Annotated in this window: 57 protein-coding genes (2 of these 57 cut by a window edge); 42 read left to right on the top strand and 15 right to left on the bottom strand. The window is 66.3% G+C overall.

Features of this window, described 5'->3' with window-relative positions:
- The 8 genes from glmS to EB75_RS22925 form a co-directional block, all read left to right on the top strand.
- Window positions 1-491: the 3' end of a glutamine--fructose-6-phosphate transaminase (isomerizing) gene (glmS, locus tag EB75_RS22890; RefSeq protein ID WP_073697557.1), read on the top strand. It extends 1,378 nt beyond the left edge of the window; only the last 491 of its 1,869 coding nucleotides appear in the window; its start codon lies beyond the left edge, outside the window; its stop codon occupies window positions 489-491.
- A 181-nt stretch (window positions 492-672) separates the two neighbouring features.
- Window positions 673-1,812 (top strand): GGDEF domain-containing protein, encoded by a 1,140-nt coding sequence (locus EB75_RS22895; protein ID WP_168176104.1) that lies wholly within the window; start codon window positions 673-675, stop codon window positions 1,810-1,812.
- Window positions 1,813-1,930: 118 nt separating this feature from the next.
- Complete coding sequence (gene mdcA, locus EB75_RS22900; RefSeq protein WP_073697559.1) at window positions 1,931-3,574, top strand: malonate decarboxylase subunit alpha; 1,644 nt, start codon at window positions 1,931-1,933, stop codon at window positions 3,572-3,574.
- Window positions 3,575-3,579: 5 nt separating this feature from the next.
- Complete coding sequence (locus EB75_RS22905) at window positions 3,580-4,500, top strand: triphosphoribosyl-dephospho-CoA synthase (RefSeq protein WP_083612517.1); 921 nt, start codon at window positions 3,580-3,582, stop codon at window positions 4,498-4,500.
- Window positions 4,488-4,781 carry a malonate decarboxylase acyl carrier protein gene (gene mdcC / locus EB75_RS22910; protein WP_073697560.1) on the top strand — a complete coding sequence of 98 codons (294 nt, stop codon included), beginning with the start codon at window positions 4,488-4,490 and terminating at the stop codon, window positions 4,779-4,781. Before EB75_RS22905 ends, mdcC begins: the two co-directional genes overlap by 13 nt.
- Window positions 4,778-6,520, top strand: a complete 1,743-nt coding sequence (gene mdcD, locus EB75_RS22915) for a biotin-independent malonate decarboxylase subunit beta (RefSeq protein WP_073697561.1) — start codon at window positions 4,778-4,780, stop codon at window positions 6,518-6,520. Before mdcC ends, mdcD begins: the two co-directional genes overlap by 4 nt.
- Before the next feature lie 52 nt (window positions 6,521-6,572).
- Window positions 6,573-7,166, top strand: coding sequence for a malonate decarboxylase holo-ACP synthase (locus EB75_RS22920; RefSeq protein ID WP_073697562.1), 594 nt, complete (start codon window positions 6,573-6,575; stop codon window positions 7,164-7,166).
- A 31-nt stretch (window positions 7,167-7,197) separates the two neighbouring features.
- Entirely contained in the window at window positions 7,198-8,145 is a 948-nt protein-coding gene (locus tag EB75_RS22925; protein ID WP_073697563.1) for an ACP S-malonyltransferase, read from the top strand.
- A gap of 127 nt (window positions 8,146-8,272) precedes the next feature.
- Here EB75_RS22925 and EB75_RS22930 read toward each other — a convergent pair whose 3' ends face one another.
- From EB75_RS22930 to EB75_RS22940, 3 genes are all read right to left on the bottom strand, one after another.
- Window positions 8,273-9,511 (bottom strand): HNH endonuclease, encoded by a 1,239-nt coding sequence (locus EB75_RS22930; protein WP_073697564.1) that lies wholly within the window; start codon window positions 9,509-9,511, stop codon window positions 8,273-8,275.
- 293 nt (window positions 9,512-9,804) lie between these two features.
- Window positions 9,805-10,563, bottom strand: coding sequence for a DeoR/GlpR family DNA-binding transcription regulator (locus EB75_RS22935; protein ID WP_073697616.1), 759 nt, complete (start codon window positions 10,561-10,563; stop codon window positions 9,805-9,807).
- Between the two features lie 24 nt (window positions 10,564-10,587).
- Complete coding sequence (locus EB75_RS22940) at window positions 10,588-12,561, bottom strand: PTS mannitol transporter subunit IICBA (protein WP_073697565.1); 1,974 nt, start codon at window positions 12,559-12,561, stop codon at window positions 10,588-10,590.
- Between the two features lie 211 nt (window positions 12,562-12,772).
- On the opposite strand from EB75_RS22940, the gene EB75_RS22945 reads away from it, so the two are divergent.
- Window positions 12,773-13,846 (top strand): zinc-dependent dehydrogenase, encoded by a 1,074-nt coding sequence (locus tag EB75_RS22945; protein ID WP_073697566.1) that lies wholly within the window; start codon window positions 12,773-12,775, stop codon window positions 13,844-13,846.
- Window positions 13,847-13,849: 3 nt separating this feature from the next.
- Here EB75_RS22945 and EB75_RS22950 read toward each other — a convergent pair whose 3' ends face one another.
- Window positions 13,850-14,215 carry a hypothetical protein gene (locus EB75_RS22950; protein WP_083612519.1) on the bottom strand — a complete coding sequence of 122 codons (366 nt, stop codon included), beginning with the start codon at window positions 14,213-14,215 and terminating at the stop codon, window positions 13,850-13,852.
- Window positions 14,216-14,320: 105 nt separating this feature from the next.
- Here EB75_RS22950 and EB75_RS22955 point away from each other — a divergent pair, with 105 nt between their 5' ends.
- Genes EB75_RS22955 through EB75_RS23000 form a run of 10 tightly spaced genes read left to right on the top strand, consistent with a single transcriptional unit; the run spans window position 14,321 to window position 23,342 of the window.
- Window positions 14,321-15,733, top strand: a complete 1,413-nt coding sequence (locus EB75_RS22955; protein WP_073697567.1) for an NAD(P)H-hydrate dehydratase — start codon at window positions 14,321-14,323, stop codon at window positions 15,731-15,733.
- Between the two features lie 18 nt (window positions 15,734-15,751).
- Window positions 15,752-17,131, top strand: coding sequence for a glutamate decarboxylase (gad, locus tag EB75_RS22960; RefSeq protein ID WP_073697568.1), 1,380 nt, complete (start codon window positions 15,752-15,754; stop codon window positions 17,129-17,131).
- A gap of 45 nt (window positions 17,132-17,176) precedes the next feature.
- Complete coding sequence (alr, locus tag EB75_RS22965; RefSeq protein WP_073697569.1) at window positions 17,177-18,322, top strand: alanine racemase; 1,146 nt, start codon at window positions 17,177-17,179, stop codon at window positions 18,320-18,322.
- 5 nt (window positions 18,323-18,327) lie between these two features.
- Window positions 18,328-19,419 (top strand): alpha/beta fold hydrolase, encoded by a 1,092-nt coding sequence (locus EB75_RS22970; RefSeq protein ID WP_073697570.1) that lies wholly within the window; start codon window positions 18,328-18,330, stop codon window positions 19,417-19,419.
- Entirely contained in the window at window positions 19,412-19,873 is a 462-nt protein-coding gene (gene tsaE, locus EB75_RS22975; protein WP_073697571.1) for a tRNA (adenosine(37)-N6)-threonylcarbamoyltransferase complex ATPase subunit type 1 TsaE, read from the top strand. The genes EB75_RS22970 and tsaE overlap by 8 nt, the downstream gene beginning before the upstream one ends.
- Window positions 19,870-20,493 carry a tRNA (adenosine(37)-N6)-threonylcarbamoyltransferase complex dimerization subunit type 1 TsaB gene (gene tsaB / locus EB75_RS22980; protein ID WP_073697572.1) on the top strand — a complete coding sequence of 208 codons (624 nt, stop codon included), beginning with the start codon at window positions 19,870-19,872 and terminating at the stop codon, window positions 20,491-20,493. Before tsaE ends, tsaB begins: the two co-directional genes overlap by 4 nt.
- A complete protein-coding gene (gene rimI / locus EB75_RS22985) occupies window positions 20,490-20,942 on the top strand; it encodes a ribosomal protein S18-alanine N-acetyltransferase (RefSeq protein ID WP_073697573.1) in 453 nt (150 codons plus the stop codon). Before tsaB ends, rimI begins: the two co-directional genes overlap by 4 nt.
- Window positions 20,939-21,964 (top strand): tRNA (adenosine(37)-N6)-threonylcarbamoyltransferase complex transferase subunit TsaD, encoded by a 1,026-nt coding sequence (gene tsaD, locus EB75_RS22990; RefSeq protein ID WP_073697574.1) that lies wholly within the window; start codon window positions 20,939-20,941, stop codon window positions 21,962-21,964. The genes rimI and tsaD overlap by 4 nt, the downstream gene beginning before the upstream one ends.
- Window positions 21,961-22,398 (top strand): nuclear transport factor 2 family protein, encoded by a 438-nt coding sequence (locus EB75_RS22995; protein ID WP_073697575.1) that lies wholly within the window; start codon window positions 21,961-21,963, stop codon window positions 22,396-22,398. The genes tsaD and EB75_RS22995 overlap by 4 nt, the downstream gene beginning before the upstream one ends.
- Window positions 22,395-23,342, top strand: coding sequence for a DMT family transporter (locus EB75_RS23000; protein WP_073697576.1), 948 nt, complete (start codon window positions 22,395-22,397; stop codon window positions 23,340-23,342). The genes EB75_RS22995 and EB75_RS23000 overlap by 4 nt, the downstream gene beginning before the upstream one ends.
- A 7-nt stretch (window positions 23,343-23,349) precedes the next feature.
- Here EB75_RS23000 and EB75_RS23005 read toward each other — a convergent pair whose 3' ends face one another.
- From EB75_RS23005 to EB75_RS23020, 4 genes are read right to left on the bottom strand one after another with little or no spacing between them, the layout of a single operon-like run.
- Entirely contained in the window at window positions 23,350-25,065 is a 1,716-nt protein-coding gene (locus tag EB75_RS23005; protein ID WP_073697618.1) for a GMC oxidoreductase, read from the bottom strand.
- 12 nt (window positions 25,066-25,077) lie between these two features.
- A complete protein-coding gene (locus EB75_RS23010; protein WP_073697577.1) occupies window positions 25,078-26,109 on the bottom strand; it encodes a Rieske 2Fe-2S domain-containing protein in 1,032 nt (343 codons plus the stop codon).
- Window positions 26,106-27,080 (bottom strand): PDR/VanB family oxidoreductase, encoded by a 975-nt coding sequence (locus EB75_RS23015; RefSeq protein WP_073697578.1) that lies wholly within the window; start codon window positions 27,078-27,080, stop codon window positions 26,106-26,108. Before EB75_RS23015 ends, EB75_RS23010 begins: the two co-directional genes overlap by 4 nt.
- Window positions 27,077-28,354: a cytochrome P450 gene (locus EB75_RS23020; RefSeq protein ID WP_073697619.1), complete on the bottom strand. Its 1,278-nt coding sequence runs from the start codon at window positions 28,352-28,354 to the stop codon at window positions 27,077-27,079. The genes EB75_RS23015 and EB75_RS23020 overlap by 4 nt, the downstream gene beginning before the upstream one ends.
- Window positions 28,355-28,520: 166 nt before the next feature.
- Between EB75_RS23020 and EB75_RS23025 the strand changes: the two genes are divergently transcribed.
- The 10 genes from EB75_RS23025 (at window position 28,521) to groL (ending at window position 39,187) form a co-directional block, all read left to right on the top strand.
- Window positions 28,521-29,789 (top strand): PucR family transcriptional regulator, encoded by a 1,269-nt coding sequence (locus tag EB75_RS23025; protein WP_073697620.1) that lies wholly within the window; start codon window positions 28,521-28,523, stop codon window positions 29,787-29,789.
- 203 nt (window positions 29,790-29,992) lie between these two features.
- Window positions 29,993-31,012 carry an Abi-alpha family protein gene (locus tag EB75_RS23030; protein WP_073697579.1) on the top strand — a complete coding sequence of 340 codons (1,020 nt, stop codon included), beginning with the start codon at window positions 29,993-29,995 and terminating at the stop codon, window positions 31,010-31,012.
- 24 nt (window positions 31,013-31,036) lie between these two features.
- Window positions 31,037-32,458, top strand: coding sequence for a DUF445 domain-containing protein (locus EB75_RS23035; RefSeq protein ID WP_073697580.1), 1,422 nt, complete (start codon window positions 31,037-31,039; stop codon window positions 32,456-32,458).
- A gap of 21 nt (window positions 32,459-32,479) precedes the next feature.
- Window positions 32,480-33,262, top strand: coding sequence for a universal stress protein (locus EB75_RS23040; protein WP_073697581.1), 783 nt, complete (start codon window positions 32,480-32,482; stop codon window positions 33,260-33,262).
- Between the two features lie 515 nt (window positions 33,263-33,777).
- Window positions 33,778-34,710, top strand: a complete 933-nt coding sequence (locus tag EB75_RS23045; RefSeq protein WP_083612522.1) for a LuxR C-terminal-related transcriptional regulator — start codon at window positions 33,778-33,780, stop codon at window positions 34,708-34,710.
- 176 nt (window positions 34,711-34,886) lie between these two features.
- On the top strand, window positions 34,887-35,330 hold the full coding sequence (locus EB75_RS23050; RefSeq protein WP_142239771.1) for a hypothetical protein: 444 nt from the start codon (window positions 34,887-34,889) through the stop codon (window positions 35,328-35,330).
- Entirely contained in the window at window positions 35,327-35,578 is a 252-nt protein-coding gene (locus tag EB75_RS23055) for an acyl carrier protein (protein WP_286150297.1), read from the top strand. Before EB75_RS23050 ends, EB75_RS23055 begins: the two co-directional genes overlap by 4 nt.
- Before the next feature lie 11 nt (window positions 35,579-35,589).
- The gene (locus EB75_RS23060) at window positions 35,590-36,948 is read left to right on the top strand and encodes a flavin monoamine oxidase family protein (protein WP_073697583.1); all 1,359 of its coding nucleotides are present in this window, start codon (window positions 35,590-35,592) and stop codon (window positions 36,946-36,948) included.
- A 234-nt stretch (window positions 36,949-37,182) separates the two neighbouring features.
- On the top strand, window positions 37,183-37,485 hold the full coding sequence (gene groES / locus EB75_RS23065) for a co-chaperone GroES (RefSeq protein ID WP_029367666.1): 303 nt from the start codon (window positions 37,183-37,185) through the stop codon (window positions 37,483-37,485).
- An 82-nt stretch (window positions 37,486-37,567) separates the two neighbouring features.
- Window positions 37,568-39,187, top strand: a complete 1,620-nt coding sequence (gene groL / locus EB75_RS23070; RefSeq protein ID WP_073697584.1) for a chaperonin GroEL — start codon at window positions 37,568-37,570, stop codon at window positions 39,185-39,187.
- A 57-nt stretch (window positions 39,188-39,244) separates the two neighbouring features.
- Here groL and EB75_RS29420 read toward each other — a convergent pair whose 3' ends face one another.
- Window positions 39,245-39,415, bottom strand: coding sequence for a hypothetical protein (locus EB75_RS29420; RefSeq protein WP_168176106.1), 171 nt, complete (start codon window positions 39,413-39,415; stop codon window positions 39,245-39,247).
- 159 nt (window positions 39,416-39,574) lie between these two features.
- On the opposite strand from EB75_RS29420, the gene EB75_RS23075 reads away from it, so the two are divergent.
- The 4 genes from EB75_RS23075 (at window position 39,575) to EB75_RS23090 (ending at window position 43,227) form a co-directional block, all read left to right on the top strand.
- On the top strand, window positions 39,575-39,949 hold the full coding sequence (locus tag EB75_RS23075; RefSeq protein WP_073697623.1) for a group I truncated hemoglobin: 375 nt from the start codon (window positions 39,575-39,577) through the stop codon (window positions 39,947-39,949).
- 38 nt (window positions 39,950-39,987) lie between these two features.
- A complete protein-coding gene (locus EB75_RS23080) occupies window positions 39,988-41,274 on the top strand; it encodes an adenylate/guanylate cyclase domain-containing protein (RefSeq protein ID WP_073697585.1) in 1,287 nt (428 codons plus the stop codon).
- Window positions 41,271-42,041, top strand: coding sequence for an enoyl-CoA hydratase (locus EB75_RS23085; RefSeq protein WP_073697586.1), 771 nt, complete (start codon window positions 41,271-41,273; stop codon window positions 42,039-42,041). The genes EB75_RS23080 and EB75_RS23085 overlap by 4 nt, the downstream gene beginning before the upstream one ends.
- Window positions 42,042-42,123: 82 nt before the next feature.
- Window positions 42,124-43,227 (top strand): ferritin-like domain-containing protein, encoded by a 1,104-nt coding sequence (locus EB75_RS23090; RefSeq protein ID WP_073697587.1) that lies wholly within the window; start codon window positions 42,124-42,126, stop codon window positions 43,225-43,227.
- On the opposite strand, the gene EB75_RS23095 is transcribed toward EB75_RS23090, so the two are convergent.
- Window positions 43,224-44,462 carry a cytochrome P450 gene (locus EB75_RS23095; RefSeq protein WP_286150298.1) on the bottom strand — a complete coding sequence of 413 codons (1,239 nt, stop codon included), beginning with the start codon at window positions 44,460-44,462 and terminating at the stop codon, window positions 43,224-43,226. The genes EB75_RS23090 and EB75_RS23095 overlap by 4 nt on opposite strands.
- Window positions 44,463-44,619: 157 nt before the next feature.
- Here EB75_RS23095 and EB75_RS23100 point away from each other — a divergent pair, with 157 nt between their 5' ends.
- On the top strand, window positions 44,620-47,850 hold the full coding sequence (locus EB75_RS23100; RefSeq protein ID WP_073697625.1) for a helix-turn-helix transcriptional regulator: 3,231 nt from the start codon (window positions 44,620-44,622) through the stop codon (window positions 47,848-47,850).
- Between the two features lie 6 nt (window positions 47,851-47,856).
- Here the strand turns inward: EB75_RS23100 and EB75_RS23105 are convergent, their stop codons facing one another.
- Window positions 47,857-48,321, bottom strand: a complete 465-nt coding sequence (locus tag EB75_RS23105) for an OsmC family protein (RefSeq protein ID WP_073697626.1) — start codon at window positions 48,319-48,321, stop codon at window positions 47,857-47,859.
- Between the two features lie 47 nt (window positions 48,322-48,368).
- Window positions 48,369-48,746, bottom strand: coding sequence for a nuclear transport factor 2 family protein (locus tag EB75_RS23110; protein ID WP_073697588.1), 378 nt, complete (start codon window positions 48,744-48,746; stop codon window positions 48,369-48,371).
- Window positions 48,747-48,867: 121 nt separating this feature from the next.
- On the opposite strand from EB75_RS23110, the gene EB75_RS23115 reads away from it, so the two are divergent.
- The 4 genes from EB75_RS23115 (at window position 48,868) to EB75_RS23130 (ending at window position 51,940) form a co-directional block, all read left to right on the top strand.
- Window positions 48,868-49,458: a TetR/AcrR family transcriptional regulator gene (locus EB75_RS23115; RefSeq protein WP_073697589.1), complete on the top strand. Its 591-nt coding sequence runs from the start codon at window positions 48,868-48,870 to the stop codon at window positions 49,456-49,458.
- 101 nt (window positions 49,459-49,559) lie between these two features.
- Window positions 49,560-50,282 carry a cysteine hydrolase family protein gene (locus EB75_RS23120; protein WP_073697590.1) on the top strand — a complete coding sequence of 241 codons (723 nt, stop codon included), beginning with the start codon at window positions 49,560-49,562 and terminating at the stop codon, window positions 50,280-50,282.
- 52 nt (window positions 50,283-50,334) lie between these two features.
- Window positions 50,335-51,294 (top strand): aldo/keto reductase, encoded by a 960-nt coding sequence (locus EB75_RS23125; RefSeq protein WP_217267725.1) that lies wholly within the window; start codon window positions 50,335-50,337, stop codon window positions 51,292-51,294.
- Window positions 51,295-51,343: 49 nt separating this feature from the next.
- Window positions 51,344-51,940, top strand: a complete 597-nt coding sequence (locus EB75_RS23130; protein WP_217267726.1) for a DNA-3-methyladenine glycosylase I — start codon at window positions 51,344-51,346, stop codon at window positions 51,938-51,940.
- Between the two features lie 7 nt (window positions 51,941-51,947).
- On the opposite strand, the gene EB75_RS23135 is transcribed toward EB75_RS23130, so the two are convergent.
- Window positions 51,948-52,562: a TetR/AcrR family transcriptional regulator gene (locus EB75_RS23135; RefSeq protein WP_286150300.1), complete on the bottom strand. Its 615-nt coding sequence runs from the start codon at window positions 52,560-52,562 to the stop codon at window positions 51,948-51,950.
- A gap of 91 nt (window positions 52,563-52,653) precedes the next feature.
- Between EB75_RS23135 and EB75_RS23140 the strand changes: the two genes are divergently transcribed.
- Both EB75_RS23140 and EB75_RS23145 read left to right on the top strand, forming a co-directional pair.
- The gene (locus EB75_RS23140) at window positions 52,654-53,127 is read left to right on the top strand and encodes a nuclear transport factor 2 family protein (protein WP_073697591.1); all 474 of its coding nucleotides are present in this window, start codon (window positions 52,654-52,656) and stop codon (window positions 53,125-53,127) included.
- Window positions 53,120-53,803, top strand: coding sequence for a hypothetical protein (locus EB75_RS23145; protein WP_073697592.1), 684 nt, complete (start codon window positions 53,120-53,122; stop codon window positions 53,801-53,803). The genes EB75_RS23140 and EB75_RS23145 overlap by 8 nt, the downstream gene beginning before the upstream one ends.
- On the opposite strand, the gene EB75_RS23150 is transcribed toward EB75_RS23145, so the two are convergent.
- Complete coding sequence (locus tag EB75_RS23150) at window positions 53,800-54,459, bottom strand: potassium channel family protein (protein WP_073697593.1); 660 nt, start codon at window positions 54,457-54,459, stop codon at window positions 53,800-53,802. The genes EB75_RS23145 and EB75_RS23150 overlap by 4 nt on opposite strands.
- 83 nt (window positions 54,460-54,542) lie before the next feature.
- On the opposite strand from EB75_RS23150, the gene EB75_RS23155 reads away from it, so the two are divergent.
- On the top strand, window positions 54,543-56,039 hold the full coding sequence (locus tag EB75_RS23155; RefSeq protein ID WP_073697594.1) for a potassium/proton antiporter: 1,497 nt from the start codon (window positions 54,543-54,545) through the stop codon (window positions 56,037-56,039).
- Window positions 56,040-56,042: 3 nt separating this feature from the next.
- Here EB75_RS23155 and EB75_RS23160 read toward each other — a convergent pair whose 3' ends face one another.
- A complete protein-coding gene (locus EB75_RS23160; protein WP_043396841.1) occupies window positions 56,043-56,333 on the bottom strand; it encodes a WhiB family transcriptional regulator in 291 nt (96 codons plus the stop codon).
- 422 nt (window positions 56,334-56,755) lie between these two features.
- Here EB75_RS23160 and EB75_RS23165 point away from each other — a divergent pair, with 422 nt between their 5' ends.
- Window positions 56,756-56,828, top strand: the beginning of a protein-coding gene (locus EB75_RS23165) for an HD domain-containing protein (RefSeq protein ID WP_073697595.1). The gene runs 752 nt beyond the window's last position; only the first 73 of its 825 coding nucleotides appear in the window; its start codon is at window positions 56,756-56,758; its stop codon lies beyond the right edge, outside the window.

Consider the following 56,828-nt stretch of genomic DNA (forward strand, 5'->3'; position numbering starts at 1 on the left):
GGCTGGACCCGATCGCCGATCTGGGCCGGCAGTTCGCGCAGTCGCCGACGGTGCTGTTCCTGGGTCGGCACGTCGGCTACCCGGTGGCGCTCGAGGGTGCGCTCAAGCTCAAGGAACTGGCGTACATGCACGCCGAGGGCTTCGCGGCCGGTGAGCTCAAGCACGGACCCATCGCGCTGATCGACGACGATCTGCCGGTGATCGTGGTGATGCCGTCGCCCAAGGGTTCGTCGATGCTGCACGCCAAGCTGCTGAGCAACATCCGCGAGATTCAGGCCCGCGGCGCGGTCACCATCGTCATCGCCGAGGAAGGCGACGAGACGGTGCGGCCGTACGCGGACTACATCTTCGAGTTGCCGTCGACCTCGACGCTGTACCAGCCGTTGCTGTCCACCATCCCGCTGCAGGTGTTCGCCGCGTCGGTCGCCCGCGAGCGCGGGTATGACGTGGACAAGCCCCGTAACCTGGCGAAATCGGTCACCGTCGAATAGGTGTTCAGGTCAGCGCGGCTGCCCTGGACAGCTCGATCCCGCCGGTTCGCTGGCGCGATCCACACCCGTGCTTTAGCATGGGAAATTGCTGGTCAACCGCATGTGTACACGTTGCTGGACATTTGCTGTAGGCAGTCGCTGGTGGTTCGGGGTCGACGCTATTCGCTGTGAGGGCCGTAGGTTGTTGCTGGATGCTGACGCGCGTCATGCGACCGCCCGGATGGTCCGCGAATGGTGGCGCACTCCGACCGACTACCAGGCGCAGGTCGAGTACTTCGCCAAGCGGTCACTGACCGGGCTGATCCAGCTACTCGTCGGGCTCGGCGCGGGCATGGTGGGTCTGATCATCTTGATCGGCCAGTTCTCCGCAGTCCAACCCGCTGGTGCCACGGTCCGAGTCGTGTCGACCGTTTTCCTCGTCACCATGTTCGCCTGGGCCTGGACGTGGTGGCTGCGACCGTGGCCGTCGTACCGCTTGTCGCTCGCGTTCATCATCAACGTCGACATCGGCGTCACCGTGGTTGCCCTGCTCAATCAGAGGGTGCTGTCCGGCATGTTCGGTCTGAGCGCCCTGATCCTGGTCTCGTTCTACATCATCTTTTTCGACGGACCGAAAATCCTTGCGGTGCACACCACCTGGGCGGTGGCATCAATCGCGGCGATGTCTCTCGAGATCGCCGTCGCCAGCGGCGGCGATCCCGTGCTCGCGTTGGCGAAGCTGTTGTCCGGTGGGGCGCTGGCGGTAGCGCCGATTGCCGCGCACTTTGGTATCTGGGCACTGCGCAACGAAGCCAACGAAGCGGCGAATGATCCCTTGACCGGGCTGCTCAACCGGCGCGGCCTCAATCTGCACATCGACGACCTGTTGCGCGGCCACCGCAGGCGGGACGCGGATGTCGTGGTCATCGTCATCGATCTGGACCGGTTCAAAGACGTCAACGATCGCTTCGGACATGCTGTCGGTGACGAGGTGCTGGTGCGATGCGCGCGGCGGTTGGAGTCCGTCGTACACGGCGGCGCCCTGGTGGCGCGGGTCGGCGGCGAGGAGTTCGTCGTTGTCGACATCGTCGGTCCGCAGGATTGGGTGGCCGTGGCTGACCGGATCAGGGTCACGTTGTCGGGGCAGGACGACCGGGTCCCGGTCACGGCGAGCATCGGCATCACAGGTGTTCCCGTGGAGATGTTCACCGATGCGCGCGGCGATCGTTGCGACCTGCTGGCGATGTTGGTCGGCCGCGCCGACGAGGCCATGTTCGTTGCGAAACGCGATGGCGGAGATGCGATCAGTTATCTGCCACCGGTCGCCGACGCTGTGCTTTGACCGGGTGAACTCTTCGCGATCTGGCCACGGCCCCGGCCTTTTGGCGGTATAACTGGACGCGCTCACCACCGAGAAAGCCGGGGGACTCGATGTTTCAGCAAACGCGGATGGTAGTCGGGTGAGCGCCGTGGGCTGGGCCCGGCGCCGCACGGCGAAGGAGGACCGGCTGGCGGCGGTGCGCGATCACGTCGACGGCAAGGTGATCGATCCGAGCCGGCTGCGCGACGTTTTCGAAGCCGCGCTGCGGCCCGGGGACAAGGTCGCATTGGAAGGCGACAACCAGAAGCAGGCCGACTTCCTGTCCCGCACCCTGGCTCAGTGCGACCCTGGCAAGCTCAATGGCCTGCACATGCTGATCTCGTCGGTGTCGCGGTCCGAGCACCTCGACCTGTTCGAGCAGGGCATCGCGACCAAGCTCGATCTGGCGTACGCCGGCCCGCAGAGTGTGCGCATCGCGCAGATGGTCGACGACGGGACGGTGCAGATCGGCGCCATCCACACCTACGTCGAGCTGTATGCGCGCATGGTGCTCGATCTGATTCCCAATGTCGCGCTGCTGTGCGCCAAAGCCGCCGACCGGGACGGCAACCTGTTCACCGGACCGAACACCGAGGACACCCCGACCATCGCCGAGGCGGCCGCGTTCAGCGACGGGCTGGTGATCGTCCAGGCCGACACGATCGTCGATGTCGGTGAGCTACCCCGCGTCGACATTCCGGGCGACTGGGTGGACCTGGTGGTGCAGGCAGACCGGCCGTTCGACATCAAGCCATTGTTCACCCGCGATCCGCGGCATCTCGGGCCGGTGGAAATCCTCAAGGCCATGAACGCCATCCGCGGGATCTACGAGCGCCACCAGGTCACCTCACTCAACCACGGCGTCGGATTCGACACGGCGGCAATCGAATTGATCCTGCCGACGTACGGTGAGCGGCTGGGGCTCAAGGGCAAGATCGCCAGGAACTGGATTCTGAATCCGCATCCCAAGCTCATCCCCGCGATCGAGTCCGGCTGGGTGGAGTCGATTCACAGTCCCGGCGGCGAGCTCGGCATGGAGCGGTACGTCACCGCGCGCTCCGACATCTACTTCACCGGCCGCGACGGGACGTTGCGGTCCAACCGCTTCCTGTCCCAGATCGGTGGCCTGTACGGCATCGACATGTTCATCGGGTCGACGCTGCAGATCGACGGCAACGGCAACTCGTCGACCGTGACGGAAGGACGGCTCGCCGGATTCGGTGGTGCCCCGAACTTCGGGCACGACCCGGGCGGCCGCCGGCACTGCTCGCCGCCGTGGCTGAGCCTGGCCCACGGGGAGGGCGACATCATGCGCGGTCGCAAGATCGTGGTGCAGATGGCGCAGACCTGGCAGCACGCGGGCACGCCGACATTCGTCGAATCGCTCGACGCGGTCGAGGTCGGCAAGCAGGCCGGGCTGCCGATCGCCCCGGTGATGATCTACGGCGACGACGTCTCCCACGTGGTCACCGAGGAAGGCGTGGCCTACCTCTACAAGGCGCATTCGCTGGCGGACCGGCGGGCCGCGCTGGCCGCCATCGCGGGCGTGACGCCCGTGGGGCTGAAAGCCGATGCGCGGCAGACCGAGCAACTGCGCGCCGACGGGCTGCTGGCCTTCCCGGAGGACCTGAAAGTCGATGTGCGACTGGCGGATCGGTCACTGCTTGCCGCCCGCAGCATCGAGGACCTGGTGGCCTGGTCGGGTGGTCTGTACGACCCGCCGGCGCAGTTCCGGGATTGGTAGTCGAGATGCCGACAGCCCTCCGGCAACAGTCGCTCGCGCAGCAGCCGCCCCGGGAGCAGCCGCTCCGGCTGCCGCCCCGGGAGCAGCCGCCCCGCCTCGATCAGATCGCCGATGCGGCGGTCGCTGCCTTGCTCGCCGAGGCGTATCTCACGCCTAAACCGGGCCTGGTGGACGGCCGGGGGAACGCCACCCACCCTGACATGAGTCTGCCGCTGCTCGCCGCATCCGCCGAGGCGTTACGGAAACCGTTGCGCGACTGTGCCGAAGCGGCCCGGTCTCTCGCGCTGGGGCCGGTGTTGCGCGCCGAGATCGGCATCATCGGGCGTGACGGCGAGCAGCGGATGCTGGCGGCGACGGGCCGGGTGAACACCCATCGGGGTGCGTTGTGGGCGCTAGGTTTGCTCGCTGCCGGTGTTGCCGTGGCCGAAAGTGTCGATGCCGCAGCCGGTTTCGCGGCGCAGTTGGCGGCGATCCCGGACCCGGCCGGGGTGACGGCGCCGCTGTCGCACGGGCAGCGGGCCCGCGTGCGATACGGCGCCGGGGGAGCGGTCGCCGAGGCATGCGGAGGTTTTCCCCATGTCGTGTACCACGGCCTACCCGCCTTGCGTGCGACCCGCGTGCGTGGCGGCAACGCCGACTCGGCGGCGCTGGACGCCCTGATGGCGATCATGGCGAGCCTCGATGACACCTGCGTGCTACACCGTGGTGGCCGCGACGGCCTTGCCTTCGTACAACGTTGCGCGGCACAGGTTCTGCGCAGCGGCGGGCACCTCACCGCGGCGGGCCGCGCCGGCCTTGACCGGTTCTGCGCCGAGGCCGAGCGCCGGCATCTGTCCATGGGTGGCAGCGCGGATCTGCTGGCGGCCGTGCTCTTTCTCGACGCGATGTTCCCCGACCCACCGGAAGGACTGCCATGCAGACCCTGACGTATCAGTTCCCGGCCTCGCGCACGCCGCGCAGGACACATGTCGGCGTCGTCGCGTCCGGGGACCTGGAAATCCTGCTCGATGAGTCGTCGGACGCCAATGTCGCCGACGTGCGGGTGCGCACCAGCGTCGATGGTTTCGACACCGTGTGGCAGGCCACCTTGGAGCGGTTCTTCTCGCACACCCCGCTCGGGGGTCGTTGGGAGCTAAACGATTTCGGCGCCACGCCCGCTGTGGTCACGCTGCGCCTGCGCCAGGCTGCCGAGGAGGCGGCCCAGTGACCGCCACTCAGACCGCCGAGCCGCAGGAGTCCTGGCAGCGAATCCTGCAGCGCCGCAGCTTCATCGAGGGCAGCGCACTGGTCCGCGCCGAGGCACTGCTCGATCCGGGCACGATTCGAGTGCTGTGCGGGCCGTTCGACCGGCTCGAATCGCCCTGGCTGGAACCGCAGGGCATCGTGCCGCAGGCCGACGACGGTGTCCTCATCGCGCGCGGGGCCATCGACGGACACGCCGTGGTGGTGGCGTCCGTCGAGCAGGGCTTCCAGGGCGGCGGGGCCGGTGAGGTGTCCGGCGCCAAGATCACCCAGGCGCTCCGGTTGGCGGCCGAGACCACCCGGGCAGGTACCCCGACGGCGGCCGTGCTGCTGCTCGAGACCGGCGGCGTGCGCCTGCAGGAAGCCAACCTCGGACTGAACGCCGTGGCCGAACTCGGTTCGGCGCTATTGGATTTGCGGCCGCTGGCCCCGGTGGTCGGGGTCGTTGCCGGTCAGGTCGGATGCTTCGGTGGCGTGAGCATCGCCGCCGCGCTGTGCACGCGACTGATCGTCACCAAGCAGGCGCGTCTCGGGCTCAACGGCCCCGCCGTGATCGAACAGGAAGGCGGCATCGCCGAATTCGACTCGTCCGACCGGGCCCTGATCTGGGGCATCGACGGCGGCGAGCAGCGCGCCGCGCTCGGCCTCGCCGACACCGTCGTGGCCGACGACTGCGACGACATCCGGGCCGCGGTGGCCGCCGCGATCGCGGCCGGCGTCCCCGAGCCCGGCACCCACCGCAGCGAACGCATCGACGTCCTCGGCGCGCGGCTGGCCATGCTCGATCCCCAGCACGCACCAACGCCTGCCGATCTGCGCCGCATCTGGGGCGACCGTTACGAGGTGGTCGGTGAAACCGTCACGCCGACAGGCACTCTCGGCACTGGCACTGGCACTGGCACCGGCTCCGGCGCCGGCCGCGGCCGCACCTGGCTCACCGCGCTCGCGGGCACCGAGCCGACGGCCGTCATCCCCTCGGTCGCCCGCGCTGACACCCCCGGCGCGACGTACCTGGCGGTGGTACCCGACCCGGACAACCGGTTCTACCGGGCGCGCAAGGGCGAGGTCGGGCTCACCGAAGCCTGGGCGCTGGCATACGCAGTCGACGGCATCATCACCGCGGACGCCGCCGCTGACACCAAGCGCGCCATCATCGCCGTCGTCGACCTACCCAGTCAGGCGTACGGCCGCAACGAGGAGATGGCCGGCCTGCACCAGGCCATCGCCACCGCCGTCACCGCCTATCACCGGGCTCGCAACGCCGGCCACCCCGTGGTGGCAATCATTGTCGGCCAGGCACTTTCGGGCGGTTTCATCACTCACGGCATGATGGCGCAGCAGATTCTCGCCCTGGACGATCCTGGCGTCGAAATCCACGCCATGCACAAGGACGCGGCGGCGCGGATCACGCTGCGCACCGTCGACGAATTGGACCGGCTCGGCAAGACCATCCTGCCCATGAGCTACGACGTCAGAGACTGGGCCAAGCTCGGCTACTGCGACGGGCTGCTGGCCGTGTCCGATGCCGACCACCCGAGCGACGCCGACGTCACGTCGGTGCGCGCTGCCGTGCTCGCCGCGGTCGAGGCCGCCCGCCGCGGTCCGCGGGACCTGTCGAACCGGTTGGAGTCGCCCGGAGCGCTGGAAAACCGCAAGGCGTCCAGGGCGGTTCGTGACGCGATGAGCGCGCAATGGCATGACTAGGGCGGCTCGCCGGCAGGTGCCCCGGTCCGGTTCCCAGGTGCCCCGCCCCCCGGTGCCTCGCCCGCACGACCTGATCCGGGTCGCGCCGACGCTGGAGGTGACCGGACCCGACTGGGTGCGCCCGGCGCTGGCGGCGGCACCGTGGGTCGTGGTGCGTCGCGCCACCTGCCCACCTGGTCTGGTACCGGTCGGCATCCGGGGTCACTGGCGGTCACAACGCCACCCGACGGTGATCGATGCCGCCGACATCCTCGAAATACTCTCGCCGCCAGAGCTTCTGCAGCGGTTGGACCAGCTGCCAGACCTGCCGGCCGCCGCGGCCCTGCGCGCGGCCGCGGCGATCATGGCGCCGACCGGGCTGCGGTGGGGCCCTTGCGGCAGCGTCGGGTTCACCCTCGCCAGCGGGGTCGTGATGATGACCGCCGAAAGCGATCTCGACCTCATCGTCACCGCGGAACGGCTGCCGCCGCGCGACGTGCTCGTTGCGCTTGCCGCCGCCCTGAGCGAGCTGCCTGCCCGGGTGGACTGCCAGCTCGATCTACCCGCAGGCGGGGTCGCGCTGGGCGAAATTGTCCGCGCCGAAAGGGTTTTGGTGCGCACCGACAACGGACCGGTGCTGACAACCGTTGCCGAGCTGGCGGGATGAACGCTCAGCGAGGAGCGCAGGCGGATCGCGCATGAGCACCGCCTTCCTGTATCCGGGGCAGGGCTCGCAGAGAGTGGGCATGTTGGGCGCACTGCCCGACTCCGCCGCCACTCGCCAGACCCTCAGCGAGGCCACTGATGTGCTGGGCGACATCAGCGCGCTCGACAGTGCTGAGGCGCTGGGGTCCACCACCAACGACCAACTCGCCCTGTTGATCTCCGCCGTGGCTGCCACCCGGATCCTCGGTGACGAGTACGGCATCACTCCGTCGATGGTGGCCGGACACTCCGCCGGGGCGTTCGGCGCAGCGGTGGCGGCCGGTGTCCTGACATTCGCCGAGGCCCTCGAAGCGGTCCGTCGGCGCGGTGACCTGATGGCTGCGGCGTGCGCGGGCGGACAGTGGGGGATGGCCGCCGTGACCGGACTACCGCTGCGGACCGTGCGGGCGCTGGTTCCGGGCACCGCCGAGTTGTGGATCGCCAACATCAACTCGGCTGACCAGATCGTCCTCGGCGGCACGACGGCTGCGCTGGCCCACGCCCGGGAGGCTGCCCAACAGGCAGGCGCACGGGATGTCGACATGTTGGACGTGCCGGTCGCGTCGCATGGTCCGATACAGTCGGGCACCGCCGCCGCCCTCGCCGAGTATCTCGCCGACGTGCCGCACCGAACCCAGACCGCGGCCTACATGACGAACATGGGTGCACGCCGCATCGTCAATGACGCGGCCGCGGTCGTCGCGGACCTCGCAGGCTCTGTCGCACATCCCGTGCGCTGGTACGACATTGCGCGGCTGCTGCCCGAATTCGACGTCACCGCGGCCGTCCAGGTGCCGCCCGGCCACGTGCTGTGCCGCCTGGTCGCGTCGGCCGCGCCGCAGCTGACGGTGTTCAACGCCGGTGACGGGTTCGACGTGGTGGGCGCGCGGCTCGGACGCGGTGCCCGGACGCGGATCGGCGACGGGCCCAACACCCCATAACGGACCATGCGCTGCGTCGGCCGGTGTGCGGGCCTGCTGCTTCCACCCCGCTGCCGAAGCAGCAGGCCCGCGATAGGGTTTATCTCTGTTGAGTTATCAAGGTGCACAGAAGGTTTCGGGCCGTGTCTTATGCGGCGTGGTTGAGGCGCATGGTGCGGCGGTTGTAGGCGGGGATGGGTCTGCGGTGTGGGTCGACGGCCGCGGGTGGGATGAGCCAGGGGTGTCGGTCGATGCCGATGACGACGTCCCAGCCGAAGTGGTGGATGTCGGCGTGGCAGGCCGGGCAGAGCAGGCAGCCGTTGTCCAGGCTGGTGTCGCCGCCGTGAGTCCAGTGCCGGATGTGGTGCGCGTGGGTGCGCCCCGCGGGGGCGCCGCATTTGATGCATCCCCCGTCGCGTAGGTAGAGCGCTTTGCGTAGATGGGGTGGGAACAGGCGTTTGTCCCGTCCCATGTCCAGCGGCACCCGTTCGTCGTCGACGATTACGGTGGTAACCGCGGTGTCGCAGGTCAGCCGGTCCAGGGTCATCGCGCTGATCGACCCGATGAACTCCAGTTGGGCCAGGTCCGGGGCATCGGCGGGCACCGTCACCAACAACTGCGTCCGGGGCGCCGAGGCCACCTCTGCGCCGCGGGCGGCGATGTCCAGCATCGCCTCCAGCGCATCCGCGCGCCGCCGCCCGGCCGAGCGAGTGTCGGGGGAGCCGTCGGGTTCGGGCCGCGGTGCGGACAGTTCTTCGACCATCGCGACGTATTTGGCGCCGACCTCGGCATCCAGATCCGCCCGAACCTGCACCCGACCGTCCGAGGTGACGCGGTGGTCGGCGGTGTTGATGGACCGGTCCTCGGCCGCCGGCAACCCACCGTCCGCCGCGGCGACCCGGTTGCCCAGGCGCCGGGCGCGGTTCCCAATCTCAGCGGGGGTGGCCCCGGAGAAGAACTGCCCCAACAGGTCGGTCACCTGCGTGAACCGGGCCTCCTCGTCGACCGGGCCGGGTGCGCGGGCTCGAATGTGGTTGATGCCTTTGACGATCGCATCGACATGCTCACCGGAGATCGCGCCGTCGGCGGCGTGCGCCGCCAACGTGGGCAGTGCCGGCAGCGCCCCACCGACACGGACCAGGCGTTCGGCCACCGACGGCGAGCATCCCAATGTCATCAACACTTCCCGTAGCGTCCGCCCCTGCGCGGCGGCCACCCCCAACCGATCCAGAACCCCGACCAACATCGCCGCCAGATGATCGGCCACATTGCGCAGCCTCAACACACATCCCAACGCCTCCAACGCGTGGTCGCCGGCCATGTCGTCCGACGGGTGCACACCTCGGATGGTGTCGATGCTGGTGGTGAGTTCTCCCGTGATCCCCATACCTGATTCTATCGAACAAATGTTCGAATCACAAGGGTTTTCTGGCGGGTTCAAGTGTTATGTCTCAGGACACCGGTGACAGTTCCGCATCAGGACATCGGTGACACTTTTGATGGTCTTGGTGGTGCCGCTTGGGCCCGCAGGCTCGGCGGGCGGCTGTCCATGCTTCGGCCTCGAAACCGGGCCAGAAGGTGTATCGACGCAGAGGTATCACCCTGGTAGGCAACGCATACGCCGGTGACCCGCGAAACTGAAGACTCCGTGAGGGCGCGGCTCAGCAGACCGCCGCGACCTCAGGTGCGGATGACCGACGGGCCCAGCGCCTCATAGCGGTGTGCGTCCGCGGCGGGCAACTCGGTGCCGGTCACGATGGTTTCGAAATCGCCTACGTCGGCGAACCGGCAGAAGCTGGTCTCGCCGAACTTGGAGTGGGCGGCCACCAGGATGCGGCGCATCGCGACCGACACCGCGGTCTGTTTGACCGCGGCCACAGCGGGGTCCGGTGTCGTCAGCCCGTGCTCGGGTGTGATGCCGTTGGTGCCGAGGTAGGCGACGTCGATGACCAGGCTGCGCAATCGCTCCACCGCCCAGCTGTCCACCGTCGCGAGGGTCCGGCCGCGCATCCGTCCGCCGAGCAGCAACACCGTCACAGTCTCGCTGTGGGCCAGCGCCTCGGCGGCCAGCAGTGACGACGTCACGACCGTCAGCTCCCGGTCCGCCAGTTGCTCGGCGATCAATCGCGGAGTGAAACCCTCGTCCAGATAAACGGTTTCAGCTCCGTGTAGCAGATCAGCGGCCCCGGCTGCGATCCGGTGTTTCTGAGCCAGGTCGACCTGGCTGCGGTATTCCACCGTCGATTCGAATGCTGCTGTCTCCAGCGGTATGGCTCCGCCGTGGACCCGTTTGAGCATCCGGCGGCCGGCCAGCGCCTTCAGGTCGCGGCGGATGGTCTCCGACGCCACATTCAGTTCTTCGGCCAGGGCCAGCACCTCGACCCGCCCGCGGGTACGGGCGAACTCGACGATCTGGCGCTGGCGGCTGTCTGAATCCACGGATGACATTCTTGCGGTCGTCGTCTACCGGGCTTCGCTCAGCACCGCCCGGACCTCCTCGGGCGTGTTGGCCCGGCGCAACCGCTCCACCTCGTCCTTGTTCAGGAATACATGCGCGATCCGGGTGAGCAGTGCCATGTGGTCCTTGCCCGCGCCGGCGATGCCCACCACGAACTCGGCGGGCTTGCCGTTCCAGTCAATGGGTTCGGGATAGCGGACGAACGAGATCCCGGAGTGCCGGATCGCGCCCTTGGCGTCATTGGTGCCGTGCGGGATCGCCAGACCGTTGCCCATATAGGTCGACACCGACTTCTCCCGCTCGTGCATGGCGTCGACGTAGGAGGCGTCGACGGCATGCGCCGCGACCAGGAGGCTGCCGGCTTCGGTGATGGCGTCCTCGGCGGTGGTGGCCGAGCCGGACAGCACGATCGAGTCGAGCGACAGCACATCGTCGGAATCGGCAGTGGGTTCGCCTGGCGCCGTGGCTGATTCGCCCGAGGCTGCAGAGGTGCCGTTGGTGCTTCCCAGCAGTTCGAGGATTTCGTCGTAGCGGGGGGAGTTCATGAAGTCGTCGACCGAGACGTGGATGGCCGATGGGGTCTTCTGCCGGGCCCGGTCGGTGAGGTCGCGGTGGGTGACGGCCAGCCCGTAGGTATCGGTGAGGTTGGAGATGGCCTGGTTGACGACCGTCACATCGGTGAAGCCGGCGTCGCGGATCTTCTTGCGCAGCACCGAGGCTCCCATCGCGGACGAACCCATGCCGGCGTCGCAGGCGAACACGATGGTGGAGATGGGACCGGTCGCAGAGCTGCCGACCAATGCCGAGGCCACGCTGGAGCGCTTGCCCTTCAGCGCCTCCATTTCGGCTGTGGCGGCGGCCAGATCCGGTTCATCGGTGGCGCGGTCGGTCTTGAGCAGCACAGCGGCCACCGCGAACGAGACGGCAGCCGCCCCGAGCACCGACAGCGTGACACCGAGGTAGCTGCCGGTCGCCGTCTGGGCATAGACGGCGATGATCGAACCAGGTGCGGCGGGAGCACGCAGGCCGGAGCCGAACAGCACGTTGATGAAGATGCCCGTCATTCCGCCCAGGATGGTGGCGGCGATGAGCTTCGGCTTCATCAGGACGTACGGGAAGTAGATCTCGTGGATGCCGCCGAGGAACTGGATGATCGCCGCGCCTGGTGCGGATGCCTTGGCGGCGCCGCGGCTGAACACCATGAACGCCAACAGGATTCCGAGGCCCGGGCCCGGGTTGGCCTCCAACAGGAACAGCACGGATTTGCCGGTGTCGAGCGCCTGGGTGGTGCCCAGCGGGGTCAGGACGCCGTGGTTGATGGCGTTGTTGAGGAAGAGCACCTTGGCGGGTTCGATGAAGATCGAGGTGAGCGGCAGCAGATCATGGCCGACGAGGTAGTCGACGACGTGGCCCGCGCCGCGGGTGAAGGCCGATACCACCGGGCCGACGCCGAAGAACCCGATGACGGCCATCAGCAGGCCGGTGATCCCGGCCGAGAAATTGTTGACCAGCATCTCGAAGCCGGGGCGAATCTTGCCGTCCCACAACGCATCCAGCTTCTTGATCACCCAGCCGCCCAAGGGCCCCATGATCATCGCGCCCATGAACATCGGAACATCCGAACCGGCGACCACGCCCATGGTGGTGATGGCACCGACCACGGCTCCGCGGGTGCCGTACACCATTCGGCCGCCGGTGGATCCGATGAGGATCGGCAGCAGGTAGGTGATCATCGGCCCGACGATGCCGCCCTTCTCGTAGGCTCCCCAGCCGCCGATGTGGGCCACCCAGCCGTCCGGGTTCTGCAGCGAGTGAAAGAGGCCGGGCAACCAGCCGGTCTTGATGAACAGTGCGGTGATCAGGCCCCATGCGATGAAGGCGCCGATATTCGGCATCACCATGTTCGACAGTGCGGTGCCGAGCTGCTGTACCCGCACGCGCAGACTGACGCGCCGCGGTGTTTCCGTCGTTGCCGTCATTGTGCTGGACCTCCGCCTGTCGCCCGTGAAGGTGATGCCGGTCACATCACCGTGTATTACGAGTAAAGCCCACAAGTGGGCATGATGGCAAGAAAATGGGCAAAAATGGGCAGCAAAAAGTTTGTAGTTATGCCCGAATTGGGGTTAGAGTGGGCACAACGTGAACCACGACACACCAACCGGCCAGGCCGGAGCACCCGGAAGGAACGCCATGAAAGCGCTGCGCTACTACGCACCCGAGGACGTCCGGCTCGAAGACGTGCCCGAGCCTGTGTGCGGTCCCGACGAGATCAAGATCCGGGTGCGCAACTGTTCGACCTGCGGCACGGATGTCAAAATCCTGCACAACGGGCACCAGAACCTGACGCCACCGCGGACCATCGGGCACGAGATCGCCGGCGACATCGTGGAAGTGGGCGCCAATGTGAATGCGACTTATGGGACGGACTGGGCGGACGGCGACCGGGTACAGGTGATCGCCGCCGTGCCGTGCGGTGAGTGCCACGAATGTCGCAAGGGCTGGATGGCGGTGTGCCAGAACCAGACATCCATGGGTTACCAGTACGACGGCGGCTTCGCCGAGTACATGATCGTGCCCCGCCAGGTGCTGAAAGTCGATGGGCTGAACCGGATTCCGGACAATGTCGGTTACGACGAGGCGTCGGCGGCGGAACCGTTCGCGTGCGCCATCAATGCCCAGGATCTGCTCGGTATTGAGCCGGGTGACACCGTCGTGGTGTTCGGCGCGGGCCCCATCGGGTGCATGCACATCCGGATCGCCCGCGGTGTACACAACTGCGGGCCGGTGTATCTCGTCGACGTCAACGACGCCCGGCTGAAGATGTCCGCCGATGCGGTGCACCCCGACGCGGTGATCAACGCGGCGGAGGTCGACGTCGTCGAGAAGGTGATGGAACTGACCGGCGGCCGCGGCGCCGATGTGGTGATCACCGCGACGGCCGCCAACGTCACGCAGGAGCAGGCCATTTCGATGGCCGCGCGCAACGGTCGTATCTCGTTCTTCGGGGGTCTGCCCAAGACCAACCCGACGATCACCTGCGATTCCAACGTGGTGCACTACCGCCAGCTGCATATCCACGGTGCCAACGGATCTGCCCCTGAACACAACAAGCGTGCGCTGCAGTACATCTCGACCGGTCAGGTGCCTGTGAAGGACCTCATCACGCGCCACATCCCCTTGGGCGACGTGCTCGATGCGTTCTCGATCGTGCAGAACGGCGAGGCCATCAAGGTGACGGTGGAGCCCAGCGCGGTGCTCGTCTGAGCCTCAGCCGCCGACGGCAGCGATGTAGCCCCCGATTGCCAACGCGCACAGGACTACACACAGCCCCAGCGTGCCGACCGCGAACGGCCACGCCGGGCGGCGCTTGACCATGCGGACGACGGTGACGATCGTGCCGGCCAAGGCGACCACCATGGCTGCGATGAAACCCGCGGCCATGGCGTTGATGCCGGCATCGATGTGGCAGGTGGCCGGCGGGCAGTAGTCGGTGAATGCCATCGCGAACACCCCGAAGGCCAGCGCCACGCCGCCGCCGACGTAGGTGAGCACCAGCGCACTGATCGAGGCGGCGAGGTCGCCGCCCGAGATCGGGGGCTTGGCCGGCGGTGGTGGTGGATAGCCGTAGGTCATGGCGGGATGGTAGCCGCGCCGAACGTTGGCTTGTGTGCGAACTTCCGTCAATTATTCGCACACAAGCCAACGCTCGGCGGACGGATCTGCGTAACCTTCGGAGCTATGCGGCATTACTACACCGCCGAGCAGATCCGCGCGGCCGAGGCGCCGCTGTTGGCATCTCTACCCGATGGCGTGTTGATGCGCCGGGCGGCCTACGGGCTGGCGACGGCGATCGCCACAGAACTCAAGGCCCGCACCGGCGGTGTGAGCGGGCGCAGCGTCTGCGCAGTGGTGGGATCCGGCGACAACGGCGGTGACGCGCTCTGGGCGGCCACCTTCCTGCGCCGCCGCGGTGCCGGCGCAACCGCCGTGCTCCTCAATCCGGATCGCACGCACACAAAAGCACTCAATGCCTTCCGCAAGGCAGGCGGAACAATCGTCGAATCAATCCCGCCGTCAACCGATTTGGTCATCGACGGCGTCGTCGGCATCGGCGCCACCGGACCCCTGCGGCCCAATGCGGCCGCCGTTTTCGACGCCAGCACCGCACCCGTCGTCGCCGTCGACCTCCCCAGTGGCGTCGACGTCCAGACCGGAGCGGCCGACGGCCCGCATGTGCACGCCGCACTCACCGTCACCTTCGGCGGGCTCAAACCCGTGCACGGGCTGGCCGATTGCGGCCGCGTCGAACTGATCGACATCGGCCTCGACCTGCCCGATCCGGTCTTCCTCGGATTCGACGCGCACGACGTCCGCGCCCGCTGGCCCGTGCCGCAACCGACCGACGACAAGTACAGCCAGGGCGTCAAGGGCGTGCTCGCCGGGTCGGCGACCTATCCGGGTGCGGCGATCCTGAGCACCGGCGCCGCCGTCGCCGCGACTTCCGGCATGGTCCGTTACGCCGGCTCTGCGCACGCTGAAGTGGTCTCGCACTGGCCGGAAGTCGTTGCGGCGTCGGATGCGACGGCTGCGGGGCGCGTCCAGGCGTGGGTGGTCGGCCCGGGACTCGGCACCGACACCGCCGGCGACGAGGCGCTGCGCTTCGCGTTGGCCACCGACCTGCCGGTGATCGTCGATGCCGACGCCCTGACCCTGCTGGCCGCCGATCTCGACCTGGTCGCCGACCGCTCGGCACCCACGGTGCTGACCCCACATGCCGGTGAATTCGCCCGGCTCGCAGGACATCCGCCGGGTTCTGACCGGGTGGCCGCGACGCTTGAACTGGCCGACCGTCTGGGTGCCACCGTCCTGCTGAAGGGCAACGTCACCGTCGTCGCCGACGCGAACGGCCCGACGTATCTCAACCCCGCCGGTCAATCCTGGGCTGCCACAGCCGGATCCGGTGACGTCCTGTCCGGCATCATCGGCGCTCTGCTGGCGTCAGGCATCGCACCGGGTGAGGCAGCGGCGATGGCCGCGTTCGTCCACGCTCGCGCCGCCGATCTCGCCGCACATGATCCCGGCCCGCGTCCTGCGCCCACATCGGCGCACCGCATCTTGGCCCATGTCCGGGCCGCCATCGCATCGCTCTGACCACAAGGGGGAATCAGTATGTCGCGCAAGCACGTTCATGGACCGACGATGAGTCCGGCGTACACGGGGCGGTTGTCCACCGCGCCCATCCCGTCGCTGCGGCTGCCCGACGATCCGCTGGACCCGCAGGCCGCGTACCGCTTCATCCACGACGAGCTCATGCTCGACGGTAGCTCCCGGCTCAACCTCGCGACGTTCGTCACCACGTGGATGGACCCCGAGGCCGAGAAGCTCATGGCCGAGACGTTCGACAAGAACATGATCGACAAGGACGAGTACCCGGCGACCGCGGCCATCGAGTCCCGCTGCGTGTCCATGGTGGCCGACCTGTTCCACGCCGAGAACTTGCGCGACGACGATCCGGCGTCAGCGTGTGGCGTGTCGACCATCGGATCGAGCGAGGCCGTGATGCTGGCCGGTCTGGCCCTCAAATGGCGATGGCGGCAGAAGGTCGGCGACTGGAAGGGACGCACGCCCAACCTCGTCATGGGTTCCAACGTCCAGGTGGTGTGGGAGAAGTTCTGCCGCTACTTCGACGTCGAGCCGCGGTACCTGCCGATGGCCGAGGACCGCTACGTCATCACCCCCGAACAGGTGCTCGACAACGTCGACGAGGACACCATCGGCGTGGTGGGCATCCTCGGCACCACCTTCACCGGTGAGCTGGAACCCATCGCCGAGATCTGCGCGGCGCTGGATCAGCTCGCGCACGACAAGGGTCTGGACATCCCCGTCCACGTCGACGCCGCCAGCGGCGGCTTCGTGGTGCCGTTCCTGCACCCCGACCTGGAGTGGGACTTCCGGCTGCCGCGGGTGGTGTCCATCAACGTCAGCGGCCACAAGTACGGGCTGACGTACCCCGGCATCGGCTTCGTGGTCTGGCGTAGCGGGGAGCACCTGCCCGAGGACCTGGTGTTCCGGGTCAACTACCTGGGCGGCGACATGCCGACCTTCACGCTGAACTTCTCCCGGCCCGGCAACCAGGTGGTCGGCCAGTACTACAACTTCTTGCGCCTCGGCCGGGCCGGCTACACCCAGATCATGCACTGCCTGTCGGACACCGCCCGCTGGATCGGTGACGAGCTGCGCAAGAGCGAGCACTTCGAGGTCATCACCGATGGTTCGGCCATCCCGGTGATCGCGTGCCGGCTCAGCGGCAAGCGGCCCTACACCGAGTTCGACGTATCGCACGCGCTGCGCGCCTACGGCTGGCAGGTGCCGGCCTACACCATGCCCGAAGGCGCGACGGACATCGCGGTGCTGCGTGTGGTGGTGCGGGAGGGATTCTCGGCCGACCTGGCCCGCGCCCTGCGGGACGACCTGATCACGGTGCTGAACAGCCTGGACGAGCTCAAGCCGAAGGGGCAGTTCGACGACGTGCAGCCGTTCGCTCACTGACGTCAGGGGGCGCTTCGGCGGGCGTCTGGGAGAATCGGAGGCGATATGAGTTCGCCGGACCTCCAACCTGCTGCCCAGGCCGTCATCGACCTGGGCGCAATTGCGCACAATGTGCGGCTTCTGCGGGAACGTGCGGGCAGCGCCGCGGTCATGGCGGTGGTCAAGGCCGACGGCTACGGGCACGGTGCGGAGCAGGTGGCACGGGCCGCCCTCGCGGCCGGAGCGACCGAATTGGGCGTCACGAACATCGCGGAGGCGCTGACGCTGCGACGTGCCGGCATCACGGCGCCGGTGCTGTCCTGGCTGAACCTGCCCGGCACCGACTTCGCCCCGGCGTTGGCCGCCGACGTGCAGGTGGCGGTGTCGTCGGTGCGCCAGCTCGACGACGTGCTCGACGCGGTGCACCGTAGCGGCGCGCCCGCCACCGTCACCGTGAAGATCGACACCGGCCTCAGCCGCAACGGCGTCAGCCCCGCCGAGTACCCGGCGCTGCTTGACGCGCTCGCCCGGGCCGCCGCCGACGGCGCGATGCGCACTCGCGGCATCATGAGCCACCTCGCGTGCGGTGACGATCCGCAGCACCCGATGAACGACACCCAGGCCGCACGTCTCACCGCGGCCCGGGAACAGGCACGGACAGCGGGCGTGCGGTTCGAGGTGGCTCACCTGGCGAACTCACCCGCCACCCTGACCCGGCCCGACCTGCACTTCGATATCGTCCGGCCGGGCATCGCGGTATACGGGCAGACACCGATCCCGGAGTTGGGGGATTTCGACTTGCAGCCTGTCATGACGCTCAAATGTCCTGTCGGCGCGGTGCGTTCGATCAAGGCCGGCGACGGGGTCTCCTACGGGCACACGTGGATCGCCGACCACGACACGACTGTCGGGCTGATCCCGCTGGGTTACGCCGATGGGGTGTTCCGGGGGCTGAGTGGTCGCATCGACGTCAGCATCAACGGTGTCCGGTTCCGCAACATCGGGCGAATCTGTATGGACCAGTTCGTCATTGATCTCGGCCCCGACGGTGCCGGCGTTCAGGTGGGTGACGAGGCCGTGCTGTTCGGCTCGGGTGCGTCGGGTGAGCCGACGGCGCAGGACTGGGCTGAACTGTTGGGCACCATCAACTACGAGGTCGTCACCAGTCCACGGGGCAGGATCGCCCGGACCTATCGCGAGTCGACAGGCTGACGCCCATGAGCGACAACAAGAATGCCCGGTGGTTGGCGGGCATGGCCGGTCTCACTGCCGTGGGGTCGGTGGCCGGGATCAGTGTGGCCCGCTCGCTGCGCCGGCGCAGTGGTGAAGACCCTTATGCCGGTGAGGATTTCACCACGCTCGATGCCGACCGCGGTTGCGTCGTGACGGCCTCCGACGGTGTGCCGCTGGCGGTGCGCGAGGTCGGCCCGAAAGACGCCCGGTTGACGGTGCTCTTCGCGCATGGATTCTGTAACAGCATGGGCTCCTTCCATTTTCAGCGGGCCCGGCTGGCCGAGCGGTGGGGCGATCAGGTCCGCATGGTGTTCTACGACCAGCGCGGGCACGGCCGGTCGTCGGCCGGACCCATCGACTCGTACACCGTCCCGCAGTTGGGGCAGGACCTCGAATCGGTGATGCGGGTGATGGCTCCGCGGGGTCCCGTGGTGCTGGTCGGTCATTCGATGGGCGGCATGACGGTGCTGTCGCACGCTCGGCAGTTCCCGCGGAACTACCCGGCGCGGGTGTGCGGGGTGGCGCTCATTGCCTCTGCAGCGCAAGGGGTTACGCGATCCCCGCTGGGGGAGGCGCTGCAGAATCCGGTGCTCGAGGCGGCGAAAGTCGCGGTGCGGTTCGCTCCCGGAGCGGTGACCGCGGGCCGGGGTGCGGCCAAGGCCGTCATCGGCCCGGTGCTCAAGGCTGCGTCGTTCGGGGATTCCGCCGTCAGCCCGTCGGTGGCGCGGTACGTCGAGAAGATGATGCACGACACCTCGATGCGGACCACCGTGGAGTTCCTACACGCACTTGAAACTCATGACGAAGCGGGCGCACTGCCGGTGCTGCAGAACGTGCCCACGCTGATCGCGTGCGGCGACCAGGATCTGCTGACCCCACTGGCCAAGTCCGAGGCGATGACCCGGCAGCTGCCGAAGTCCGAACTGGTGATCGTCGAAGGGGCCGGGCACATGGTGCACATGGAGCAACCTGAACTGATCAACGAGGCGCTGGAGCGCTTCGTCGAACACGCCACCCCGTCTCGCCTGGTGGCGCTGACCCGGCACCTGCGTGGAAAGGCCAAGCGCAATGGCTGATTCGTACGGCACGGAGCATCTGCCCACCGAGGCCGACACCATGGCTCTGGGCGCACGGTTCGGCGCCGAGCTGAAGGTCGGCGACGTCGTGGTCCTCACCGGCCCGCTGGGCGCCGGAAAAACCATGCTGGCAAAGGGAATTGCGCAGGGCATGGACGTCGACGGGGCGGTGACGTCGCCGTCGTACGTGCTGGCCCGCGTGCACCCCGCCCGCCGCGCCGGACGCCCCGCCATGGTGCACGTCGATATGTACCGGCTGCTCGACACGGGCAGCACCGACCTGCTCGGTGAACTCGACTCGCTGGATCTCGACACCGACCTCGACGACGCCGTCGTGGTCGTCGAATGGGGCGAAGGCCTGGCCGAGCGCTTGTCGGCCAGCCACCTGGACATCCGGTTGGAGCGCGCCGACGACGACACCCGTACCGCTGTCTGGCATTGGAGCCGTGGATGATTCTCGCCATCGATACCGCCACGCCGGCCGTCACCGCCGGTGTGGCCCGGCGCGCCGCCACCGGCGTCGAGGTGCTGGCGGAGCGGATCACTGTCGACGCCCGCGCCCACGCCGAGCAGCTGACACCCAATGTGGTTGGCGCCGTTGCCGATGCCGGTCTCACGTTCGCCGATCTGACCGCCGTGGTCGTCGGTTGCGGGCCGGGCCCGTTCACCGGCCTGCGCGTCGGCATGGCCACCGCGGCCGCCTACGGACATGCGCTCGACATCCCGGTATACGGGGTGTCCAGCCTGGACGCGATCGCCCCCGAAACACCGGGGGAGTTGTTGGTGGTCACCGATGCCCGTCGCCGCGAGGTGTACTGGGCGCGGTACGACGACGGTGTGCGGGTCGCCGGGCCGGCCGTCAGTGCCGCGGCCGATGTCGAGCCGGGCTCCGGTTCGGTTGCCGGTCCAGCCGCACAGGCCGCGCTGTTCCCGCTGCCCTCGCTGGGCGTCGAATACCCGACGGTGTCCGGACTGGTGACGGCCGCCGACTGGGACCAGCCGCCCGCCGCGCTGGTGCCCTTGTACCTGCGCCGCCCCGACGCGAAAACCCTTGCCGAGCGGGGTCTTGCGTGACCATCGAGTACGGACAGCTTGCCGTCGGCGACGCCGACCGGTGCGGCGAACTGGAAGCCATCCTGTTTCCGGGCGACGACCCCTGGCCGGCGGTGGCCTTCATCCGCGAGCTCGACTCGGACCACAACCACTATGTCGCGGCGCGGGACGGCCGCCTGCTGGTCGGGTACGCCGGCATCAGTCGGCTGGGCCGAAAACCCCCGTTCGAGTGCGAGATCCACACCATCGGTGTCGATCCGGCGTATCAGGGGCAGGGTATCGGCCGGGAGCTTCTGGACCGGCTGTTGACCATCGCCGACGGTGGCACCGTGTTCCTGGAGGTCCGCACCGACAACGAGCCGGCGATCGGGCTGTACGAAAGCGTCGGGTTCGTGAAAATGGGTGTGCGCAAACGGTATTACCGGATCAGTGGCGCGGACGCCTACACGATGCGCAGGGAGGCGTCATGACCACAATCTTGGCTATCGAAAGTTCCTGTGACGAAACAGGTGTCGGTATCTGCGAACTCGCGGACGACGGGACTGTGACGCTCCTGGCCGACGAGGTCGCCTCCAGTGTCGACGAACACACCCGGTACGGCGGAGTGGTGCCAGAGATCGCCTCGCGCGCGCACCTGGAATCGTTGGGGCCCACCATGCGCCGGGCCCTGGCGACTGCAGGCATCGACCGGCCCGACGTCGTCGCCGCAACCATCGGGCCGGGCCTCGCCGGGGCATTGCTGGTGGGTGTGGCTGCGGCCAAGGCCTATTCGGCGGCGTGGGGCGTGCCGTTCTACGGCGTCAATCACCTCGGCGGACACCTGGCCGCCGATGTGTACGACCACGGGCCGTTGCCCGAGAGCGTCGGCCTGCTGGTGTCCGGCGGGCACACCCACCTGCTGCACGTCCGGTCGCTGGGTGAGCCCATCGAGGAACTCGGCAGCACCGTCGACGACGCGGCCGGTGAGGCGTACGACAAGGTCGCCCGCCTGCTCGGGCTCGGCTACCCCGGTGGCCGGGTGCTCGACGAGCTGGCCCGTACGGGCGACCGGGACGCCATCGTCTTCCCGCGCGGCATGACCGGGCCGCGAGATGACCCGTACGCCTTCAGTTTCTCGGGCCTCAAGACCGCGGTCGCCCGCCACATGGAGAAACATCCAGATGCCTCGCACGCCGATGTGGCGGCCGGTTTCCAGGAGGCCGTCGCGGATGTGTTGACCCGCAAAGCCGTTCGGGCCGCCACCGACCTCGGGGTGTCGACGCTGCTGATCGCCGGGGGAGTGGCCGCCAATTCGCGGCTGCGTGAGCTGGCCGAAGAGCGTTGTGCCGAGGCGGGTTTGACGCTTCGCGTGCCGCGGCCGCGGCTGTGCACCGACAACGGCGCCATGATCGCCTCGTTTGCCGCGCACCTCATCGCGGCGGGAGCCACACCGTCGCCGCTCGATGTGCCGAGTGATCCGGGGCTGCCGGTGGTGAAGGGCCAGATCGCGTGAGTCTTCAGGCCGCCGCGGACAAACTGGAGATCACCGAGCTGCTGTACCGGTACGCCGAACTGATCGACGCCGGCGACTTCGACGGCGTGGGAAACCTGTTGGGGCGCGGCAACTTCATGGGGGTGGCCGGCGCCGAGGCCATCGCGGCACTGTTCGCCAGGTCCACCCGCCGTTTCCCTGATCACGGGAACACCCCGCGCACCCGGCATCTGGTGCTCAACCCGATCGTCGAGCTCGACGGCGACACTGCCCGCGCGCGGTCGACGTTCTGCGTGGTGCAGCAGACCGATACGGTGCCGCTGCAACCCATCGTGGTGGGCCGCTACGCGGATCAGTTCGCGCGCGACGAGACCGGCTGGCACTTCACCGAACGTGTCGCCGATGTACAGATGGTCGGCGACGTGTCCGACCACCTGTACATCGCTCTGCAATGAGCCCCAACCCCACTCGGCATCTGGGCTTGCTGCAGATCTCTGCCGCGAGCGTGTTGTGGGGCACCGGTGGCCTGGTGGTCACCGTCCTTCACGACCGGAGCGGGCTGGGCGCCATGACGGCCAGCGCGTGGCGAATGGCGCTGGCGACGGTCGCGCTCGTGGCGTTCATTGCGGTCACGGGCCGTCTCGGACAGGCGATCACGATGATGCGGTCGCGCCCTGTGGTCCCCATCGTCGTCGGTTGCGGTACCGCTCTCTATCAGGGCCTCTATTTCGCCTCGGTACTGTCCGTCGGGGTGGCCATCGCCACCGTCGTCTCGCTGGGATTGGCGCCGATCCTGGCGTCGATCTGGCAGCACGTCACTGCGCGCACCTCACCGTCGCTGCGCGAGGTCGTCGTGCTCGTCGCCGCACTCGTCGGGTTGTGCCTGGTTACCTTCGGTGGCGCCCCGCACGAACGTGGCGGCGGCGCAACCAACTTCGCGGCGGGGTTACTGCTCGCCATCGCCGCGGGCGCCACCTATGCGGCGACGACGATCCTGGGGCACCGGCTGGCGAGCCGGACCGACCCCGTCGTGATCGCCACGTGCACCACGACTGCCGGGGCGGTGGCGCTGGCGCCACTTTTCTTCGTGGCTTCGCTGCGGGGCGAACCGGTTCTCCCGCCGGACCTGATGTCGCTGGGGCTGTTGGTCTATCTCGGGGTCTTCACGTTCGCGCTGTCGTATGGGCTTCTCTACGCCGGTTTGCGCACCACGTCAGGGGCAGCTGCGACCGTGGTGACCCTCGTCGAGCCGATCTCGGCTGCGGTGCTGGCCGCGGTGCTGCTCGGGCAGCAGCTCACCTGGATGTCCGTGGTCGGCGCGATTCTGATCCTGGGGGCCGTTGTCGGGCTGCCCGCGGGTCGGGACATCCATCAGGGACGTCCCGACCCGGGCGTGTAGTGCGGCGCTAGGCGTCGTTCGCGGCGGGCGAGATCGGGATGAGGGGCAGCCGCAAGGCTCCCGGAGCACCCTCCGGCACAACGGGTTTGACCGGAGCGACGGCGACCACCCGGCGGTACGGCTGCCCCTGCTCGGGACGCAGGTCCTCCTCGCCCTTGTTGGGCCACATCGCCGCCGCACGCTCGGCCTGGGCGGTGATGGTCAGTGACGGGTTCACGCCCAGGTTGGCCGAAACCGCCGAGCCGTCAACGACACTGAGAGTCGGGTAGCCGTAGACCCGGTGGTAGGGATCGATGACGGCGTGCTGGGCATCCGAACCGATGGCGCAACCGCCGAGGAAGTGCGCCGTCATCGGAATGTTGAACAGCTCGCCCCACGTGCCGGCCGTCACGCCGTCGATCTTCTCGGCGACCCGGCGAGTCGCGTCGTTGCCGGCCGGGATCCACGTCGGGTTGGGCTGGCCGTGCCCCTGCTTGCTCGACAGGTGCCGCCCACGCAGTCCGCGCTTGGTGAACGTGGTGATCGAGTTGTCCAGGTTCTGCATCACCAGCGAAATCACCGTGCGCTCACTCCAATTGCGCACCGTCAGCACCCGCAGCAGCGCGCGCGGATGCGTCACGGCCAGCCCCAGGGCCTTCAGCCAGCGTGGCCATCGGCCGCCGCCGTCGGTCATCAGGGTCTGGAGCAAACCCATCGCGTTGGAGCCCTTGCCGTAACGCACAGACTCGATATGGGTATCGCTGGTCGGGTGGAACGACGACGTGATCGCCACGCCGCGCGTCAGGTCGAGAGCCGGGTCGACCTTGTATTTAATTGCGCCGACGATGGATTCGGAGTTGGTGCGGGTGAGCACACCGAGCCGGTCCGACAGCTGGGGCAGGGTGCCGCTGTCCTTCATCTTGTGCAGCAGGTTCTGGGTGCCCCAGGTGCCGGCCGCCAGGACGACGTGCCGCGCCGTGAAGGTGCGACGGTTCTTGCGCAGGGTCCTGCCGGTGCGCACCGTGTCGATCTCCCAGATTCCGCTCGGGCTCTGCCGCACCGAGTCGACCGTCGTCAGCGGATGCACCGTGGCACCGGCATTCTCGGCCAGACCGAGGTAGTTCTTCAGCAGCGTGTTCTTGGCGCCGTAGCGGCATCCCGTCATGCAGCTGCCGCATTCGATGCACCCGGTGCGGTCCGGCCCGACGCCGCCGAAGAACGGGTCGGCGACGGTCTTTCCGGGCTCACCGAAGAACACCCCGACCGGGGTCTGGACGAACGTGTCGCCGACGCCCATGTCCTCGGCCACCGACTTCATGATCTCGTCGGCCGGGGTCATGCTCGGGTTGATCACCACCCCGAGCATGCGCCGCGCCTGGTCGTAGAACGGCGACAGCTCGTCGGACCAGTCGGTGATGTGGGCCCACTGCGGGTCGTTGAAGAACGTCGCGGGCGGTTTGTAGAGGGTGTTGGCGTAGTTCAGTGACCCACCGCCGACACCCGCCCCGGCCAGGATGACGACGTCGCGCAGCATGTGGATGCGCTGCACGCCGAAGCAGCCCAGCTTGGGTGCCCACACGAATTTCCTGACGTCCCAACTGGTTCTCGGGAACTGGTCGTCGGTGAACCGGCGGCCGGCTTCCAGAACGCCGACGCGGTAGCCCTTCTCGGTCAACCGCAACGCGGTGACGCTGCCCCCGAATCCGGACCCGACGACGATGACGTCATAGTCGGTGTTGGACATGCACATTCTCCTTTAGGTGGCGGTGAAACGGCTGGTTTCGTCGTCGACCATGTCCATGGCGATACGCCGGGCCCGGATCGCGGCCCGGTCGGCCTTGACGTTGATGTCGCGCCGGCGGGCACCGGGTTCATCGAGCCGCCGCTGAATCGTCTCCAGGATGGCGGCGTCGCGAACGGCCCACTCGTGAAACATGATCCGCAGGTACTCGGTGACGGTGTCCTCGGCACTGGCGTAGTTGCGGGCCATCTGCAGGAAGACGTGCGTCGAGCCCGGCGATTCGGGGGTGAACCCGTGAATTCGCAAGAGCCCGTAGGACTCTCCGCCTTCGACCTCGATGGCGTAGTGCTGGGTGTGCAGCGCGGGTGACACGAAGGTCCCCTCTTCGCGCCGCGTCGCCACCGATTCTTCCGGCAAGCCCGTGATCGCCGACTCCCACGGGGCCAGCCGGCTCGGGGGAGTGGACCGGGTGTAGGCCACCGAGCGTTCGGAGATCTCGACCTCGTTGAGCGGTGGCAGCTGCTGGATATCCGGTGGCACGACCTCGGGGTGCGTCACGAACACATCGGTCAGATCGAGGTAGTGCTCATGCAGCAGAAGGTAATTCGCTTCGACGCGCAGAACCTCGGTGGTACTGGTCCAGCCGGAACCGTCGAGGTACCACGGCACGCGTGGCGGTGGGCGCAGGGCCGCGGCACGCGGTTCGCCGAGCCAGATCCAGACGAACGGCGCGGTTTCGACGACCGGGTACGCCGGCACCCGTGCCCCGGGCGGCACGTTCTCCTGCGACGGCACGTCGGCCAGGCAGCCGTCGGGCTCGTAGCTGAAGCCGTGATAGCCGCAGACCACGCGGTCGCCGTCGAGTCGGCCCTCCGACAAGGGATAGGCACGGTGGACGCAGCGGTCCTCCAGGGCGACCACTTCGCCGGACGCGCGGCGGTACAGGACCACGTGCTTGCCCAGCAGCCGCCGGGCGAGTAGTCCCGCGCCGACCTCATCGCTGAGCGCGGCCACATACCAGCAGTTGAACGGGTAGTTGGTTCTCATAGGTCGAGCACCAGCCTTTCGGACCGGGAGCGCGAGACGCAGATCATGATGGTTTTGTTCTCCGCCTTCTCGGCGTCGTTCAACACGGAGTCGCGGTGATCGCCGATACCGGCGATGATTTCGCATTCACAGGTGCCGCAGACGCCTTCCATGCACGACCCCAGCACGTCCAGGCCGTTTTCTTCGGCGACGTCGTAGATCGTCTTGTCCGACGGCACGGTCAGCGTGATGCCGGAACGCTGGCATTCGATCTCGAATGTGTCGAGGGCGTCGGCCGGCTCCTCGATGGTCTTCGCCGAGAAGCGCTCGAGGTGCAGGCTGCCGTCGGGCCAGGCCTGGCAGCCCTTCTCGACCGCGTCCAGCAGGCCCTCGGGACCACAGCAGTAGACGAGCGTGTTGTCCTGCGGAGCCGCCAGCACCGCCGCCAGCTTCGTCCGGAACCCGTCGCCCTCCTCGTCACGCGCACAGATGGTCACGCGGTCGCCGAAGCGCTCCAGCGCGTCCAGATACGCCATCGAGGAGCGGGAGCTGCCGCCGTAGATCAGCTGCCAGTCGGCGCCGGTGGCCTCGGCGGCTTCGATCATCGGAAGCATCGGCGTGATGCCGATACCGCCCGCGACGAACTGGTAGCGGGGTGAGCTCACGAGGGCGAAGTGGTTGCGCGGCCCGCGAACCCGGACCGTGGTGCCTTCGTGCAGCTTGTCGTGGACATGCTGCGAGCCACCGCGGCTGTTGGGGTCGAGCAGGATGCCGACCTGCCATTCACTCCGGCTGGCGGTGCTGCCGCACAGGGAGTACTGCCGCGTCAGCGACGGCGTCATGACCAGATCGATGTGAGCGCCGGGTGTCCACTCAGGTAGGTCGGCGCCGGAGGGGTCGGCGAGCGTCAGCGTGACGACACCGTCCGCGGACTGCTCACGTCGACGTACCTCGAGGTCGACCTCGACTTCCCGGTATGCAGCGTTACTCACAGTGCCCTCTGCTCTTCGCCCGAGCGGTTCATCGCTGACCGTCGAACGGGGATCGACTTGTACTGGTTGAGGAACAGCGCCCGCACACGCGTCGGGTCACCGTCCAACGTGAGATCGGGGAACCGGCGGACGGTCTCCTGAATCCAGAGCTTCAGTTCCAGCCGCGCCAGGTTGGCGCCCAGGCAGAAATGCTTGCCGCGGCCACCGAAGGCCTGGTGCTTGTCCGCCAGCCCCTCGCGGGTGATGTCGAACTCGTGCGGATTCTCGAATGCGGACTCGTCCCGGTTGGACGCCAGGTACCACAACAACAATCGGTCACCTTCCTTGATGTGCTTGCCGTGCAGCTCGAAGTCCGTCGTGGCGGCGCGCGCCATGAACGCGAAGGCGGGCGCGTAGCGCAGGCCCTCTTCGACGGTGGGTTCGAGCAGTTCGGGGTTCTCCTGCAGCAGGATCAGCTGATCCGGGTTCTGCATCAGGGCCAGCATCGTCGCGCTGTAGGTCGCCCGCGTCGAGTCGTTGCCGGCCGTCATCAGCAGCGCGAAAAATGTGGCCATCTCGAGCTCGTTGAGCTTTTCGCCGTCCACTTCGGCGTTCATCACCGCGGTGATCAGGTCGTCGCGCGGGTTCTCCCGGCGCTGGTTCATCTGATCGCCCAGATACGTGATGATCTCGGTGACGATGGCGCCGGCGTCGTCCCACTGTTTGCGGATCTCCGGGTCCTCGAAGGCGCTGAACACGTTGGTCCAGTAGACGAGGCGCTCGTCGTCCTCCGGCGGCGTGCCGAGCATCGAACCGATCACCCGAGCCGGCACCGGCCGGGCGACGTCGCGGACGAGGTCGAAGGTCTCGCGGTCGGCCACGCTGTCGAGCACGTCGTTGATGATCTGTTTGATGGCCTCTTCGTGGGCCGCGACGCGTTCGGGGGTGAAGGCCTTGATGACGAGCGCCTTGAGCCGGTCGTGCCGGGGCGGGTCCATCGAAATCAGTTGCAGCCGTTGAATATCGAGCGGGACGCCGATGTCGTCGACGTTGAAGATGCCGCGCTTCTCGGACGAGAACGTCCGGTGGTCGCGGCTGATGGCGCGGACGTCGTCGAAGCGGGTGATCGACCAGAAGCCACCTTCGCCGGGGACATTGCGCTGTGGGCTGTAGTGCACCGGGTCTTCGCGCTGCATTCGGGCGAACAAGTCGTACGGCGGCCCGTCGTCCCAGACCGCGGAATCGGCCAGGTCGACGTCGGCGAGGTCCACATCGGCAGGGGCTGCTGTGGTCACGGTTGCCTCCTTCTTGGTCTGCTGTTGACGAAAGCTATTCACCAAGGCGGTGCGGATCGACGTCTCGGGACGACCAACTCTCGCGGCGTTTGCGGAGCGTCCTTGTCGTGCGGCGACAAAGCCCGATTTGCAGCAACTTCGACGCCTCGTGATCTACGGTCATTTCATGCCGGAAAGACGTGTCGACGAGGGCGCTGTCGTCGCACGAGCAGCGGAGATCATCGGTGGGCTCGACAGCAAGCTGAAAGACATCACGCAGTCGATCCAGAAAATCCTCCTGAGCGAGATTTCCGAGCTCAGTGAGGATGCGCAACTGCTCGAATTGCAGGCGCACACGGTTGCGGCAAATGTCGAGACCGTCTTCGCCTCGATTCGGCACCGAATTCCGATCGAGGACGTCGCACCGCCGACGGAGGCGCTCGAGCATGCACGGCGGATGGCGCAGCGGGGTGTGTCCGCAAATGCGGTGGTGCGCGCCTACCGCCTGGGTCACCAGGAAGTGCTGAACTTCGTCCTCGACGAGATCGCCTCGTCCGGCATGGATCCGCGCTGGAGCCTCGATGTTTTCAAGTACTTCCAGACAGTCTCGTTCGGCTACATCGACTGGATTTCGCAGCAGGTCCTCATCACCTACCAACGCGAGTACGACCGGTGGGTGGAGAACCGAAACAGCATGCGGGCCCAACGGGTTCGCGCGATCCTCACCGCAGCCAGCGGTGACGTCGACGAGCTGACGGAGGAGATCCGTTACCCGTTGCGGCGCGTGCACCTGGCGCTGGCGCTGTGGTACCCGGACGACAACGGCGGCGACGAGCTCGTGCGGATGGAACGGTTCGCGAACCACCTCTCGACCACACTCGGCACCCATGAGCCGCCGCTGATCCTGTCGGTGGACCACCTCACCGCGTGGGTCTGGCTTCCGCTGTCGGCGCGCGGCGCCGAAGACGTGCTGGACCGGGTCCGAGAATTCGCGGCGGCACAACAGGATTCGCCGTGGATCGCGATGGGCAATCCGCTGCCGGGCATCGAGGGCTTCCGGCGTTCGCACGAACAGGCGGTGGACGCCCGCGCGGTCGCGGTGGTGTCGGGATCCACTGAGCGCCGCATCACCGCCGCGAGCGATCCCGGGCTACCTGTCGCGACTCTGCTCGGCGACAACGTCGGATCGGTCGGTGCGTGGGTGGCCGAGATCCTGGGACCGCTGGCGAGTAACACCGAGAACGACGAGCGGCTGCGCGAGACGTTGCGGGTGTTCCTGCGCACCGGATCGAGTTTCAAGGCGGCCGCCGACGAAATGCACCTGCATTCGAATTCGATCAAGTACCGGGTGAACCGCGCGATCAGCCGCCGCGGCACGCCCATTGTCGACGACCGCATAGAGGTTGAGGTCGCATTGCTGCTGTGCCACTGGTTCGGCACCGCAGTGCTGAACTGACAATTCGCCGCGGCGGGCCATTTGTGGACCGTCGACAATGTGCACCTTGGCGGTCTGGCGAATTTTGGTCGTTTGCGACGTAGTTCCCTTTACGGTGTGGTCGTAGCTTCTTCAGCAACTACTCGAACGGCGCGGCGGAGGGCACATCATGGGCGATGATCCAAAAGCCAAGGAACCCCGGATCCAAAGAACCAAGCAATCCGTTGGGCGCGATCGTCGACCCGCTGACCAAGCTGGGTATCGACACCGCCCGTGACATCGCGGCGGTCGTGCAATCGACGCAAGCAGCCGGGCGTGACCTGTTGCGGTTGGCCAACATCTTCAGCCGGCTGCCGTCGCGCGAGGCGCCTGCGGAGCTGCCGGCGATCTCGCCGGCAGCTGACGACGACGCCGACGATATTGACGATGTCGACGAAAATGCCGGTGCCCCAACCACTGTGCTGCCCGTCGTGGCTGCGGAGCCGCCGCAGGCCGAGAACTCGGGGCTCCTCGGTGGCCTGAAGCGCGCTGCCGAGTCGGCGCTGAATCCCGCGGCCGTCATCGGCGTCGCCGTCACGCCGGTACGTCGCGTGATCGGCGGTGCCGACGATCCGGCCAAGAAGAAGTCGGGCCATCACGACGACAAGAAATCCGGAAAGCACGACGACAACGATGCGGATCTGCGCCACTACGGTGACGAACTCATCGCAAAGTCGCAGAAGCCGACCAATAAACAGCCGCACCGGCATCCGGCATTCGAGGACATTCTCCACGAACTCGACCCTGACGAAGTCAGGATCTTGCGATTCCTGGCCGTCGCCGGAGTGCAGCCGTCGATTGATATCCGAACAAAAACAATGTTCCAGGTCGGGTCGGAGCGGCTCGTCAGTGGCGTCAATATGATCGCGGAAATGGCCGGCTGCCGTTGGCCGGAAGCCGACCAACGCTATCTCGCGAATCTGAATCGTCTCGGTCTGGTGCGCTTTTCGGCCGAACCGGTGGCCGACTACCGGCGTTACGCGCTGCTCGAGGTGCAACCGCGCGCACTCGAAGTGACCGAGGTCATCCCCAAGACCATCAGCGTCTACCGCAGCATCTACCTGTCCGAGTTCGGCGAACAGTTCTGTGAGGTCTGCATCGACACCGACGGCTACAACGCCGGTGGTTGGGCTTCCGATGAGCGGGGCGACAAGATCGTCGGCAAAGGTCCGCCTGATCCCGCTGCCGGCGAACACAAACACTGACCCGACCAACCCAGGAACAATCCAATGACAACGCTCGCAGCCGGGCCCTTTCTTGACTGGGAGGAGCTGACCGGACAGTCCAAATTCGTCGTCGACATCATCAGCGTGCCGATCTTCAGCGCCATCGCCGGCTTGATCACCAACTGGACCGGCGTCATCATGTTGTTCGCGCCGGTGCGGTTCACGGGGTTCTACGTGCCGGGCCTGAAACGGATATTTCCCTTTCTGCCCCGCAAGGTCCAGATTCTGCCGACCTTCGCGCCCAACGGGATTCTGGGTTTCCAGGGCTTCATCCCGTGTCGCGCCGAGAAGATGGCCAGTCTGATCGTCGACACGTCCATAGCCCGGATCGGCAAGATCTCGGATTTCTATGAACAACTCAACCCGGACAAACTCGCCAAGGCCATAGCCGTGGCCGCCAGACCCGACATCGGCCGCCTCACCACCGAGATCATCGAAGCCCGGCATCCACAGATGTGGCGGTCGCTGCCGCAGCCGTTGCGTGACGAGGTGCTGCAGAAGGTCGACGCCGAGCTGCCGACCATCTCCAAGCGCGCTTTCGCCAAGATCGGCGAGAACATCGACCAGCTGCTCAACGTCAAGCTGATGACCGTCAACTTCCTGCGCCGCAACCCAGAAGTGTTGCGCGACATCATCAAAGGCATGGCTGTGCCCGAGCTGCGCTTCATGGTGCGCATCGGTGCGCTGGGCTTCCCCTTCGGTGTGCTGCTCGCGCTGTGGTTGTCGCTGATCTACTACTCCAGCGACGAAGCGCACGAGCACGCGGCGGCCCACGGCGGTTTCGCGATTCACCTGCCGGGATTCCTCGACTCGATCCTGCACTTCCTGCCGACCTGGCTGTGGGTCCTGGGCGGTGCCGCGGTGATCGGCATCGTCGTCAACATCATCGCCATCAAGGTTGTGTTCGAGCCCGGCGAACCGCAGCCTCGCTACAAATACCTCTGGAAACAAGGGCTTTTCGCGCGGCGTCAGCACCAGGCCGCCCACGAGCTCGCCACGATGTTGTCGCTGCAGGTCCTCACGGTCAAGAACTTCGCGCACGAGTTGCTCAACGGCGCCAGTGCCGACAAGACCCGGGCGCTGATCCAGACCGCCGTCGGGGAAGAGGCCGAGCGCATCCTGGGGCCCTACCTCGTCATCGCCCGCAACTCATTCGGCGTCGTCGACGTCGAAAGCCTGCAACGCGGCGCCGGCGACAAACTGGTCGACTTCGCCCCGAGCGTCCTCTACGACCCCGGGTTCAACAAGACCCAGGCCAAGAAGATCGAAACGTTCGCCACCGAGAAGTTCCGGGCGCTGCCGCCGGACAAGTTCGGCGAGATGCTGTACTCGGCCATCGAGCAGGACGCGTGGCTGCTGTACGCCCACGGTGGACTGCTGGGCATCCTCGTCGGCGCCGTCCACATCCTCATCTTCGGTGCCTGACACCACGACGAAAGGACCGCAATGGCGCCCTATTCCAGAATCGTCATCGGTACCGACGGGTCCGACGAGGCGACCGATGCGGTGGCCGTCGGTGGTGTGGTGGCCGCCGCACTCGGCGTCCCGGTCACCGTCGTCACGGCCTGGAAGCCCAGCGTCTCGGTACCGGGAGGCCGCGAACAACCGTGGGCTGATCTGACGGCTGAGGGCGCCGACGTGGACCTCACGGCTTTGGGTGTCACCGCGATCGACCGGATCCCGGTGAAAGGCAACGCCTTCGACGCACTCATCGATGCTGCCGCGCAGTCGGAGCGGGCACTGATCGCCGTCGGTGCCGCGGGTCTCGGTCACACCTCCAGCCGGCTGCTCGGGAGCACCTCCAACGAGCTGTCGCACCGGAGCCCTGTCGATGTGTTGTTCGTACGCAAGCGGATCGGGGCATTCCAGGCCATCGCTCTCGCCACCGACGGCTCAGACACGTCGCTGCGCGCGGTGCGGGCCGGCTATGACCTGGCCGTTGCGATCGGGGCCCAGCCGATCCTCGTCACGGTCGCGAGCGACGCGGCGGCGGCCGAGGAGACACTGACGAATGTGGAAAGCCAACTGGACATCGGCGGTCGGCTGGGCCGGCAGGCGCTGCTCGGTGATCCGGCCGACGTGCTGGCGGCCGCTGATTACGACCTTCTCGTGATCGGCAACCGTGGGATGGCGGGCTTCGCCCGCGTCCTGGGGTCGATGGCCAACACCATCACTCACCGGGCGACGTCCAACCTGCTTATGGTCAACACGACGCCGGTGCCTGATTAGGCGGGCGGCGCAGGAGCGGATAATCAGAGCAAACGCTTTTCGGGCCGTTTACAATTAGACGGCACCGTAATTATCGGGCCGCCGCAAAGTGTCGGGCAATGGCCCGAACGGCGGGGTGCTGGGATGCCGGTGCGGGGCATCGTCGGGTCAGCGCGACCCTGTCAGCGTTATTCGCTACATGCGGCCACCGTCAATATCAAGCAAATATGCTTTTAGTAGCAAACCGTACGTTCGGTGATCGCGAGTTTTCGGTGTTCGGCCGGGGCTATATTCTTAGATCAGGCTTCAGTTCCCATCCTACCTGTGATTATCGTCCGAGCCGACCCGGGGACTCCTTGCGTGCAGCGCCTGGTGAAAGTTTGCCAGATTTGGCGCGGCGGTGCCAAAATCGATACTCCAGCAAACTTTTACGTGCATGTATGATATTTGCATATCGTGACAACTCGCCGCGATGCGCTCACAATGTTCGTACGTGGAACCCACCGCGCGTACTCCGAGGTATTGGGAGACATGACATGGGCGTAGGAATCGCGAGTTACCGCTCGTCTCTGGCAAACGCGACGGCGGAACGCTGTCAGCTGTGGGACCCGGTTCCGGTCCGGCGAGACGCCGGCGACGTTTCGCCGGCCGGTCACACCGAGCGGGTCTATCGCCGCACGGGCTGCAGCTCGATCGGTGTTGCGGCCGACTTGTCGAGCGGCGCTGCCAAGGGTGTCCGACCGGGCCGTGAATCCCGGTCGGGATTGGTGGGGTTACACACTGTCGGTTCTCGCGACGAGACGCAGCTTCCGAGTGAGTCACGATTACTGATCGTCGATGACTGCACGCTGTATCGCGAGTATCTGGCCGCAGAGTTCGCGGCGGACGGCGCACCGGAACCCGGCGTGGCGTGGGACTTCGAGTCTCTGCTCACTGCCTTGACCGAGAGTCGCCCGAGCCTGGTTCTGGTCAACCTCGACACTCGAGACAGTGCGATGTTGCTGCGCGCGACGTTCGAAATCTGCCCGAACTCGAAAGTCATCGTCCTGGGTATGGCGGAGGACGACGAAACCGGCATCGTGGCGTGCGCGGAAGCCGGTGTTGCCGGCTATCACCTTCGTACGGATTCGCTGAGCGACCTGCGCGGACTCATTCAGCGAGTCTCCGATGGCGAGACATCGTGTTCGCCTCGGGTGTCAGCAATCCTGATGCGGCGGTTGTCGGCCTTGGCCACCCAGCGCCACCCGGCGGCCAAGGATCTGGTCCTTACCGTGCGGGAGGCCCAGATCCTCCGAATGCTCGAAAAGGGCCTATCGAACCGGGATATCGCCGATGAGCTCTGTATCGCGATCCACACGGTGAAGAATCACGTGCACAACCTGCTGCATAAGCTCGGAGTGAGCACTCGTGCCGAGGCGGCGGCGCGCTTCCGCACCGTCGTCTTCACCGAGAGCGATCTAGAGGACTAGACCGGTCCGGATCGAAACTTCGCTCCGATGGCCTATGGCCGCTCCGGTCCCGAGTATCGGATAGTTGGTTCCTGACACGCGGTACAGCAAAGCCTCCATGCATTAGCTGTCTCTTCCCTGGAGCGTAGCGATCCGCTGTGCGGTCCGATCGAAGTCTTCGGCGGGAGGTCATGGCCATGCGCGAAATCAACGGTACAGCAATCGATCTGACATCGGAGGAGTTGCTCCGGGGTAATCGGGATGCCAGCGCAGCCGGGCAACTGGCGAAGGTTGTCGCGGGCATTGCGGCGATCGGTCAGGCCTGTGAGGCACTGCGCGCGGCAGATTTTCGCGTGAGTGTCGCGGGCAACCGCATGACCGTCGACGATGAGTTCTTCGTGGTTTTGATCGGGGCGACCGAAGAAGCCGACGGCGGTGCCGACGCGCGCTGGGTGATCTACCCGGTCACCGGTGGCCCTCCGGTGTGGGTGGTGAGCGCCGAACAGGCGCACCGGAAAGGCCAGGCGCCTGCGGTCCGCGCGTCCATCGAAGCGGCGCCGATCGGCAGGCTCCAGCTGGCGGGCCGAAAGATGTTCCCCGCCACGCCACGCACCCATGTGGCCGAACGGCGTTGGCTGTGACCAGCCCCATGTACGTCGACCACATGGTGAATGTCGACGACATCGTCGAGATCTTCCGTCGGGTGCTCGACGGCAAGGAGTTGAACCGGTATTCGGATTTCTTCGAACTGGGCGGCGATTCTCTGCTCGCGATTCGGGTGCTCAGCGCGATCGCCCGGGAGATCGGGCCGGAGCTGACGTACGGCGACTTTGTCGAAAACCCTTCGTCAGCAGGACTATTCGGCCGGATAACGGCAGTAATGGCATGAGGAGAGACGGCATGCGCGTTGTTGTGGTCGGAGCCGGTTTGGCCGGGTTGACAGCTGCAGTGGACCTTGCGGAGTCCGGCGTGGACGTCGTCGTGCTGGAGGCCCGCAACCGGGTGGGTGGCCGGATGCACGGTGTCCCGGTGTCCGGAGGGGTCGTCGCCGACGCGGGCGCCGCTTATCTGGGCATCCGTCACACCGAGTTGTTGGCCATGGTGCGCCAGTACGGCCTTCCGCTGACGTCGACCGAGATGACGGGGGACAGCACCTTCCTGATGTCCGGTGATCGCACGACGACGTCGGGCCGGATGCCGCCGCTCGATGCGGTCGCGCTGGGCGGTCTGTTCGATCGGCTCGAGGACCTCGTGGCCCAGATCGATTGCGAGGCACCATGGCTGAGCGCCGAGGCACAATCTCTGGACCGGTTGTCGGCGGCCGACTGGCTTGCCGATCAGGCCCCCCATCTGGACGCGCGGACCTTCTTCCCCCTGTTCCTCGGCGAGATGATGGCCGCCGATCCGGCGCAGATCTCGGTGCTGCACATGGCTTTCTATCTGCGATCAGGCGGCGGGATTCGCTACCTCAACGCCTTCGAAGGGGGCGCGCAGCAGTGGCGGATCGAAGGCGGCTCGCATCAGTTGTGTGAGGTGCTTGCGGAACGACTTGGTGACCGGGTCCTGCTGGGACACCCGGTATGCGTCATCGATCAGACCTCTGATGAGGTTGTCGTGCAAGCGATTTCGGATGACGATGGCCACCGGTCCGAGTTTGTTGCCGATGAGGTGATCGTCGCCGTGCCGCCACTGCTGGCGCAGCGGATCGCGTTCTGCCCTGCACTGCGCGCGCCGCGGGCGACGAAGGTCACGGGCCGCGGATGCGCTGTCAAGGTGCACCTGGGCTATCCGACGCCGATCTGGCGCGAATTCGGTTTGTCGGGGTGGTCGATGAGTTCCGACGGGCCACTGCTGTCCACGGTCGACGATTCACCCGCGGATGAGCCCGCGGGCGTGCTGACCGGATTCGTCACCGGCGCGGCCGCGTCGGCGTTCTCGGCGCTCTCCGAACACGAGCAGCAGGAAGCGGCACTGGCTCACGTCGCCCGGCTCTTCCCTCAATTGCCGCCGCCCACGTCCTGCACGGTGACCGATTGGCCCAGCGAGAAGTACAGCAAGGGCTGCTACGCCGCGCTGTTCGGTGTGGGGGACTGGTTGCAGCTCGGCCCGACCAGGACCACCCCACACGGCCACGTCCACTGGGCGGGTACCGAAACCAGTCCGGAATTCTTCGGCCTGATGGAGGGTGCGATCAGGTCGGGTCACCGCGTTGCGATCGAGCTCGTCGGGCACACGGCGCCGTTGGCCGCGTCGTTCTAGCCAGGCATTCCGCCCTGCTCCGTCGAACGGGCATTTCAGCCCTGAGCGAGTTGGACTCATCCGGCACTGCCCCACCCTTGAGCGCTAGCACTCGCGTGTATAGAGTGCTAGGTGGCACGCGGCCAACCGCGCTCCGGCACCCGCGACGACGGTGTGTGGTCAGGACGCTTGCCGAACAACCTGGCATCCGGGGATTGGCCCTGGATCGACATACCAACCAAGTGGAGGGCTTCCATCGTGGCAGTCAACATCAAGCCACTCGAGGACAAGATCCTCGTTCAGGCCAACGAGGCCGAGACCACGACCGCTTCCGGTCTGGTCATCCCCGACACCGCCAAGGAAAAGCCGCAGGAAGGCACCGTCGTCGCAGTTGGCCCCGGCCGCTGGGATGAGGACGGCGAGAAGCGGATCCCCCTGGACGTTGCCGAGGGCGACACCGTCATCTACAGCAAGTACGGCGGCACCGAGATCAAGTACAACGGCGAGGAGTACCTGATCCTGTCGGCTCGCGACGTGCTGGCCGTCGTCTCCAAGTAAGCATTCGTGTCCCGCCCCGGTCGTCCCCGCATGCATGTGCGGGTGATGTCCGGGGCGGTATGCGTATCAGCGAAAGGCTCTTATGAGCAAGCAGATTGAATTCAACGAAGCTGCGCGCCGGGCCATGGAGGCCGGTGTCGACAAGCTTGCCGACGCAGTCCGCGTCACCATCGGCCCGCGTGGCCGGAACGTCGTGCTGGCCAAGGCCTTCGGCGGCCCGCAGGTCACCAACGACGGCGTCACCATCGCCCGCGACATCGACCTGGAAGACCCGTTCGAGAACCTGGGCGCCCAGCTGGTCAAGTCCGTCGCGACCAAGACCAATGATGTCGCCGGCGACGGCACCACCACCGCGACCGTGCTGGCCCAGGCCATCGTCAAGGCCGGCCTGCGCAACGTCGCTGCCGGTGCCAACCCGATCGCGCTCGGTTCGGGCATCTCGAAGGCCGCCGACGCGGTGTCCGAGGCCCTGCTGGCCGCCGCCACGCCGGTGTCCGACAAGACCGCCATCGCCCAGGTCGCGACCGTTTCGTCGCGCGATGAGCTGATCGGCGAGCTGGTCGGCGAGGCCATGACCCGCGTCGGTGCCGACGGCGTCGTCACCGTCGAGGAGTCCTCGACCCTGAACACCGAGCTCGAGGTCACCGAGGGCGTCGGCTTCGACAAGGGCTTCCTGTCGGCGTACTTCGTCACCGACTTCGACGCCCAGGAAGCCGTCCTCGAGGACGCGCTGGTGCTGCTGCACCGCGACAAGATCAGCTCGCTGCCCGACCTGCTGCCGCTGCTGGAGAAGGTCGCCCAGGCCGGCAAGCCGCTGCTGATCGTGGCCGAGGACATCGAGGGCGAGGCGCTGTCGACCCTGGTCGTCAACGCCATCCGCAAGACCCTCAAGGCTGTCGCGGTCAAGGCGCCGTTCTTCGGTGACCGCCGCAAGGCGTTCCTGGAGGACCTCGCCGTCGTCACCGGTGGTCAGGTCGTCAACCCCGACGTGGGCCTGGTCCTGCGCGAGGCCGGCCTGGACGTGCTGGGCACCGCCCGTCGCGTCGTGGTCAGCAAGGACAGCACCGTGATCGTCGACGGTGGCGGCACCGCCGAAGCCATCGACGGTCGCAAGGCGCAGCTGCGCAGCGAGATCGAGGCGTCGGACTCGGATTGGGACCGCGAGAAGCTCGAAGAGCGCCTCGCCAAGCTGGCCGGCGGCGTGGCCGTCATCAAGGTCGGCGCCGCCACCGAGACCGACCTGAAGAAGCGCAAGGAAGCCGTCGAGGACGCCGTCGCCGCCGCCAAGGCCGCGGTGGAAGAGGGCATCGTCACCGGTGGTGGCGCCGCTCTGGTCCAGGCTCGCACCGCTCTGGATGGCCTGCGTGGCTCGCTGACCGGCGACGAGCTGATCGGCCTCGAGGTCTTCTCCTCGGCGCTGTCGGCCCCGCTGTACTGGATCGCCACCAACGCCGGCCTGGACGGCCCCGTCGTGGTGAACAAGGTGTCGGAGCTGCCCGCCGGGCACGGCTTCAACGCCGCCACCCTGACCTACGGTGACCTGCTGGCCGACGGTGTCGTCGACCCGGCCAAGGTGACCCGGTCCGCGGTGCTCAACGCCGCGTCGGTGGCCCGGATGATCCTCACGACCGAGACGGCCGTCGTGGAGAAGCCGGCCGAGGAAGCCGATCACGGGCACGGCCACCACGGCCACGCCCACTAGATAGTTGCAACGAATCACCCCCGGTCCTGTTGGGCCGGGGGTGATTTCGTAGTCGGGTCAGAACGCCTGGTCGTAGAACCCGTTGGTGGTGTAGGTGTTGTCGTGGTTGTCGACGCCGTAGTGGGGACCGATCGGGGTTCCTGTGGTGGCCTGCGCGGGGACGGCCAGACCCAGCACGGCGGCGGTCATGCTCGAGGCGATCAGGGTGGCAAAGCCGAACTTCTTCATTTTGAACCCCTTCTTCGGTTCTTGTGGTGCTCTGATGGTTGAAACCGGTTGTGCGGCAGGGCCATTCCACTCGGCAGGATTTAATGCACGGTTGGCAGAATTAAGTCTTTTGTGATCAACGTGAGGGCTGGCGCGATGCTTGCGTCAGAGGAGGGCAACATGACCGAGACGACGCCATCGCTGTACCGGCGGCTGGGCGGCTACGACGTGATCGCGGCCATCATCGACGACATGTTCGCCTTGTTGCGTGCCGACCCGGCGTTCGCGCGTTTCGGGTCGGGCCGCAGTGCCGATTCGCATATGCGGGCACGGCAACTGCTCGTTGATCAGATGTGCTTGCTGACCGGCGGGCCGTGCCACTACATCGGCCGTGACATGTTGACCTCCCATGCGGGACTGGCGATCTCGGGTGCCGAATGGGAAGCCAACATGAAGCACGCCGACGCCGCGTTGCTCAAGAACGGCGTCGCTGATGCCGAAAGAGCGGAATTCCTGGCGCTTTTCGAGCGCTACCGCGGCGACATCGTCGAATAGCGGCCTCGATCTGCCCGGGACTCCGCTATTTTCGCCCTGTGGGTGCGCAAGCGGTGCGGTGCTGGGTGCAGCAGCGCCATGCCCAACTTCACATGCGCAAGTGGATGCTGGATTTCGACGATGCCGACTCCGAGCGGGAGTTCCGGGCGCATGACGACGCGAACGGGCTGCGAGCGGCGACGTTCGCGCAAGTGGTCGGCATCCTGTTCACCATCGTGTACGCGGGCGTGGACTTCCTTGTCCTGCGCGGTTTCGTCCCCGGCGCGCTGATCGTCCGGGCGGCCACCATCGGCGTCTTCCTCCTCGGGATCGTGGCGCTCCGCCGGGTGCGAACGATCCAGGACCATCTGCAGGTTGCCATCGTCGTACTGCTGACCATCGTCCAGGTGCTGCTGGTACCCGTGCTGGCCGGCGTCGGCGATTTCCCGACCACGTATCTGATGACGTCTGCCACCGTCACGCTCCTGGGTGCGGTCGGCCTGTTGCGGCTGCGTATGCACGCGGCGCTGGCCAACACCGCAGTATTCGTCGCGGTGTGCCTGGCGCTGCCGGGCGTCCGGGGGAGTCTGGAGGACCTCGGCACGATGGTGCCGCAGATCGGGGGACTGGCGGCGATCAGCCTCCTGACCGCCTATGCGTTGGACCGGCTGCGGCGTATCGACTTCCTTCGGCAGCGGGAAGTCGAGCAAGCGCAGGCCAGGACCGAAGAGATTCTGTACAACGTGCTGCCGGCCTCGATCGCTGACCGGCTGCGCGACGGCGCGATGACCATTGCCGACTCGGCGGCGAGTGTCAGCGTGTTGTTCTCCGACATCGTCGGCTTCACCCCGGTGTCCGAGACGTTGACGCCGGAAGCGCTGGTGCAGCTGCTGGACGAGATGTTCCGGGCTTTCGACGAGCTCTGCGATCAGCGCGGCATCGAGAAGATCAAGACGGTCGGTGACGCCTACATGGCCGTCGCGGGCCTGCCCAACCCCGACGATGACCATGCGGCATCGATGGCCGAGTTGGCACTCGACATGCAACGCGCCGTCGACCGCCTGGCATCGAGCTGGCCGAGTCCGATCTCGATGCGGATCGGCATCTCGTCGGGCCCGGTGGTGGCGGGTGTGATCGGGCAGCGCAAGTTCATCTACGACCTGTGGGGCGACACCGTGAACACGGCGAGCCGCATGGAGTCGAGTGGCCGTCCGCGCCGTATTCAGGTGTCCGAGTCGACGCACACGCTGCTTGAGAACCGCTACGAATTCAGCGACCCGACGGTGGTCGACGTCAAAGGCAAGGGGCCCATGACAACGTATTTCCTGGTGGGTGCGCGCGCATGAGCGAACCGCTGCTGCGGCACGACCGCGATGACCGTGGTGTCGTCACACTGACGCTGAACCGCCCGCAGGCCTTCAACGCGCTGTCCGAGGCGATGCTCGCAGCACTGGCGGAGGCGTTCGCCGCGCTGGCTGCCGACGGAACAGTGCGGGCCGTCGTGCTCGCGGCATCCGGCAAGGCTTTCTGTGCCGGGCACGATCTCAAGGAAATGCGCGCCGAGCCGTCACTGGAGTACTACCAGGAACTGTTCGCGCAGTGCACCGAGGTGATGCTCGCGATCCAGCGCCTGCCGGTGCCGGTGATCGCGCGGGTGCATGGGATCGCGACTGCCGCGGGGTGCCAGCTGGTCGCGATGTGCGACCTCGCGGTGGCGAGCCACGACGCGCGCTTCGCCGTCAGTGGCATCAACGTCGGATTGTTCTGTGCGACACCGGGAGTCGCGCTGTCGCGCAATGTCCCGCGCAAGGCCGCCTTCGAGATGCTCGTGACCGGCGATTTCATCTCGGCCGACGAAGCGAAAGCCCTCGGACTGGTCAACCGGGTGGCGGCCCGGGACGCGCTCGACGACGAGGTCGGGGCGATCGTCGCGAGCATCGTCGCCAAGCCCGCCGTCGCCGTCGCGATGGGAAAGGCGTTGTTCTACCGCCAGATCGAAGTCGGTATCGAAGCCGCCTATGCGGACGCCGGATCGACCATGGCCTGCAACATGATGGATCCGAGCGCGCTTGAGGGCGTGTTGGCATTTATCGAGAAACGCCCAACCAAGTAGTTGACGGTTCGGCCGTCCGCGGCGCACTGTGATGTGAGCCATATTTCTATCTGGACACATCGGGGCAGAGAGGCGGCCGCTCGTGACCACGAAGGACAAGTACACGGAAGTGCCCACGCCCTACTCCTGGGACGTGCCGAGCGGTGGCGACGCGCGCTTCACCTGGGAGTATGACGACGGCCGCGGGCGTCTGCTGTCTCTGTACCAGAAGGGCAAGGACAAGCAGTGGGACGCTCAGTCGCGCATCGACTGGTCGCAGGACGTCGACCCCATGAACCCGATCGGCTTGCCCGACGAGTTCCATCCCCTGTTCGGCAGCCCGATGTGGGAGTCGGCCGACGAGAAACGGCGTGCCGAGATGAAGCGCCACTCGCAGGCCTGGCAGTTCTCGCAGTTCCTGCACGGCGAGCAGGGGGCGATGGTGTGCGCGGCGAAGATCGTGGAGGTCGTGCCCGATCTCGATGCGAAGTTCTACGCGGCCACGCAGACCATGGATGAGGCCCGGCACGTCGAGACGTTCTCCCGATTCCTGCAGGAGAAGGTCGGTCTCGTCTACCCGATGAACAAGAACCTGAACACCCTGCTGGGGGACACGTTGCGCGACTCGCGCTGGGACATGCCCTACCTCGGCATGCAGGTGCTCATCGAAGGACTGGCCCTCGCCGCGTTCGGGGTGCAGCGCGACCTGGCTGCGCCCGGTTCGCTGGCCAAGCAGGTGTTGGCCTACGTCATGCAGGACGAGGCGCGGCACGTCGCATTCGGCCGAATCTCGTTGAAGGACTACTACTCCCAACTCACCGAAGCCGAGCGGGACGAACGCGAAGAGTTCGTCGTCGACGCCTGCTATCTGATGCGGGACCGGTTCCGCGGCGAGGAGGTTTTCGAGACCCTCGGACTCGACGTCAAGGCGTGTGCCGAGTGGGTCGACACCTCGGCGCCGATGATGAAGCAGTTCCGCGCGCATCTGTTCAGCCGCATTGTGCCGATTGTCAAGGACATTGGGCTATGGGGCCCGAAGGTGCAGTCGGCGTTTGCGGATATGGGCGTGCTCGACATGGCCGGTCTGGACATCGAGGCGCTGATGAAGGCGGACGAGGATCAGGCCGAAGCGCTCGACAAAGCCCACGCCGAGATGGCCGTCCGGGCTGCGGAAGTGGACCACGTCATTGCGCAGGCGGCGAGTTAGAACCTGCCGAAGGCCACCGGAAGGGCGCTCGGACCGATCACACCGAGCATCGACGGCCATGGGGCCGGACCGGTGCGGCGCAGGTTCGGCATGCGTTGGGCCATGATGCTCAGTGCCTGAGTGAGTTCCAGCCGGGCCAGATGTGAGCCCAGGCAGTAATGTGCGCCGTTGCCGAAAGTGAGTGTCCCCGTCGCGTTTTCGCGGGTGATGTCGAACCGCTCCGGCTCGTGGAACACCGCCGGATCACGGTTGGCGGCCGCGGTGTTGACGAACACCAGGGTACCTGCGGAGATGGGAACTCCGGCCAGTTCGACGTCCTCGATGGCAACGCGTGGCAGGCTGAATCCGATTGGGCGGTAACGCATCACCTCATCTACTGCCTGGGAAGCGAGCGCGGGCTGCGCGCCGAGGAGCGCCCATTGATCAGGGTGGTCGCAGAAGATGTCGATGGCTGCCGCGAGCTGATTCCGGGTGGTGTCTGTGCCCGCACCGAGCAGGGCGACAGACAATGCCAGCAGTTCGTCATGATCCAGCGTGGCGCCGTCGTCTTCCGCTCGGATCAATTCGGAGATCAGATCGTCTGTCAGTTCATGACGACGGCAGGCGACCATGCGTTCCAGATACGCGTCGAGTTCTTGCCAGGCTGCCAGAATTCGCGGCCCATCGACGGAGAGATTGAACTCGAACATCTTGCTGATCTGGCCGACCCAATCGGAGAACAGCTGCCAATCCTGACGGGGCGCTCCGAGTAGTGAGCAGATGATCGGGACAGGAAACGGACGCGCGATGTCGGCGACGACGTCGCAGCGGCCAGCGGGCACATGCGTGTCGAGCAGGTCGGTGATGACCTCGGTGATCGCCGCATCCAGCCGGGCGACCGCGCGGGGTGTGAACGCCTTGGCCACGAGCCGACGCTGCCGGTGATGGCGGTCACCGTCGATGGCGAGAATCAGTGAGGTGATCCGTTGCCACAGTGGACCTTCGGTGACGCCCTGGGCTTCGGCGGCCGCGCGTTGTGCCACGGCGAAGCGTGGGTCGCGCAGCACGGCGCGCACCAGGTCGTAGCTGAGGATCTCGAGCCCCAACGGGCCGGACGTGATCGGTCCGTGCCTGCGTGCGGAGGCGATGGCGCAATGTGCTTCTTCTGGGTGGTGGGCCTGTAGGTAGTTCAGCATGGGCAAGCAGGTATCGATGGTCATGGCATCGAGCATCGGACGCAGGCCGGCGACAACCATCGGGGTAACCGCGCACATTTGCCCGCGAGGGGGTCGTATACGACCCCCTCGCGGGCGCTTCTGCGCGGTTGTCACGATGTTCTGGCGGTAGAGCGCGCGCACTCTGATTAGCATGATCGACACTGGCGCGGCGTTGCTGAACTGCGGAGACCTGGTTATGGGCGAGCTGATACCGACCGGCACGGTCACGCTGCTGCTTGCCGACGTCGAGGGTTCCACCAGGCTGTGGGAGACGCGGCCCGACGACATGACGGCCGCCTTCGCGACGCTGGATCGCACGCTCGCCCGGTTGGTGGAGCCGCACCACGGCGCCCGTCCTCTCGAGCAGGGGGAGGGCGACAGCTTCGTCATCGCCTTCGGGCGGGCCAGTGACGCCGTCGCGTGCGCGCTGGATCTGCAACGGGCGGCGCTCGACCCGATCCGGCTGCGCATCGGTATCCACACCGGTGAGGTGCAGCTGCGCAACGAGGCCAACTACATCGGGCCCACCATCAACCGCACCGCGCGGCTACGGGATCTGGCCCATGGTGGCCAGACCGTCTTATCCGGTACCACAGCCGATCTGGTCATCGACCGACTGCCGGACGCGGTGTGGCTGACCGATCTGGGTCGCCATCCCGTGCGTGACCTGCCGCGGCCTGAACACGTGATGCAGCTCTGCCATCCGGACCTGAGCAACGACTTTCCGCCTCTTCGCACCGCGAAACCTGCCAGGGCGCACAACCTTCCGGCGCAGCTGACATCGTTCATCGGCCGCCGGGCACAGCTGGCCCAACTGCACGAGAGTCTCGCGGACCATCGGCTGGTGACGCTCACCGGGGCCGGAGGGGCCGGAAAAACCCGGATGGCAGTTGAAGTTTCATCCCAGTTGATCGCGGAGTTTCCCGACGGGGTGTGGTACGTCGACCTCGCTCCGATCACCGATCCGGCGATGGTCGCCGTCACCGTCGCGCATACTTTGGGGCTGCCTGACCAGCCCGGCCGCTCGCTCGTCGAGATCGTGGTCCGCTTTGTTGCGGACCGAGATGTGTTGCTGCTGCTGGACAATTGCGAGCATCTCCTGGACAGCTGCGGCGACCTGGTCATGACGCTGCTCGCCGGCTGCCCGCAGCTGACGATTCTGGCCACCAGCCGGGAACCCATCGGGCTTGCGGGAGAGGTCATTTGGCGCGTTCCGTCGCTCGGTCTGGAGGATGAAGCCGTCGAGCTGTTCCTCGACCGGGCCCAGCAGGCCCGTCCAGGATTCCGGCTGACGGGCGACAACGCGGAACGGGTGCACGACATCTGCCGCCGGCTCGACGGCATGCCGCTGGCGATCGAGCTCGCCGCTGCCCGGGTGCGTGCCCTGTCACTCAGCCAGATCGTCGAGGGCCTGCAAGACCGCTTCCGGGTGCTGACCGGTGGCGCCCGCACCGCCGTGCGCCGGCAGCAGACTTTGCGCGCATCGGTGGACTGGTCGTTCGGGTTGCTCACGGAACCCGAGCGTATGCTGTTCCGCCGGCTCGGCGTCTTCATGGGCGGATTCGATCTGGAGGCCGCGCAGGCGGTGTGTGGGACCAGCGCGGTTGAGCAATACCAGGTACTGGACCAGCTTGGCCTGTTGGTCGACAAGTCGCTGGTGGCCGCGGACGACGGCACCGGGGTCATGCGGTACCGCATGCTGGAGACCATGCGGCAGTACGCGCTGGAGAAGCTTGGCGAGTCCGGTGAATCCGCGGTGGTACGCGACCGGCACCGCAACTACTACGCCGAAAGAGCGATGCGCACCGCGCCACATCTGGTTTCCGACTGGGCCAATGGCGAATTCGACAATGTGCGGGCAGCCTTGGCTTGGAGTCTTGAAACCGACGATGCCGAGACGGCGATGCGTCTGACCTCGGCGCTGCAACCGTTTTGGTTGGCGCAGGCGCGATTTCATGAAGGTCTCATGTGGTTCGATGCGGCGCTCGCGGACGAGCCTGGTGACGACATGCCCGTCGAGGTGTGGATACGTGCCGTGGCCGACCACGCGACGCTGGCGCTGTGGGATGTGGCACCAGTCGGCGTGGAGCGAGTCCATTCGGCGCTGTCGGTCGCGCGGAAGCTCGGCGACCGTTCGCTGACCGCCGCCGTGCTGAATGCGTGCGGCCATCTCACTCTCACTCAGCTCGAGACGGAAACCTGCCGAACGTATCTGGAGGAGGCCGCACATCTGGCCAAAGAATGCGGCGACCTGCGGACCCTCTGCGAAATCCGGCTCACTCAGGCAATTGCGGGTCCCTTCGGCGGCGACCCGGGCAGCCGGGCGGCTGCAGAAGAGGGGCTCACCCTTGCTGATCAGCTGGGTGACCGATTCATGTCATGGAACATCCGCTGCTGGCTTGGCATCACCCTGTTCACACTGGGCGAGCTCGACGAGGCTGACCGAACGCATCGCCCGCTGACGACGGGAACCGCCTCGGACGAGCGATTCCGGGTCTGCCTGGCCAATATCGGACTGGCGCACGTTCATGCTTTCCGGGGCCGACTGGCCGAAGCCCGTGCGTGCAACGACGTGGCGATCAAAACCTCAGCAGCCATGGGTGGTTGGGCCGAAGATGCCATCTACACGGTCATCGCCTTCACGGCACTGGCAGGTGGGGACGGCGCTGCCGCGAGGGCAGCGTGTGAAACGTGTTGGCAGAGCACGGTGCCGCAGCGCCGGCCTTTTATTCGCAGTCTCAACCCAATGGCCGAGGCGCTGTTGGCTTGTGGCGAACTTGCTGCGGCCCGGCGCTGGGCTGATGACACGGTCGCCCTGGTCTCGGGTTGGCACAAAATGGTTGCCCTACATGCACGTTCGCGCGTCGCCATCGCGCAGGGGGAATTGGAACAAGCCGAGCGCGACGCCCACGAAGCCCTCGCAATCGCAGCGCAGGTACGGGGATTCATCCGGCTGCCGGACATCGTTGAGCGACTGGCCCAGCTTGCGGTCGGCGTCGGTGACCACCAGTTTGCGGCCAGACTGCTCGGTGCCGCCGACGCGATGCGGCAGCGCGGCGGCATTGTGCGGTTCCGGATCTACGACCACGAAGTTGCGGCGGCACAAGCGGCGGCGCGACACATGCTCGACGAAAAAGGCTTTCAGAGTGCCTGGGCTGAAGGTGCTGCCCTATCTGACGACGAGGCGATCGCGTTCGCTCAGCGCGGACGCGGCGCCCGCAGACGACCGGCGAGCGGCTGGGAGTCGCTGACTCCGACCGAACGTGACGTCGTGCGTCAGGTCAGTGACGGCTTGTCCAACAAGGACATTGCGGCCCGGCTGTTCATCTCGCCGCGCACGGTGCAGACACACCTCACGCACGTGTACGCGAAATTGGGGCTCGAGTCGCGTGTTCAGTTGGTGAAGGAGGCCGCGCGCCACACCTGAGCCGAATCAGGCCCTCAGTGAAGTAGAGACGTGCACCGACGACGTCAGCGTCCGGTGCACGGGACAGCGTTCGGCGATGGAGAGCAGCTTTTCCCGTTGAGCATCGTCGAGGTCGCCGATCAATTCGATCTCGCGGTCCATGTGGTCGATCATGCCCTGGTCCGTCTCGCAGTCGGCGCAGTCTTTCGCGTGAATCTTCGCGTGCCGCAAGGACACTCGCACCTGCTCGAGTGGCCAACCTTTCTTGTTGGCGTACATCCGGACCGTCATCGACGTACACGCACCCAGCGCGGACAGCAGGAGGTCGTAGGGCGACGGTCCGGCGTCGTCGCCGAACGGGCGTGGCTCGTCGGCGATCAGTCGGTGTCCACCGGCGATGATCTCCTGGGTGTAGGTCCCCGCGCCGGCCTCGGCGACGGTGACGGTGCCTTCGGGCGTCGCGGCAGCGTGGTCGGGCTGTTGGGTTGTCATGGAAGTCTCCTCGTGTGGGGTGTGGTTCGCGTCGTGGTCGGTTGGCATCACATTCGTTCGACCCACTGGGCGCGAGATGGGTCAGGCTCGAATGGCTCTGTGAAGTACTGGGTTTCGCGCACGACCTCGCTTCCGGAGAACTCCATGATGCTCACTGTGTAGAACGGTTGCCCGTCGTACGTCATCACCAACTCGGTGAGCCACAGGTCACCTGAACCGATGATGCGCCGCACCTCGAAGTGCTTGGCGTTGGGTTGTGCAGTCCGCGACGCCTGGATGTTGTGCCGTCCGCGGATGCGCTCGCCTGACTGCGGATACTCGAGAATTGCGTCGTCTCGGTAGATCTCGTGTTCGGCGACGAAGTCATTGGCATCGGATGCGGCCCAGTGTCGATTCAGTGCGGTATGTACGTCGTCGTCGCGCATCGATGTTCTCCCTCGTGCCTCGGCGACGACGTTAGCCGCGGCGTCACGGTTGCGCTGCCGCCTTCGTACGATCGGCAGTCGCGTCCTGAAAGATAGCCGACCGGTCGGCTAATATTGGGGAATGCCACGCCCAGCGAATCCCGACGTTCGCCGCCGACTGTTGGCCGCCGGGCTCGAGCTAGTGCACTCGCGCGGATTCGCGGCCAGTGGCGTCAAGGAGATCACCGACGCCGCGGGTGTGCCGAAGGGGTCGTTCTACGCGTACTTCCCCAGCAAGGAAGCACTCGCGGTGGCGATTCTCGAGCACTACTGGTCGGATATCGAGGCACGGATACTGCCGGTGCTGGGCGGTGACGGATTGGCGCGCGAGCGCATCGCCAGGTTTTTCCATGCGCTTGCCGACGAGCATGAGTCCGCGGACTTCTTGCTCGGCTGCCTTGTCGGCAACATGTCTTTGGAGCTCGGCGGGGCCAGTGAACCGGTCCGGGTGGAACTGGCCCGCATTCTCGACCGCTGGTCCGAGGCTCTTGCCGATTGTGTGCGGATGGGGCAGGGGAGTTCCGGTGACGTCGACGCCGACCTCTCCGCGACGGAACTGGCGGCTGTGCTGATCGAGGCTTGGGAGGGCGCTGCTCTGCGAGGCAAGGTGTCCCGCAGTCGCTTGCCTTACGACCGATTCGAGGCTGTCACGCTGCCGGCGCTGCTGCGCTGACCTGAGCTGTCGTGCAAAGCACATCCGACTGCTCTTGATTTATAGACGACCGGTCATCTATGTTCGGGTTATCAGCAACCAACGATTACGAAGGCCGTCTCATGACAGACCACACCGATTACGCCGAGCCGGCGCATCCCGCGTTACCTAGTTCGGGCTTCGTACTCGACCCTGCGCATGCGGCGCTCGTCGTCACCGATCCGCAGATCGACTTCCTCAGCCCGGGCGGGGTGTCGTGGCCGGTGTTCGGTGCAAGCGTCGAGGAAAACAACACCGTCGCGAATATCGGCGAATTGTTCGAGGCCGCAAAGCGGGCCGGAGTCACCGTTGCGGTGTCTCCGCACTACTTCTATCCGACCGACAAGCAGTGGCGGTTCGGTGATCCGCTTGAGCAGTTCATGGGCGGCGTCGGAATGTTCGCGCGCAGCGGTGCCTACACCATGGATGGATTTGCCGAATCCGGTGCGGATTTCCTGCCCGAGTATCGCCGCCACATTCATGACGGATCGACCGTCATCACCTCGCCGCACAAGATTGTCGGTCCTGAGTCGAACGACCTTGTGCTGCAACTGCGTAAGCGAGGAGTGAGCCAGGTGGTCCTGGCAGGGATGGCCGCCAATCTGTGTGTCGAGGGACATCTGCGTGAGCTGGTTGAACAGGGTTTTGAAGTCGCCGTGGTCAAGGACGCCACCGCGGGTCCGCGGCTGCCCGAAGGCGACGGCTATCTGGCTGCATTGGTGAACTTTCGATATCTGGCGAGCGCGGTATGGACCACCGCTCAGGCGGTCGCCATCCTCGACGGGAGTGCCGATGGCGGTCGCTGAATTCGAAACGCCATGCCCCCAAACACTTTTCCGGAATCCGCACACTATGAAATTGGAGACCACGACCATGACAATGAACGACGATCCACGACAGCGACGCTTCCCGTTGAACAACGGCAGTGGCGCAATCCCGGCCCTCGGGTTCGGGACCTTGTTGTCCGACAGCACCAAGACGGAAGCGGCGGTCAAGTCTGCCGTTGAAGCAGGCTATCGCCACCTCGACGCTGCCGAGCGGTACCGCAACGAAGCACAGGTCGGCGCGGCACTCAAGGAACTGTTCGCGAACGGCACCGTGCGCCGCGAAGAGTTGTTCGTGACCAGCAAGCTCTGGAACAACAATCACCGCCCGGAACGGGTCAAGCCTGCGTTGCAGGCCAGCCTGAATCGACTGGGACTGGACGCGCTTGACCTGTACCTGGTGCACACGCCATTCGCGTTCCAACCAGGCGACGACCAGGATCCGCGCGATGTCCACGGAAACGTGATCTATGACAACGGGGTCACCTTGGCCGAAACCTGGACGGCCATGGAAAGCCTTGTCGATGAAGGGCTTGTCGGGTCGATCGGCCTCTCGGACATCGGTGCCGAAAAGGCCGCGCAGGTGCTGAATTTCGCGCGGATCAAGCCGGCGGTTATCGAGGTCGAGTCGCACCCGTACCACCCTCAATGGGAGTTGCACGAACTCGGCAAGGCGCATGGAACCATCTTGTTGGCCTTCGCGCCGCTGGGGCATGCTCTGGAACCGCGACTGCTCGACGACCCGCTGATCGTCTCGCTGGCGCGGCAGTTCGGTAAAACACCGGCGCAGGTGTTGTTGGCCTGGGGTATTCAGCGCGGCAGCGCAGTTATCACCGCATCGGTCCGCCCGTCCCGGATCGCAGAGAACTTCGATGTCACAGCGCTTCCTGACCGAGCGATCGAGGAAATCACTCGGCTGGATACCCGGATCAGGTTCAATTCCGTCGTCGACGGGGGCGAGCCTGGATTCACCGAAGTGCCCTCGGACCGCTGAAAGCGGCATCAACCATGACCAAATTGCGCGTCTGAAAGCAGGTCATGGGATGAGAGCGATGGCAGGCATCGGGATGTCAGAGGAGCTCCCCACTGTGGTCACCGCCGCCGACGGTGTGACGAGATGTCGATGGGCAACCGAAACCGGCCGGGATTTGAGGGCGTACCACGACCACGAATGGGGAGTGCCGACGCACGGCGACGCCGCCTTGTTCGAATTGCTCGCATTGACATATTTCGAGAACGGATTGTCCTGGGCTGCCGTGTTCGACAAGCGGGGACACCTACGCAACGCGTTTCGCGGATTCGACCCAGAGGCCGTCGCGGCGATGACAGCCGACGATGTCGAGCGATTGATGTTGGATGCCAGCATCATTCGCAATCGGAGGAAGATCGAGGCCACTGTGCACAACGCCCGGTTGCTGTCGACATGCTCGCTTTCCCGGCTGTCCTGGCAGCATCAGCCGCGGCAGCGCCATCGAATCACGAGTTGGGCCGACGGCAGGATGACCAGCCCGGATTCCATCGGGCTGTCAGTGGCGTTGCGGGAAGCGGGATTTCGGATGGTCGGGCCAGTCGTCGCGCATTCGTTCATGCAGACCGCGGGCATCGAGAACGGTCACTTCGAAGGTTGCTTCCGAGCCTAGGCCGCGGCTAATCGCTGCCGGACAGCGGAGCCAGGATCAGCCGGCAAGCCAGCTGAATTTCGTTCTCGGTCTCGTCGGCGTCGATCCGGCCGTTGAGGCTGGACTGCAGGATGCCGTGCCAGGTGTGCTGGACCAGGCGCATCAATGAAATATCTTGTGGCTCTGGATCGTCCACACCGCAAATGGTCAGCAGCATGTCCCGGACCTGACGGTCGATGTGTCCCACCTCGGCCACGGCCGTCGCATCGGCGGTGTTCAGTGAGTTGAGCATCGCGGCGGTCAGGTGGGGTTGCCGCAGCATGGGGCGGGTGGCGCGTGACAGGACGTCGAACACGCGATCGGCGGCGGTCCCGGCCGGCGCCTTCCGGCGTCGGATGCCGTCCTGCATCCGGCCCACGCGGTCGGCCATGAGGCCGACGAACAGGTGGGTCTTCGATGGGAAGTAGCGGTACAGCGTGCCCAGTGCGACCCCGGCCGCGCGCGCGACCTCGTTCATCTGTACCTGGTCGGCCGGCTTCTGCGCGGCCAGAGCCGCCGCGGCCTGCAGGATCGCGTCACGACGCTGCTGCTGCACGGCTGAGCTGGGCTCGGCGGCGGGGCGTGGTTCGGCGATTCGTGCCACGGGGCTGCTCCTTTTGGGTCTGGAACGAATTCTAGATGTTGGGTAGAGTCCCGAAACTGGAATTGATTCTAGTCATCTTGGAGGTCTGTACATGCCACGATTCACCCAGGACGAGCTGATGTCCGCGCTCGATCACTACACCAAGGTCGTCGAGGTCTGTTCCAGCACGGGGGACTGGGGACCGTTCGCCGATCTGTTCACCGAAGATGTCCACTACATCGAGCACGCGTACGGCGAGATGCACGGCCGCGAGGCAGTCCGCGAATGGATCATCGGCGTGATGAAGCCGTTCCCGCACATGCGATTCCCACACACATGGGTCGCGATCGACGAGGAGAACGGGGCGATCGTCACCGAGATCATCAACGCCCTCGACCATCCGACCGAGCCGGGCAAGGTGTTCGGTTTCCCCAACATCACCCGCCTCGTATACGCCGGCGACAACCTGTTCTCCTCGGAGGAGGACATCTACAACCCCGTCCGCGACGCACCGCGCGCGGTCGGCGAGTGGCTCCAGGCCGGCGGAGTCATGCAGGCCGAGCCGATGGCGGCCAAGCATGGCTGACACCGTCAAGCTGATCTACGCCCTGTGGGGCTCCGGCCTGGACACCGCCCTGCAGTCGGCGCAGTTGCACACAATGCTGCGGGCCGCGGGCGTCACCCGGGTGCAGGTCAACGTCGACGACGCCGACGTCGCGGAGGCGATGTTGCGCATCACCACCTTCGACAGCCCGGTGTCGGCGGTGGTCAGCGTCTGGACCGAACCCGGCACTGACCCGGAACCCATTTCGGACCTGCTGGCGGCGATCTCGCAGCGCAGTGCCGGCTGGGAGGTCGAGGAGACGGTGCGGCTGGTCCCGCCCGTCGTGGAAAATGGCGTTCGCACAACGGCATTGGCGCAGATCGGCTTCCTGCGCATCCCGGCCGATCTCGATCCGGCCGACTGGCTCCAGATCTGGCAGGGGCAGCACACCAGCGTCGCCATCGACACCCAGGACACGTTCGGCTACGTCCAGAACCGCGTCCTGCGGACGGTGCACGGCACCGACCGGGTCGACGCCATCGTCGAGGAGCTGTTCCACATGGCGGCGATGACCGACGTGCACGCGTTCTATGGCAGCGGGGGCGACGATGCGGAACTGCAGCGGCGCATGACGCTGATGATCGAGAGCGTGATGCGCTTCGGCGCCCACACCAATCTCGATTCGGTGCCGACGAGCAGGTACTGCTACGCGCTCTAGCTGCCGTGGATGAGGTCGCGGATGTCGCCGTCGACGGATTCGTCTGCGACGAACAGCAATTCGTCGCCGTCCTCGAAGCTGTCGCCGGATTTGGGCACGATGATCCTGCTGCCGCGCTGCACCGTCACCAACAGTGTGTTCGGCGGCAGGGTCATGTCGCCGATGGTCCGTCCGATCAACGGACTATCGGGCGGCAGCGTGAACTTCGTCAGGTTCGCGTGGCCCTGTCGTAGTCCCATCAACCGCACCAGGTGGCCGACGTCGATGGCGCCCTCGACCCCGGCGGCCATCGCGTGCGGCGTGGACACCGCGACGTCGACACCCCAGTCGTCGGTGAACAACCACTCGTTGGCCACGTTGTTCACGCGCGCGACGACCCGCGGCACACTGAACTCGGTTTTCGCCAGCAGCGCCATCGCGAGGTTCGCCTTGTCGTCACCCGTCGCGGCGATCACGACGTCACACATCTCGATGCCGCATTCTTCGAGCGAGGCCACCTCGCAGGCATCGGCCCACAGCCAGTCGGCCTCGGGGACCGTGTGCGGCTCGTACTTGTGGATGTCGCGCTCGATCAGTAGGACCTTGTGTCCGTTGGAGACCAGTTCCTGCGCCACCGACCGGCCGACCGCGCCGGCGCCGGCGATCGCCACGCGCATGCCCCGGGTGCTCACGCAGTCATTGTGACCTACCGGCGGATACATTTGGCTCGGCCGTGGCCACTGACCTGAACGGGGATCGGATGACGCTGGAGGAGATGAACCGGGTACTGCTCGTCGGTGCCCTGGTGCTGCTCGCCAGCATCGTCGCCACCAGACTGGCCACCCGGGCCGGCCTGCCGAGTCTGCTGTTGTTCCTGGGTGTCGGGGTTCTGCTGGGCGAAGACGGCATCGGACTGAGGTTCGACGATGTCACGCTCGCCCGCGACCTCGGCACGGCCGCATTGACCATCATCCTCATCGAAGGTGGTCTCACCACCCACTTCAGTGACGTCCGAAAGAGCATGGCGCCCGCGGCGGTGATGGCCACCCTGGGCGTGGCGATCAGTACGGTGGTCACCGCGTTGGGAGCGCACCTGCTCCTCGGCCTCCACTGGCAGCTTGCGCTACTGCTGGGCGCCATCGTCTCGTCGACCGATGCGGCGGCGGTGTTCTCCGTGCTCCGGGTGCTGCCACTGCCACGACGGCTCGCGGGCCTGCTGGAAGCCGAATCCGGTCTGAACGATGCGCCGGCCGTCATCCTGGTCTTGATGTTCAGTGCGGTCCCACTGCATTTCGACGCGGGGGAGGCGCTGTTCAGCCTCGTGTACGAACTGCTCGCCGGAGCTGGGATCGGCGTCCTGTGCGGCTATCTCGGTGCCCTCACCCTGCGTCGGATCGCACTACCGGCCTCGGGCTTGTACCCACTGGCCACATTCGGCCTGGGCATCGTGGCCTTCTCGGCATCGGGGGTGCTGCACGCGAGCGGGTTCCTCGCCGCGTACGTGACCGGCCTGGTGCTGGCGAATTCCGGGTTGCCGCACCGGGCCGCCACGCGGTCCTTCGCCGAAGGACTGGGTTGGCTGGCGCAGATCGGACTGTTCGTCCTGCTCGGGTTGCTGGTCGACCCGAGTCAGCTCGGCCGCGACCTGATTGCGGCCATCCTCGTCGGTCTCGTCCTGCTGCTGCTGGCCCGACCGCTCTCGGTGGTGGTGTCGCTGCTCGGTTTTCGAGTGCCCTGGCGCGAACAGGCCTTTTTGTCGTGGGCGGGGCTGCGCGGTGCGGTGCCAATCGTGCTGGCGACCTATCCCATCGTCACCGGGGTGCCCGACAGCCACCGGCTGCTCAACATCGTGTTCGTGCTGGTGGTGGTCTTCACGCTGGTCCAGGGACCCAGCCTGAAGCCGATAGCGCACTGGCTCGGGCTCATCCGCCGCGACATCACCCGCGAGCTACAGGTGGAATCGGCGCCGCTCGACGTGCTCGACGCCGAGCTGCTGACGCTCACGGTGTTGCCGCGGTCACGGCTCCACAACGTGACGGTGCTCGAGCTGCGGCTGCCCGATCCGAGCGTCATCACCCTGATCATCCGCAAGGGTGAAACCTTTGTGCCGCAGCCCGAGACCCGCATCGAAGCGGGCGACGAACTGCTCATCGTGAGTACCAGCACCACGCGGGAGGCCACCGAGCGCAGACTGCGCGCGGTGAGCCGCCGCGGGAAACTTGCCTATTGGTTCGATGAATACGGTGAGCCGGACTGATGATTACGACGCGCGGCGGATGCCCCGCTTCAGCAAGAGTTCACGCTCACCTTCGCTGAGTCCGCCCCAGATGCCGTAGGGCTCGCCGACGGCCAGTGCGTGTGAGCGGCACTGGGTGATCACCGGGCAGGCCCGGCACATCTCCTTGGCGCGCATTTCGCGCTGGGCACGCGCGCGGCCACGCTCGCCGTCGGGGTGAAAGAACACTGCGGAGTCGACACCACGGCAAGTGCCGTGCATCTGCCAATCCCACATATCGGCGTTGGGTCCGGGAAGCTGCTGCGGCTGTGGCATTGGGAATGACTCCTCCCCGCGCATCCCATTGACAATCTGTGGGTGCGCGTCGATCTGCAAATGACCCGAGAACTTGTCGCCGATGACAACTCGTGCACACAACGTAGAAGGATTCGGCAAATTCCGTCAATAGCCGCGCTCTGTGCGAAACCCCATAACCGCAGGTCAAGAATTTACATCTCGTTCATCTTCGCGATGCTTTGGAAACGAAACGGGTGGTCCTGAAATTATCTGTCGCGGCCGAAAAGATCGTGTTTCGGCAGTTCGCGAGAGATCATCGCACCGGTCAATTTTCATTCCAAATGAATGTAATTGACATGCTGTTAACACGGTGAGCATTCATTATTAACGAAAGTCTCCGGACGCGCAGCGCGAGTGAACGTGGTGGCGCGCCGGGGTGGCGTTGATACCGTGCTGACTCGATGACCGCAACCGGTACTACGAAGCTCGCCGTCGATCAGCCAGCCGTCCGACTCCGTGCCGCCGCTTTTGGCA

It is taken from the genome of Mycobacterium sp. ST-F2 (assembly GCF_001905655.1).
Classification (GTDB): domain Bacteria; phylum Actinomycetota; class Actinomycetes; order Mycobacteriales; family Mycobacteriaceae; genus Mycobacterium.

Bases quoted from the DNA above. Each gene is read 5' to 3' on its own strand.
- EB75_RS22905 (WP_083612517.1), top strand. From the start codon at position 3,580: ATGCCGACAGCCCTCCGGCAACAGTCGCTCGCGCAGCAGCCGCCCCGG.
- mdcC (WP_073697560.1), top strand. From the start codon at position 4,488: ATGCAGACCCTGACGTATCAGTTCCCGGCCTCGCGCACGCCGCGCAGG.
- EB75_RS22925 (WP_073697563.1), top strand. From the start codon at position 7,198: ATGAGCACCGCCTTCCTGTATCCGGGGCAGGGCTCGCAGAGAGTGGGC.
- EB75_RS22930 (WP_073697564.1), bottom strand. From the start codon at position 9,511: ATGGGGATCACGGGAGAACTCACCACCAGCATCGACACCATCCGAGGT.
- EB75_RS22940 (WP_073697565.1), bottom strand. From the start codon at position 12,561: ATGACGGCAACGACGGAAACACCGCGGCGCGTCAGTCTGCGCGTGCGG.
- EB75_RS22945 (WP_073697566.1), top strand. From the start codon at position 12,773: ATGAAAGCGCTGCGCTACTACGCACCCGAGGACGTCCGGCTCGAAGAC.
- EB75_RS22950 (WP_083612519.1), bottom strand. From the start codon at position 14,215: ATGACCTACGGCTATCCACCACCACCGCCGGCCAAGCCCCCGATCTCG.
- EB75_RS22955 (WP_073697567.1), top strand. From the start codon at position 14,321: ATGCGGCATTACTACACCGCCGAGCAGATCCGCGCGGCCGAGGCGCCG.
- gad (WP_073697568.1), top strand. From the start codon at position 15,752: ATGTCGCGCAAGCACGTTCATGGACCGACGATGAGTCCGGCGTACACG.
- alr (WP_073697569.1), top strand. From the start codon at position 17,177: ATGAGTTCGCCGGACCTCCAACCTGCTGCCCAGGCCGTCATCGACCTG.
- EB75_RS22970 (WP_073697570.1), top strand. From the start codon at position 18,328: ATGAGCGACAACAAGAATGCCCGGTGGTTGGCGGGCATGGCCGGTCTC.
- tsaE (WP_073697571.1), top strand. From the start codon at position 19,412: ATGGCTGATTCGTACGGCACGGAGCATCTGCCCACCGAGGCCGACACC.
- tsaB (WP_073697572.1), top strand. From the start codon at position 19,870: ATGATTCTCGCCATCGATACCGCCACGCCGGCCGTCACCGCCGGTGTG.
- tsaD (WP_073697574.1), top strand. From the start codon at position 20,939: ATGACCACAATCTTGGCTATCGAAAGTTCCTGTGACGAAACAGGTGTC.
- EB75_RS23000 (WP_073697576.1), top strand. From the start codon at position 22,395: ATGAGCCCCAACCCCACTCGGCATCTGGGCTTGCTGCAGATCTCTGCC.
- EB75_RS23005 (WP_073697618.1), bottom strand. From the start codon at position 25,065: ATGTCCAACACCGACTATGACGTCATCGTCGTCGGGTCCGGATTCGGG.
- EB75_RS23010 (WP_073697577.1), bottom strand. From the start codon at position 26,109: ATGAGAACCAACTACCCGTTCAACTGCTGGTATGTGGCCGCGCTCAGC.
- EB75_RS23025 (WP_073697620.1), top strand. From the start codon at position 28,521: ATGCCGGAAAGACGTGTCGACGAGGGCGCTGTCGTCGCACGAGCAGCG.
- EB75_RS23035 (WP_073697580.1), top strand. From the start codon at position 31,037: ATGACAACGCTCGCAGCCGGGCCCTTTCTTGACTGGGAGGAGCTGACC.
- EB75_RS23040 (WP_073697581.1), top strand. From the start codon at position 32,480: ATGGCGCCCTATTCCAGAATCGTCATCGGTACCGACGGGTCCGACGAG.
- EB75_RS23045 (WP_083612522.1), top strand. From the start codon at position 33,778: ATGGGCGTAGGAATCGCGAGTTACCGCTCGTCTCTGGCAAACGCGACG.
- EB75_RS23050 (WP_142239771.1), top strand. From the start codon at position 34,887: ATGCGCGAAATCAACGGTACAGCAATCGATCTGACATCGGAGGAGTTG.
- EB75_RS23060 (WP_073697583.1), top strand. From the start codon at position 35,590: ATGCGCGTTGTTGTGGTCGGAGCCGGTTTGGCCGGGTTGACAGCTGCA.
- groL (WP_073697584.1), top strand. From the start codon at position 37,568: ATGAGCAAGCAGATTGAATTCAACGAAGCTGCGCGCCGGGCCATGGAG.
- EB75_RS29420 (WP_168176106.1), bottom strand. From the start codon at position 39,415: ATGAAGAAGTTCGGCTTTGCCACCCTGATCGCCTCGAGCATGACCGCC.
- EB75_RS23075 (WP_073697623.1), top strand. From the start codon at position 39,575: ATGACCGAGACGACGCCATCGCTGTACCGGCGGCTGGGCGGCTACGAC.
- EB75_RS23085 (WP_073697586.1), top strand. From the start codon at position 41,271: ATGAGCGAACCGCTGCTGCGGCACGACCGCGATGACCGTGGTGTCGTC.
- EB75_RS23095 (WP_286150298.1), bottom strand. From the start codon at position 44,462: ATGGTTGTCGCCGGCCTGCGTCCGATGCTCGATGCCATGACCATCGAT.
- EB75_RS23100 (WP_073697625.1), top strand. From the start codon at position 44,620: ATGGGCGAGCTGATACCGACCGGCACGGTCACGCTGCTGCTTGCCGAC.
- EB75_RS23105 (WP_073697626.1), bottom strand. From the start codon at position 48,321: ATGACAACCCAACAGCCCGACCACGCTGCCGCGACGCCCGAAGGCACC.
- EB75_RS23110 (WP_073697588.1), bottom strand. From the start codon at position 48,746: ATGCGCGACGACGACGTACATACCGCACTGAATCGACACTGGGCCGCA.
- EB75_RS23115 (WP_073697589.1), top strand. From the start codon at position 48,868: ATGCCACGCCCAGCGAATCCCGACGTTCGCCGCCGACTGTTGGCCGCC.
- EB75_RS23120 (WP_073697590.1), top strand. From the start codon at position 49,560: ATGACAGACCACACCGATTACGCCGAGCCGGCGCATCCCGCGTTACCT.
- EB75_RS23130 (WP_217267726.1), top strand. From the start codon at position 51,344: ATGAGAGCGATGGCAGGCATCGGGATGTCAGAGGAGCTCCCCACTGTG.
- EB75_RS23140 (WP_073697591.1), top strand. From the start codon at position 52,654: ATGCCACGATTCACCCAGGACGAGCTGATGTCCGCGCTCGATCACTAC.
- EB75_RS23145 (WP_073697592.1), top strand. From the start codon at position 53,120: ATGGCTGACACCGTCAAGCTGATCTACGCCCTGTGGGGCTCCGGCCTG.
- EB75_RS23150 (WP_073697593.1), bottom strand. From the start codon at position 54,459: ATGCGCGTGGCGATCGCCGGCGCCGGCGCGGTCGGCCGGTCGGTGGCG.
- EB75_RS23155 (WP_073697594.1), top strand. From the start codon at position 54,543: ATGACGCTGGAGGAGATGAACCGGGTACTGCTCGTCGGTGCCCTGGTG.
- EB75_RS23160 (WP_043396841.1), bottom strand. From the start codon at position 56,333: ATGCCACAGCCGCAGCAGCTTCCCGGACCCAACGCCGATATGTGGGAT.